This is a genomic window from Streptococcus infantis (assembly GCF_000960085.1).
GTDB classification, from domain to species: domain Bacteria; phylum Bacillota; class Bacilli; order Lactobacillales; family Streptococcaceae; genus Streptococcus; species Streptococcus infantis_C.
Genome location: NZ_JYGT01000005.1, coordinates 1 through 47,209 on the forward strand (window position 1 = coordinate 1; position 47,209 = coordinate 47,209).

General features: G+C 40.7%; 37 protein-coding genes, 9 tRNA genes and 1 pseudogene. 6 read left to right on the forward strand and 41 right to left on the reverse strand.

Features of this window, described 5'->3' with window-relative positions:
- From TZ94_RS01945 to TZ94_RS01955, 3 genes are all read right to left on the reverse strand, one after another.
- On the reverse strand, nucleotides 1-5,854 hold a 5,854-nt coding region (locus tag TZ94_RS01945), incomplete at its 3' end, for a CshA/CshB family fibrillar adhesin-related protein (RefSeq protein WP_045613666.1).
- Nucleotides 5,855-6,117: 263 nt separating this feature from the next.
- On the reverse strand, nucleotides 6,118-9,768 hold the full coding sequence (gene rpoC, locus TZ94_RS01950) for a DNA-directed RNA polymerase subunit beta' (RefSeq protein WP_045613667.1): 3,651 nt from the start codon (nucleotides 9,766-9,768) through the stop codon (nucleotides 6,118-6,120).
- Between the two features lie 32 nt (nucleotides 9,769-9,800).
- The gene (locus TZ94_RS01955; protein WP_045613669.1) at nucleotides 9,801-13,403 is read right to left on the reverse strand and encodes a DNA-directed RNA polymerase subunit beta; all 3,603 of its coding nucleotides are present in this window, start codon (nucleotides 13,401-13,403) and stop codon (nucleotides 9,801-9,803) included.
- Nucleotides 13,404-13,970: 567 nt separating this feature from the next.
- On the opposite strand from TZ94_RS01955, the gene TZ94_RS01960 reads away from it, so the two are divergent.
- From TZ94_RS01960 to TZ94_RS01970, 3 genes and pseudogenes are all read left to right on the forward strand, one after another.
- Complete coding sequence (locus tag TZ94_RS01960; protein ID WP_045613670.1) at nucleotides 13,971-14,276, forward strand: rhodanese-like domain-containing protein; 306 nt, start codon at nucleotides 13,971-13,973, stop codon at nucleotides 14,274-14,276.
- A 92-nt stretch (nucleotides 14,277-14,368) separates the two neighbouring features.
- Nucleotides 14,369-15,153, forward strand: a pseudogene (locus tag TZ94_RS01965) (rhodanese-like domain-containing protein); the annotation flags it as partial.
- Nucleotides 15,143-15,439: a rhodanese-like domain-containing protein gene (locus TZ94_RS01970; RefSeq protein WP_045613671.1), complete on the forward strand. Its 297-nt coding sequence runs from the start codon at nucleotides 15,143-15,145 to the stop codon at nucleotides 15,437-15,439. The pseudogene TZ94_RS01965 and the gene TZ94_RS01970, both read left to right, overlap by 11 nt.
- Nucleotides 15,440-15,533: 94 nt before the next feature.
- Here TZ94_RS01970 and TZ94_RS01975 read toward each other — a convergent pair whose 3' ends face one another.
- From TZ94_RS01975 to dltB (TZ94_RS02035), 13 genes are all read right to left on the reverse strand, one after another.
- Complete coding sequence (locus tag TZ94_RS01975; protein WP_045613673.1) at nucleotides 15,534-15,791, reverse strand: metal-sensitive transcriptional regulator; 258 nt, start codon at nucleotides 15,789-15,791, stop codon at nucleotides 15,534-15,536.
- Between the two features lie 76 nt (nucleotides 15,792-15,867).
- Entirely contained in the window at nucleotides 15,868-16,731 is an 864-nt protein-coding gene (locus TZ94_RS01980; RefSeq protein ID WP_045613674.1) for a VOC family protein, read from the reverse strand.
- Nucleotides 16,732-16,860: 129 nt separating this feature from the next.
- The gene (locus TZ94_RS01985; protein ID WP_045613675.1) at nucleotides 16,861-18,363 is read right to left on the reverse strand and encodes a zinc ABC transporter substrate-binding protein AdcA; all 1,503 of its coding nucleotides are present in this window, start codon (nucleotides 18,361-18,363) and stop codon (nucleotides 16,861-16,863) included.
- A gap of 9 nt (nucleotides 18,364-18,372) precedes the next feature.
- Nucleotides 18,373-19,179, reverse strand: a complete 807-nt coding sequence (locus TZ94_RS01990; protein ID WP_045613677.1) for a metal ABC transporter permease — start codon at nucleotides 19,177-19,179, stop codon at nucleotides 18,373-18,375.
- A complete protein-coding gene (locus TZ94_RS01995; RefSeq protein ID WP_045613679.1) occupies nucleotides 19,172-19,876 on the reverse strand; it encodes a metal ABC transporter ATP-binding protein in 705 nt (234 codons plus the stop codon). The genes TZ94_RS01990 and TZ94_RS01995 overlap by 8 nt, the downstream gene beginning before the upstream one ends.
- Nucleotides 19,876-20,316 (reverse strand): zinc-dependent transcriptional regulator AdcR, encoded by a 441-nt coding sequence (gene adcR, locus TZ94_RS02000; protein ID WP_045613682.1) that lies wholly within the window; start codon nucleotides 20,314-20,316, stop codon nucleotides 19,876-19,878. The genes TZ94_RS01995 and adcR overlap by 1 nt, the downstream gene beginning before the upstream one ends.
- 249 nt (nucleotides 20,317-20,565) lie before the next feature.
- Nucleotides 20,566-21,834 (reverse strand): D-alanyl-lipoteichoic acid biosynthesis protein DltD, encoded by a 1,269-nt coding sequence (gene dltD / locus TZ94_RS02005; RefSeq protein WP_045613684.1) that lies wholly within the window; start codon nucleotides 21,832-21,834, stop codon nucleotides 20,566-20,568.
- Nucleotides 21,827-22,066 carry a D-alanine--poly(phosphoribitol) ligase subunit DltC gene (gene dltC / locus TZ94_RS02010; protein WP_000351968.1) on the reverse strand — a complete coding sequence of 80 codons (240 nt, stop codon included), beginning with the start codon at nucleotides 22,064-22,066 and terminating at the stop codon, nucleotides 21,827-21,829. Before dltC ends, dltD (TZ94_RS02005) begins: the two co-directional genes overlap by 8 nt.
- Nucleotides 22,067-22,079: 13 nt before the next feature.
- Nucleotides 22,080-23,324: a D-alanyl-lipoteichoic acid biosynthesis protein DltB gene (gene dltB / locus TZ94_RS02015; RefSeq protein WP_045613685.1), complete on the reverse strand. Its 1,245-nt coding sequence runs from the start codon at nucleotides 23,322-23,324 to the stop codon at nucleotides 22,080-22,082.
- Nucleotides 23,321-24,871, reverse strand: a complete 1,551-nt coding sequence (gene dltA, locus TZ94_RS02020) for a D-alanine--poly(phosphoribitol) ligase subunit DltA (protein ID WP_045613687.1) — start codon at nucleotides 24,869-24,871, stop codon at nucleotides 23,321-23,323. The genes dltB (TZ94_RS02015) and dltA overlap by 4 nt, the downstream gene beginning before the upstream one ends.
- Before the next feature lie 20 nt (nucleotides 24,872-24,891).
- Complete coding sequence (locus TZ94_RS02025) at nucleotides 24,892-25,023, reverse strand: teichoic acid D-Ala incorporation-associated protein DltX (RefSeq protein WP_045613690.1); 132 nt, start codon at nucleotides 25,021-25,023, stop codon at nucleotides 24,892-24,894.
- Between the two features lie 451 nt (nucleotides 25,024-25,474).
- Nucleotides 25,475-26,647: a D-alanyl-lipoteichoic acid biosynthesis protein DltD gene (dltD, locus tag TZ94_RS02030; protein ID WP_045613692.1), complete on the reverse strand. Its 1,173-nt coding sequence runs from the start codon at nucleotides 26,645-26,647 to the stop codon at nucleotides 25,475-25,477.
- 37 nt (nucleotides 26,648-26,684) lie between these two features.
- On the reverse strand, nucleotides 26,685-27,839 hold the full coding sequence (dltB, locus tag TZ94_RS02035) for a D-alanyl-lipoteichoic acid biosynthesis protein DltB (protein WP_045613694.1): 1,155 nt from the start codon (nucleotides 27,837-27,839) through the stop codon (nucleotides 26,685-26,687).
- Nucleotides 27,840-28,275: 436 nt separating this feature from the next.
- Between dltB (TZ94_RS02035) and hslO the strand changes: the two genes are divergently transcribed.
- Nucleotides 28,276-29,148: an Hsp33 family molecular chaperone HslO gene (gene hslO, locus TZ94_RS02040; protein WP_045613696.1), complete on the forward strand. Its 873-nt coding sequence runs from the start codon at nucleotides 28,276-28,278 to the stop codon at nucleotides 29,146-29,148.
- The gene (gene dusB, locus TZ94_RS02045) at nucleotides 29,135-30,115 is read left to right on the forward strand and encodes a tRNA dihydrouridine synthase DusB (protein WP_045613698.1); all 981 of its coding nucleotides are present in this window, start codon (nucleotides 29,135-29,137) and stop codon (nucleotides 30,113-30,115) included. The genes hslO and dusB overlap by 14 nt, the downstream gene beginning before the upstream one ends.
- 75 nt (nucleotides 30,116-30,190) lie before the next feature.
- On the opposite strand, the gene TZ94_RS02050 is transcribed toward dusB, so the two are convergent.
- Nucleotides 30,191-30,880, reverse strand: a complete 690-nt coding sequence (locus TZ94_RS02050) for a hypothetical protein (protein WP_045613700.1) — start codon at nucleotides 30,878-30,880, stop codon at nucleotides 30,191-30,193.
- A gap of 280 nt (nucleotides 30,881-31,160) precedes the next feature.
- Between TZ94_RS02050 and TZ94_RS02055 the strand changes: the two genes are divergently transcribed.
- A complete protein-coding gene (locus tag TZ94_RS02055; protein WP_045613702.1) occupies nucleotides 31,161-31,391 on the forward strand; it encodes a hypothetical protein in 231 nt (76 codons plus the stop codon).
- Nucleotides 31,392-31,440: 49 nt separating this feature from the next.
- On the opposite strand, the gene TZ94_RS02060 is transcribed toward TZ94_RS02055, so the two are convergent.
- From TZ94_RS02060 to TZ94_RS02175, 24 genes are all read right to left on the reverse strand, one after another.
- Nucleotides 31,441-32,214, reverse strand: a complete 774-nt coding sequence (locus TZ94_RS02060; RefSeq protein ID WP_045613704.1) for an NUDIX domain-containing protein — start codon at nucleotides 32,212-32,214, stop codon at nucleotides 31,441-31,443.
- A gap of 75 nt (nucleotides 32,215-32,289) precedes the next feature.
- On the reverse strand, nucleotides 32,290-34,722 hold the full coding sequence (locus TZ94_RS02065) for an ATP-dependent Clp protease ATP-binding subunit (protein ID WP_045613706.1): 2,433 nt from the start codon (nucleotides 34,720-34,722) through the stop codon (nucleotides 32,290-32,292).
- A 6-nt stretch (nucleotides 34,723-34,728) separates the two neighbouring features.
- Complete coding sequence (locus tag TZ94_RS02070; RefSeq protein WP_006147752.1) at nucleotides 34,729-35,187, reverse strand: CtsR family transcriptional regulator; 459 nt, start codon at nucleotides 35,185-35,187, stop codon at nucleotides 34,729-34,731.
- 340 nt (nucleotides 35,188-35,527) lie between these two features.
- Complete coding sequence (locus TZ94_RS02075) at nucleotides 35,528-35,821, reverse strand: DUF7675 family protein (protein WP_052689729.1); 294 nt, start codon at nucleotides 35,819-35,821, stop codon at nucleotides 35,528-35,530.
- Between the two features lie 49 nt (nucleotides 35,822-35,870).
- Nucleotides 35,871-36,083, reverse strand: coding sequence for a hypothetical protein (locus TZ94_RS02080; protein ID WP_045613710.1), 213 nt, complete (start codon nucleotides 36,081-36,083; stop codon nucleotides 35,871-35,873).
- A 103-nt stretch (nucleotides 36,084-36,186) separates the two neighbouring features.
- Nucleotides 36,187-36,915 carry an ABC transporter ATP-binding protein gene (locus tag TZ94_RS02085; protein ID WP_045613712.1) on the reverse strand — a complete coding sequence of 243 codons (729 nt, stop codon included), beginning with the start codon at nucleotides 36,913-36,915 and terminating at the stop codon, nucleotides 36,187-36,189.
- Nucleotides 36,915-37,922, reverse strand: coding sequence for an ABC transporter substrate-binding protein (locus TZ94_RS02090; protein WP_045613714.1), 1,008 nt, complete (start codon nucleotides 37,920-37,922; stop codon nucleotides 36,915-36,917). Before TZ94_RS02090 ends, TZ94_RS02085 begins: the two co-directional genes overlap by 1 nt.
- 38 nt (nucleotides 37,923-37,960) lie before the next feature.
- Nucleotides 37,961-38,719: an ABC transporter permease gene (locus tag TZ94_RS02095; RefSeq protein WP_045613716.1), complete on the reverse strand. Its 759-nt coding sequence runs from the start codon at nucleotides 38,717-38,719 to the stop codon at nucleotides 37,961-37,963.
- Nucleotides 38,682-38,972, reverse strand: a complete 291-nt coding sequence (locus tag TZ94_RS02100; protein ID WP_045613718.1) for a thiamine-binding protein — start codon at nucleotides 38,970-38,972, stop codon at nucleotides 38,682-38,684. Before TZ94_RS02100 ends, TZ94_RS02095 begins: the two co-directional genes overlap by 38 nt.
- A 255-nt stretch (nucleotides 38,973-39,227) precedes the next feature.
- The gene (gene cls, locus TZ94_RS02105) at nucleotides 39,228-40,760 is read right to left on the reverse strand and encodes a cardiolipin synthase (RefSeq protein WP_045613720.1); all 1,533 of its coding nucleotides are present in this window, start codon (nucleotides 40,758-40,760) and stop codon (nucleotides 39,228-39,230) included.
- Between the two features lie 171 nt (nucleotides 40,761-40,931).
- Nucleotides 40,932-41,876, reverse strand: a complete 945-nt coding sequence (locus TZ94_RS02110) for a 3-oxoacyl-[acyl-carrier-protein] synthase III C-terminal domain-containing protein (RefSeq protein ID WP_045613722.1) — start codon at nucleotides 41,874-41,876, stop codon at nucleotides 40,932-40,934.
- A gap of 14 nt (nucleotides 41,877-41,890) precedes the next feature.
- Nucleotides 41,891-43,153 (reverse strand): F390 synthetase-related protein, encoded by a 1,263-nt coding sequence (locus TZ94_RS02115; RefSeq protein WP_045613724.1) that lies wholly within the window; start codon nucleotides 43,151-43,153, stop codon nucleotides 41,891-41,893.
- On the reverse strand, nucleotides 43,131-43,946 hold the full coding sequence (locus tag TZ94_RS02120) for an MBL fold metallo-hydrolase (RefSeq protein WP_045613726.1): 816 nt from the start codon (nucleotides 43,944-43,946) through the stop codon (nucleotides 43,131-43,133). The genes TZ94_RS02115 and TZ94_RS02120 overlap by 23 nt, the downstream gene beginning before the upstream one ends.
- Complete coding sequence (locus TZ94_RS02125; protein ID WP_045613731.1) at nucleotides 43,921-44,901, reverse strand: NAD-dependent epimerase/dehydratase family protein; 981 nt, start codon at nucleotides 44,899-44,901, stop codon at nucleotides 43,921-43,923. The genes TZ94_RS02120 and TZ94_RS02125 overlap by 26 nt, the downstream gene beginning before the upstream one ends.
- Nucleotides 44,901-46,172 carry a glycosyltransferase gene (locus TZ94_RS02130; RefSeq protein WP_045613728.1) on the reverse strand — a complete coding sequence of 424 codons (1,272 nt, stop codon included), beginning with the start codon at nucleotides 46,170-46,172 and terminating at the stop codon, nucleotides 44,901-44,903. The genes TZ94_RS02125 and TZ94_RS02130 overlap by 1 nt, the downstream gene beginning before the upstream one ends.
- Nucleotides 46,173-46,374: 202 nt before the next feature.
- A tRNA-Pro gene (locus tag TZ94_RS02135) sits at nucleotides 46,375-46,448 on the reverse strand.
- Nucleotides 46,449-46,461: 13 nt separating this feature from the next.
- A tRNA-Arg gene (locus tag TZ94_RS02140) sits at nucleotides 46,462-46,535 on the reverse strand.
- An 11-nt stretch (nucleotides 46,536-46,546) separates the two neighbouring features.
- A tRNA-Leu gene (locus TZ94_RS02145) sits at nucleotides 46,547-46,632 on the reverse strand.
- Between the two features lie 7 nt (nucleotides 46,633-46,639).
- A tRNA-Gly gene (locus TZ94_RS02150) sits at nucleotides 46,640-46,711 on the reverse strand.
- Nucleotides 46,712-46,738: 27 nt separating this feature from the next.
- Nucleotides 46,739-46,811, reverse strand: a tRNA-Thr gene (locus TZ94_RS02155).
- A 12-nt stretch (nucleotides 46,812-46,823) separates the two neighbouring features.
- A tRNA-Leu gene (locus TZ94_RS02160) sits at nucleotides 46,824-46,905 on the reverse strand.
- A gap of 5 nt (nucleotides 46,906-46,910) precedes the next feature.
- A tRNA-Lys gene (locus TZ94_RS02165) sits at nucleotides 46,911-46,983 on the reverse strand.
- Between the two features lie 18 nt (nucleotides 46,984-47,001).
- Nucleotides 47,002-47,074 (reverse strand) — tRNA-Asp (locus tag TZ94_RS02170).
- A 2-nt stretch (nucleotides 47,075-47,076) separates the two neighbouring features.
- Nucleotides 47,077-47,149: transfer RNA gene (locus TZ94_RS02175), tRNA-Val, on the reverse strand.
- Nucleotides 47,150-47,209 lie beyond the last annotated feature (60 nt).

A 47,209-nucleotide genomic window follows, 5' to 3' on the forward strand; every position in this document is an offset into this window, starting at 1 on the left:
AGGTTCCTTCGCCTGGAATTGTCTTAGTCGTTGAACCATCTTCAAAGGTTGCAGGTGTATCATCATCCATTGGAATGTTTGGATTTCCTTCTGTAAACTTAGGCTTACCTGTTTGGGTTTGGCCTTGTTTATCTGTTGAAGTTACATCCTCTGCTGTTGGAACAACTGGAATAATCTTAGGTGTGTAAGTTGTTTCAGCTGGGGTACCGTTGGCATCCTTGGCTTGAACCTTAACGGCAACGACATCACCTGAGTATGTCTTATCAGTTGGTGTGAAGGTTACAACACCTGTTGCCTTATCAACTGTGAAGGTACCAATTTCTTTACCTTCTGGTGATTTGGCAACTACTGAAGCTGCTGGTTGACCATTTTCATCAAGAAGAGTAATGGTATCCTTATCAATTGGTGCAACTGGATCACCTTCTGTGAATGTAACAGTACCAGTTTGAACAACACCTTGAGGAGCTACTGATTCAGCAGGTGTCGCTGTTGGTGTTACAGGAGTTACTGTTGGTGTGTACTTAGCTGTTACTGGTGTACCATTCTTATCTACACGTTTCACAGTTACGCCTGTTCCTGTTCCGGTGAATGATTTTTCTGGTACGAAGGTTACACTTCCATCTGGAGCTACTGTGTAAGTTCCTTCACCTGGAATTGTCTTAGTCGTTGAACCATCTTCAAATGTAGCTGGTGTATCATCATCCATTGGAATGTTTGGATTGCCTTCTGTAAACTTAGGCTTACCTGTTTGAGTTTGACCTTGTTTATCTTTTGAAGTTACATCCTCTGCTGTTGGAACAACTGGAGTAATCTTAGGTGTGTAAGTTGTTTCAGCTGGGGTACCGTTGGCATCCTTCGCTTGAACCTTAACGGCAACTACATCACCTGAGTATGTCTTATCTGTTGGTGTGAAGGTTACAACACCTGTTGCTTTATCAACTGTGAAGGTACCGATTTCTTTACCTTCTGGTGATTTGGCAACTACTGATGCAGCTGGTTGACCATTTTCATCAAGAAGAGTAATGGTATCCTTATCAATTGGTGCAACTGGATCACCTTCTGTGAATGTAACAGTACCAGTTTGAACAACACCTTGAGGAGCTACTGATTCAGCAGGTGTCGCTGTTGGTGTTACAGGAGTTACTGTTGGTGTGTACTTAGCTGTTACTGGTGTACCATTCTTATCTACACGTTTCACAGTTACGCCTGTTCCTGTTCCGGTGAATGATTTTTCTGGTACGAAGGTTACACTTCCATCTGGAGCTACTGTGTAAGTTCCTTCACCTGGAATTGTCTTAGTCGTTGAACCATCTTCAAATGTAGCTGGTGTATCATCATCCATTGGAATGTTTGGATTGCCTTCTGTAAACTTAGGCTTACCTGTTTGAGTTTGACCTTGTTTATCTTTTGAAGTTACATCCTCTGCTGTTGGAACAACTGGAGTAATCTTAGGTGTGTAAGTTGTTTCAGCTGGGGTACCGTTGGCATCCTTCGCTTGAACCTTAACGGCAACGACATCACCTGAGTATGTCTTATCTGTTGGTGTGAAGGTTACAACACCTGTTGCTTTATCAACTGTGAATGTACCGATAACCTTACCGTCTGGTGACTTAGCATCTACTGAAGCTGCTGGTTGACCATTTTCATCAAGAAGGGTAATGGTATCCTTGTCGATTGGAGCAACTGGATCTCCTTCTGTGAATGTAACAGTACCAGTTTGAACTACACCTTGAGGGGCTACTGATTCATCAGGTGTTGCAGTTGGTGTTACTGGAGTTACTGTTGGTGTGTATGTTGCAGAAGCTTTTGTTCCGTTCATGTCTTCACGAACTACTGTTACTGCTGGTGCTTTACCAACAAATGATTTTTCTGGAACAAATGTAACTGTTCCGTCTGGAGCTACTGTGTAAGTACCTACTCCTTCAACCTTCTTACTTGTTGTACCATCATCAAATTTAGCAGGAACAGCTTCGTTAATGGCTACAGCCTTTTCAACACCGTCAACATCAGCAGTACCACCTTTAAATTCTGGTTTTCCTGTTTGAGTAGCACCTTGAACATTTGTTGTTTCAGCCGGTGTCGCCGTTGGTGTTACTGGTACAATCTCTGGAGTGTAAGTAGTATCTACTTTAAGTCCATTTGTACTTTCAGCTTGAACTTTAACTGGAGTAACTCTACCTGTATAAGATTTATCAGTTGGGGTGAAGGTTACAGTTCCAGTTGCTGAGTCGATAGTGAATGTACCAATTGGTGTTGTACCATCTTCAGCGTAAGCTGTTGTGTTTGAGACTTCATTTCCATCATTATCCAAAAGCTTGTAGCTATTTTCTTTCAGAGGAATTTGTTTGTCTTGACCATTTACATTAACTGTAGCACCTGCAAAAGTAGGTGTGCCTGTTTGTACAGCTCCCTGAATATCTTTAGATGTTGCAGGTTGTGCCGTTGGAGCTGCAGAAAGTACAGTCGGTGTGTATGTCGCATCTGATGTAATTGTTGCTGTCTTACCATTAGCATTGGTAATAGTCGCAGTTGCTTGAACTGTTACCCCTTTAGCAGTTCCAACAAAATCTTTTTCAGGAGTAAATGTCACAGCACCAGTAGTAGGATCGATTGTGTATGTTCCTTCCCCTGCTACTGTCACAGTTGTTTCATCAGTAGGTTGTCCAGTTGCTGGATCTACCAATTTCTTGCTTGTGATTTTTGCAGTCTTATCACTACTCAAATCAAATGTTGGAGTTTGAGTTTGAGGAACATTTTGAATGTCCACTGACTCCTTGTTAGTAGGAGTAATTGTTACAGGTGTTACAGTCGGGATGTATTTAGCTGTCGCAGTCTTAATAGCTTCTGCTGGAGCATCCCCGTTCTTATCGCGACCAACTGGAGCAGTTAGAGACAAGGTTACACCCTTAGCAGTTCCAGTAAACCCTGGTTCCGGCACAAATGTAACTTTTCCAGTTAACTCATCTAGGTAGTAAATACCTTCTCCTTCTACAGTTAGAACAGGATCATTGATTACCATGCCAGTTGTAGGACTGACAAACTTAGCTGGATAATCAAATTCTGGTGTTACTTTAACTTTTTCACCATTACTGTTAGTGCCCTCTAATTCAAATTCAGGAGTACCTGTCTGCGTAGCACCTTGAACATCAGAAGATGTTTTATTAATACCCTCAAGATCTTTTGGAGTTACAGTAGGGATGTAAAGACCATCCATGTTATCCAAGACTTCATTGATTGAAGGAAGAGCTGTTTTGTCTTTAGAGTTCCAATCAGTATCGTTACCATTGCTGTCTGTACGACGGATTGAGATACCATCTGCAGTTCCGACAAAGTTGTCTTCTGGGATGAATTCTACATCAACGTCCTTACCATTAGCAGTGATCTTGTATTTACCTTGACCAGCTACTGCGTAATAACCATCTGCTCCAGGAGTCACGACTTGTTTCGTCTTGTTGTCGACCATGACTGGTGCAACTTTTTCGTCGATGACTGCTTTTTGAGTACGGCTATATTTAGCTAATCCTTGTGGAGTAAAGGCAATAGTTGAGCTTTGTTTAGCTCCTTGAACATCACTTGTTTCCTTGCGCTCACCTTTTGGTGGGAAGGTTACTTGAGTCTTGAAGTCTTCTACCTCACCAGATAGAGCCAAGCCTGTTGGACTTTCAATCTCTTTTGCATCTTTGGCAATACGGACACGAACACCAAGCTCAGTAACACTTGGATCTGTAATCGCCTTACCGTTGTTGAATTTCAACTCAACAGTACCATCTTGTGTGATTGTCGCAAGATCAGAGCGTTCGTTATCGTCGAACTTACCGTTTTGGTTAAAGTCAATCCAACCATATAGATAAGCTTTATCTGCTCCATCTGTATGGGCTTCAACCTTCAAAGTATAGTTTCCTGGACGAGTACGATCTAGCTTGATCATCTCATTAGTCGCGCCCTTCAAGTCATCTGGTAAGAGTTGGTCGATTCCTTCGTCAGCAGTAACCGATTTGTCGTCACCTTCCCAATCGCCCTTGTTGTTTTCATCCATATCTGGGCTAACATCTCCCAAGTATGGTTGACTTACCTTCCCACCAGTAACTCCGTCTACTGTTCCAATCGCATGAGAAGCTTTGCCATAACTTTCCGGTGCATCTCCCTCATCAAGCGGGAAGAAACCAAGCATAGCTGCTTGTTTACCAGACGAAGCAATATACAAGCCAATCTCAGATGCCCCGCGCGTCATAACCAAAGGTACTGAAACGTTACCGGATGAATAATTTGGTCCAAACACGCCAGTTCCAAGACCACCTGTTGTCAAATCAGCACTACCAAAGTACTTCCATGCGACTGGTTTCTTATCTGGACCAACTTGATCCGATTTAATCAGAAGTTGCAAATTTAGTCCATTAAGCTTAGCTCCATTAACTTTAACCGGTTTGTTATTAATGAATCCATTCGCAGGATCAAAAAGGTAATTTGTGTCTTGAACTACATAAGGTTGACCGTTTGGACCTTTTTTCCATTCTCCGACATGTTGCCAACCCGTACCATTTGTTGTGAATAGAACCAATTCACCAGGATTGGCTGATTCTCCATCTGCCATAACTACTGCTGGCTTAACAGATTTGCCTCTAAATGTAGCAGAAATTTCAAATTGTACACCGATATTGGAACCATTGAGTTCAGAACCAATTGTGGTTTGCTTTGTACCAGTATTAATACCTTCCTGTCGAATCTCTGTCCAACGATTCTGAGGATCGGCGATAATTTTTGCTTCTTCACCATTTTTAAACGCTTCTTTAGTAGCTGGTGTCATAACTCCACTTACAACACCATTTTTTGCATTTGGATCATAGGTAGCTTTTTCTTCAGCAGTTGCGCCTCGCTCCTCCATACGCTTCTTATAAATTTCAGTTGCTTGGAAGGGTTTCAAAGACTTCACTTTTACAGTAACTACATATCCAGGCATAATTTCTTTTGTATAGGTTGAACCAACTTGGAGAGCTGTTTGACCATTGTCTCCTGTAGTTGTGTTGGTCCAATTTGCAGTATCGCCAAAATCAAGCCAGTTGATCTGTTTCGTGAACTCTTTAGCTGATAGTGTTGAATATCCTGGTTTTTCAGCCTTAGGAGTTGATGTTGCGTCTTCAACGTCTGCACCTATTCCAGTAGCTGTCGCTGTATCAGCACGGAAGGCTGTGTTTTTGTCAATCTCTTTGCCATTACGAGGGTCATTTTTACCAGTATTCGCAATTGAGTTTGTACCTTCAGCTGGTGTTGTGTTTTCTGCAGTTTTTCCCGTAGTTGCTTGTGACTTTTCTACGGTCTCTATTTTTTCTTCGACTACAACTTTCTCTTCAACTGCAGTTTTTTCTTTATTTTTAAGTTTAGTATTAACAGTTGTTACAAGTGATTGATATGCTACATCTAGTTCAGCTTGACTTGTAGCAGTCTCAAGAATATTTTTAGCATTCTCAAGATTTAGCTTCAATACTTCAATACTTTCATTTGTCTTATTGCTGTATTTACCATTTGCCACGTTTGCTTCAATTTCAGCAACGTAAGCTGCCAATTTTTCGCGATTTAGCTCAGGTTTTACTTCAGTAGAAACTGCAGGTGCTGCTTCTGCTTTATAAGTTACTTCTTTAGCAGGTGCTGCTTCTGTAGTTACAGGAGCTTCAGCTTTGTCTACTTCTGTTGTAGCTGCAACTCCGTCAACTTTTTTGTCCTCTACAGCTTCATCCGCACTAACGTTTGCAGCTGTTCCGAGCATAACTAATGTTCCAAGTAAGACTGAGCAAACTCCTACATGTAACTTACGAATCGAAAATCGACTGATACGATCATTAAACAAATCATTTTTCACGATTTTTCCTCCATTCCCCTTTCGGGAGTGTATATATTGTTATATTTTTATGCATTGTTTTTAACAATTCACTAAACAAGCAACGTCTTATTTTAGCACTATTATACTTATTTTTAAAGCGTTTTGCTCACTATTTTGAAAATTAAAAGTAATGTTTTTTTTATTTCAATTTACTATCATTTTTCTAGAAAATATACATAGAATTTTCAGTATTTATACGTGCAAAAAGAGGGATGACCCTCTTTTTGTGCAGACTTATATACTTATTCTCCAACTTCAACCGTTTCCGTAGAAGTATCTACTGGAGCTTCTTCTTGTGAATCTGCTAGGAGTGACTCTTCGTTGACTGCTTGTGGTTCAAGGTTACGGTAGCGAGCCATACCAGTACCAGCTGGGATGATCTTACCGATGATAACATTTTCCTTGAGACCAAGGAGATGGTCTTTCTTACCACGGATAGCCGCATCTGTAAGGACACGCGTTGTTTCCTGGAAGGAAGCAGCTGACAAGAAACTATTTGTTTCAAGTGAGGCTTTGGTAATTCCCATAAGAACTGGACGACCAGTCGCTGGAACACCGCCTGCAATAAGAACATCTTTGTTGGCATCTGTAAAGTCGTTGATATCCATGAGAGTACCCATGAGAAGGTCTGTATCTCCTGGATCCATGACGCGGACTTTACGGATCATTTGACGAACCATTACCTCGATGTGTTTGTCACCGATTTCCACCCCTTGGCTACGGTAAACTTTTTGTACTTCACCAAGTAGGTAGGTTTCAACTGACAAGACATCACGTACAGCAAGGAGACGTTTTGGTTGGATAGAACCTTCTGTCAATGCTGCACCACGAGAGACTTGGTCCCCAACTTCAACACGCATACGGGCTGTGAATGGTACCACGTATTCGCCTTCGCCAGTTTCACCTTTAACGAAGACTTTCTTAGTACGAGTTGAAGCATCTTCTTCGATTGCTGTAACTTCCCCTTTGACTTCTGTGATGACCGCTTCCCCTTTAGGATTGCGGGCTTCAAAGATTTCTTGGACACGAGGAAGACCCTGAGTGATATCGGTATTTGAGGCAACCCCACCCGTGTGGAAGGTACGCATTGTAAGCTGTGTACCAGGTTCCCCGATAGATTGGGCAGCGATTGTACCAACTGCTTCACCAACTTCAACCGCATCACCAGTTGCCAAGTTAATACCGTAACAGTGACGGCAGACACCATGACGAGTGTTACATGTAAATACTGAGCGGATGGTTACTTCTTCGACACCGGCATTGACGATTTCACGAGCCTTGTCTTCTGTAATCAATTCATTTGGACCAATGATAACCGCACCAGTTTCTGGGTGTTTAACAGTTTTCTTAGTGTAACGACCATTGAGACGCTCTTCGAGAGACTCAATCATCTCTTTACCTTCTGTAATAGAACGAATCAAGAGACCACGATCTGTTCCACAGTCATCCTCACGGATGATAACATCTTGGGCAACGTCAACCAAACGACGAGTCAAGTAACCTGAGTCGGCTGTCTTAAGGGCCGTATCGGTCATACCTTTACGAGCACCGTGAGTTGAGAAGAACATTTCAAGTACTGACAAACCTTCGCGGAAGTTTGAAAGGATTGGCAATTCCATGATACGTCCGTTCGGAGCAGCCATCAGACCACGCATACCGGCAAGCTGTGAGAAGTTTGAGATGTTACCACGGGCTCCAGAGTCCATCATCATAACGATTGGGTTCTTAGGATCTTGGTTAGCAACCAAACGTTTCTCCAATTTTTCACGGGCAGCACGCCATTCAGCTGTAACAGCGTTATAGCGCTCGTCATCTGTGATCATACCACGACGGAATTGTTTCGTGATTTGTTCTACACGTTTATGTGATTCTTCGATGATTTCAGCCTTGTCTTCAACGACTGGGATATCGGCAATACCCACTGTCAAACCAGCAAGAGTTGAGTGGTGGTAACCGAGGTTCTTCATACGGTCAAGTAGGGCAGAAGTCTCAGTCGTACGGAAACGTTTGAAGATTTCAGCGATGATATTTCCAAGGTTTTTCTTCTTGAATGGGGCGTTAATTTCAAGTTGGCTAATAGCTTCCTTGATATTCCCACCTAATGGCAAGAAGTACTTAGCAGGAACACCTTCTGTCAAGTTCGCATTTGTTGGCTCTTGCAAGTAAGGTAGACCTTCTGGCATGATATCGTTGAAGAGGATTTTACCAACAGTTGTAAGCAAGATTTTGTGTTTTTGCTCTTCTGTCCATGGTTTATTCAAGCTATCAGTTGCGATACCTACACGTGAATGAAGGTGAACATAACCATTGCGGTAAGCCATGACAGCTTCGTCACGGTCTTTGAAGACCATTCCTTCACCTTCACGACCTGCTTCTTCCATAGTCAAGTAGTAGTTACCCAAAACCATGTCCTGAGATGGTGTAACAACTGGTTTACCATCTTTCGGATTCAAGATGTGCTCAGCCGCAAGCATCAAGATACGTGCTTCTGCTTGGGCTTCTTCTGAAAGCGGTACGTGGATGGCCATTTGGTCACCGTCAAAGTCGGCATTGTAGGCTTCACAGACAAGTGGGTGCAAGCGAAGGGCTTTACCGTCAATCAAGACAGGCTCAAAGGCTTGGATACCCAAACGGTGAAGGGTAGGTGCGCGGTTCAAAAGCACTGGGTGTTCTTTGATCACTTCTTCGAGGATATCCCAGATACGTTCATCTCCACGTTCTACCAAACGTTTCGCAGCTTTCACGTTTTGCACGATATCACGAGCTACGATTTCACGCATCACGAATGGCTTAAAGAGCTCGATTGCCATTTCACGTGGCACACCACATTGGTACATCTTAAGTGTTGGACCAACGGCGATAACGGAACGTCCTGAGAAGTCAACACGTTTACCGAGCAAGTTTTGACGGAAACGTCCTTGTTTACCTTTGAGCATGTGGCTCAATGACTTAAGCGGACGACTACCTGGTCCTGTGATTGGACGACCACGACGACCATTGTCAATCAAAGCATCAACTGCTTCTTGCAACATACGTTTTTCGTTTTGAACGATAATACCTGGTGCATTCAACTCAAGCAAACGAGCCAAACGGTTGTTACGGTTGATAACACGGCGGTAAAGGTCATTCAAGTCAGATGAGGCAAAACGGCCACCATCCAACTGCAACATTGGACGAAGATCTGGTGGAATAACTGGAAGGATATTGAGAATCATCCATTCAGGTTTATTTCCAGACTTGTAAAAAGCATCTAAAACATCCAAACGGCGGATTGCTTTGACACGTTTTTGTCCAGTAGCTGTTTTCAACTCTTCTTTGAGTTCAGCAATTTCTTTTTCAAGATCAACTTGTTTCAAAAGGTCTTGGATCGCTTCTGCACCCATTTTGGCAACGAATGATCCTTGACCATATTCACGCAAGCGTTCACGGTATTCACGCTCTGTCATGATAGATTTGTGCTCAAGTGGTGTATCTTTTGGATCGATCACCACGTAAGCAGCAAAGTAGATAACTTCCTCGAGGGCACGAGGGCTCATATCAAGGGTCAAGCCCATACGGCTTGGAATCCCCTTGAAATACCAGATATGAGATACAGGAGCTTTCAACTCGATGTGTCCCATACGTTCACGACGAACTTTTGTACGCGTTACTTCAACACCACAACGGTCACAAACAATCCCTCTGTAGCGAATGCGTTTGTATTTACCACAAGCACATTCCCAGTCTTTTGTAGGACCAAAGATCACTTCGTCAAAGAGCCCTTCACGTTCTGGTTTCAACGTACGGTAATTGATTGTTTCAGGTTTTTTGACTTCTCCATAAGACCATGAACGGACTTTGCTTGGAGAAGCTAGTGTGATTTGCATACTTTTAAAACGATTTACATCAACCACTATTTCTTCCCTTTCTATTTTAAGTGAACTGCTTATTCTTGTTCAGCAGCTTCTTCTGTTGCTTCCGCTTTTGCATTTTCTTCAGCTTCAAAGGCTGCTTTTGCCTCTTGAGCTGCTCTTTCGCGGGCTTTTTCAAGGTCATCTACGTGGATGACATCTTCGTCCATTCCTTCATCAAGGTCACGAAGTTCCACTTCTTGATCATCTTCGTCAAGGACACGCATGTCAAGACCAAGAGATTGCAATTCTTTTACAAGAACTCGGAATGATTCTGGAACACCTGGTTTTGGAATTGGTTTTCCTTTAGTAATAGCTTCATAAGCTTTCAAACGTCCGTTGATATCGTCAGATTTGTAAGTCAAGATTTCTTGAAGGACATTTGACGCACCATAGGCTTCAAGCGCCCAAACCTCCATCTCACCGAAACGTTGTCCACCAAACTGAGCTTTACCTCCGAGTGGTTGTTGGGTGACGGTTGAGTATGGTCCGACTGAACGAGCGTGCAATTTATCATCAACCATGTGGTGAAGTTTGATCATATACATGACACCAACTGACACACGGTTATCAAATGGTTCTCCAGTACGTCCATCGTAAAGGATTGTCTTGGCATCACTATCCATACCTGCTTCTTTAACAGTGTCCCAGAGGTCTTCTGAACTTGCTCCGTCAAAGACTGGTGTTGCGATGTGAATACCAAGTGTACGAGCTGCCATACCAAGGTGAAGTTCCATAACCTGACCGATATTCATACGTGATGGTACCCCAAGAGGGTTCAACATGATATCGACTGGAGTTCCATCTGGAAGATAAGGCATGTCTTCTACAGGAACGATACGAGAGACAACCCCTTTGTTTCCGTGACGTCCGGCCATCTTATCTCCGACCTTGATCTTACGTTTTTGAGCGATGTAGACGCGAACCAGCATGTTAACACCTGATTGCAACTCATCTCCATTTGCACGTGTAAAGATCTTAACATCACGAACTACACCATCGGCACCGTGAGGTACACGAAGAGAAGTGTCACGAACTTCACGAGACTTATCTCCGAAGATAGCGTGCAAGAGACGTTCTTCAGCAGAAAGGTCTTTTTCACCTTTAGGTGTTACTTTACCTACAAGGATATCCCCTTCTTTAACCTCAGCACCGATACGGATGATACCCATTTCGTCAAGGTCCTTAAGGGCATCTTCACCAACGTTTGGAATTTCACGAGTGATTTCTTCAGGCCCAAGCTTTGTATCACGTGTTTCTGATTCGTATTCTTCGAGGTGGACAGATGTATAGACATCATCTTTCACCAAGCGTTCGCTCATGATAACGGCATCCTCAAAGTTGTAACCTTCCCATGTCATGTAGGCAACGATTGGGTTTTGTCCAAGCGCCATTTCACCTTTTTCCATAGAAGGTCCATCAGCGATAAAGTCACCTTTTTCGATGACGTCACCAACTCGAACGAGGGTACGTTGGTTATAAGCAGTACCTGAGTTTGAACGACGGAATTTTTGGATATGGTAAACATCAAGAGACCCATCTTCACGACGAACTTCTACCTTGTCCGCATCCGCATAGGTAACCTTACCACCATGTTGCGCAATAACTGCAGCTCCTGAGTCATGGGCTGCTTGGTATTCCATACCAGTACCAACGAAAGGCGCTTTAGGATCAATCAAAGGCACAGCCTGACGTTGCATGTTGGCACCCATGAGGGCACGGTTGGAGTCATCGTTTTCCAAGAAAGGAATACATGCTGTCGCAACGGCAACTACCTGTTTCGGAGAAACGTCCATGTAGTCAACACTTGATGCTGGATATTCTTGGTTAACCCCTTGGTGACGTCCCATGACAACTTTTTCAGCAAAAGTGCCGTCTGCGTTCAATTTAGAATTAGCCTGTGCTACTGTGTATTCATCTTCTTCATCGGCAGTCAACCAAACGATTTCGTTGGTAACTTTACCAGTTGCACGGTCAACTTTACGGTATGGTGTTTGAATGAAACCATACTTGTTGAGATGTCCGTATGAAGACAAGTTGTTGATCAAACCGATGTTTGGTCCTTCAGGTGTTTCGATTGGACACATACGTCCATAGTGAGTATAGTGCACGTCACGCACTTCATATCCAGCGCGGTCACGTGTCAAACCACCAGGTCCTAAGGCAGACAAACGACGTTTGTGTGACAACTCAGAAAGTGGGTTGTGTTGGTCCATGAACTGTGACAATTGTGACGAACCAAAGAATTCTTTGATCGCCGCAGTCACTGGACGGATGTTAATGATTTGTTGAGGTGTTAACACTTCGTTATCTTGAACAGACATACGTTCACGAACGTTACGTTCCATACGTGAAAGTCCAAGACGTACTTGGTTGGCAAGCAATTCACCAACAGCACGGATACGACGGTTTCCAAGGTGGTCAATATCATCAACACGACCGATACCTTCAGCCAAGTTGAGGAAGTAGCTCATCTCAGCGAGGATATCTGCAGGAGTGATTGTGCGAACTTTATCGTCTGGATTTGCATTACCGATGATTGTTACAACACGATCTGGATCAGTTGGTGCTACAACCTTGAATTTTTGGAGTACGACTGGTTCTGTCAAAACAGCTGAGTCATTTGGAGTGTAGACAATCTTGTTCAAATCACCATCCAAGTGACTTTCGATGCTTTCGATGACATCGCGAGTCATGACAGTACCTTTTTCAACCAAAATTTCACCAGTTTCAGGGTCCACCAATGGTTCAGCGATTGTTTGGTTGAGCAAACGAGTTTTAATATTTAATTTCTTGTTAATCTTGTAACGTCCAACGGCTGCCAAGTCATAACGACGTGGGTCGAAGAAACGAGCCACAAGTAAGGTACGTGAACTCTCAGCAGTTTTTGGTTCACCTGGACGAAGACGCTCATAAATTTCTTTCAAAGCTTCGTCTGTACGAGAGTCCATTGGGTTTTTATGGATATCTTTTTCAACAGTGTTGCGAACCAACTCGCTGTCACCAAAGATATCAAAGATTTCGTCATCACCTGAGAAACCAAGTGCACGAACCAAGGTCGTAAATGGAATTTTACGAGTACGGTCGATACGAGTGTAGGCGATGTCTTTTGAGTCGCTTTCAAGTTCCAACCAAGCTCCACGGTTAGGGATAACAGTTGAACCGTAGCCCACTTTACCGTTTTTGTCTACCTTATCATTAAAGTAAACACCTGGAGAACGCACCAACTGTGATACGATAATACGTTCACCACCGTTGATGATGAAAGTACCCATCTCAGTCATGATTGGGAAATCACCAAAGAAGACTTCTTGAGTTTTGATTTCGCCAGTTTCTTTGTTAATCAAGCGGAAAGTTACAAAGATTGGTGCTGAATAACTAGCATCATGGATGCGAGCTTCTTCAAGCGTATATTTAGGTTCTTTGATTTCGTAGCCAACAAATTCCAACTCCATTGTTTCTGTGAAGTTTGAAATTGGCAATACATCTTCAAACACTTCCTTTAGACCATGGTCTAGGAAATCTTTAAATGAATCAGTTTGAATTTCAATCAAATTTGGTAAGTCAAGAACTTCTTTGATTCTTGAAAAACTACGACGGGTACGATGTTTCCCGTATTGAACGTCATGTCCTGCCAAGATGATTCTCCTTTGTAAATAAAGTTCCAAGCTTAGTCGCCTAAGCTAATAATTATCGTTTAATGGTTCTAAAACCCCTATCAACTTATCCCCCTTGACTAATTTTTCAGAATCTTTAAATCTCTGTTACAGATGCAAAAAATACCGAAAAAAAGCACAAAAAGAGCAGTTAAATCCGACTTTTTTCAGGAGATTTAACTGCTGTGAGCCTTGTCCGGACAATATTTCAGACAAAACCTACGACAAATGATTACTTATATTATACCCGATTTTCTCTAATTTTTCAAGTCCTTTGACGGTTTTTTCTTGCTTTGGTATAGTTGTAAGTTGTTTCTGAAAAGATTGTTTTCAGAGGTTCGTTCTTGAATAATTAGAATCACTTGTATGATATATCCTGCCAACCAACTGAAAAAACGATTCTCCCTTGTTTGTAGGGGATCATCTAACATACTGGAAAAGCACAAAAATTTTTCTAAATAAGAAAGAATGCTGATCAATTCAACTTGCTTGACAAAAGCACTTCTTAGTGGTTTAATATACCCTGTGCGGGTATATTTGGAGGTGCCTATGTTTTACTTATTTACAAAAATTGATAGTATTTCTACCAGCGAATTAGAAGCTAAACTCAAGGAACCGATTCAGCTATTGGACGTTCGGACGCCTACGGAATTCCGTAAAGGTCATATCAAAAATGCAAAGAATATTCCTCTAACCGAAATCGGATCTTACACACCTGCGACAAAAGAAACTCTCTATGTCATCTGTCATTCTGGTATCCGAAGTAAGATGGCTGCTAAAAAGCTCAAGAAAAAAGGCTATCATGTTATCAACGTCCGAGGCGGTATGATCGCTTGGACAGGCGAAACTATATAGAACTAAAAGGAAGAAACTCAATGAAGATTATCATTGTTGGATGAGTTGCAGGTGGTATGTCAGTGGCGACTCGTCTCAGACGCCTCATGGAAGATACTATCATCTCACTAGCTTCTCCTGTAAACCGTCAAGGACGTCAAGTGGCAGACATAATTGCTGGAATGGAGCGCAAAAACAAGGGTAGTATCGGTACTGCTATCGTTCGTGCTTTTGGTATTCCGCTGCTTCGACAGGTCTTAGCGAGCGCACTCTTAGTGACAATCAACTCCCATACAAGGCAATTCATGTCAGCGGGAAAGACCACGCTGGTTATTATCCAGGTGCTACTGATATGACCTTAAAGCTCCTCTTTGACCCAACCAGTGGCAAAATCTATGGCGCCCAAGGAGTTGGGAAGAAAGGTGTTGACAAGAGAATCGATATCCTAGCAACTGCTATCAAGGCAAATCTCACCGTCTTTGACTTGCCAGAGTTAGAGTTCACCTATGCACCACCATTTGGTTCTGCCAAAGATCCAGTAAATATGCTGGGATACGCAGCCTTAAACCTTATCGAAGGTCTGAGCGACAATATACAGTGGTACCAGCTAGAAGATGAAATAGCTACTGGCAAGAAATTCCTGGATGTACGGACCAGTAGCGAATACCAAAGTGGTCGACTTAAGGTTGACACCATCCACATCCCCCTAAACGAACTACGGGAACGCTTGGATGAACTAGACAAGAACCAAGCCTACATCGTTAGCTGTCACAGTGGTTTGCGCAGCTATATCGCAGAGCGTATCCTCAAGCAAGCAGGATTTACCGTCCAAAACCTTGACGGCGCTTATTCACTATACAAAATGGCTAACCCAGAAGGAGTAGAATATGGTAACTAATATCAGCATGGCTGACTTTTATGAAAAATATCAAAATGAAAATCTAGATCTTATCGATGTCCGTGAAGTACATGAATTCCAAGCAGGACATGCACCAGCTGCCAAAAATCTTCCGTTAAGTACCTTGGAGCAAGGCTACAAAGAACTCAAACCTGACCATGAATACCATGTCATCTGTCAAGGTGGAGTACGTTCTGCCTCTGCCTGTCAATTTCTCAGCGCCCAAGGCCTCACCGTTACCAATGTAGAAGGCGGCATGAACCAATGGCCTGGTGATGTAGAATAAATAAAATTCAAAAAGAGCAATTGGTCTAATTCCAAGAAAACCAACTGCTCTTTTAATCATTTAATCACTATTTAGAAGAAACGTCTATTTTTAATTACTTGCGTTTAATCAAGTATTTAACTGCCTTTTCCAATCTTTCCTTCTGTGCTTGAGGATCCTCTAGAGGGTCGTTAATGCAAGCTGTTAAATTCTCCGTTATCATCAGTTCAATAATACGATCAACACTGGATCGAACTGCTGTTAATTGAGTAATGATATCGACACAATCACGCTCTTCCTCCATCATCTTTTGGATGCCACGCAATTGACCTTCTGAGCGTTTGAGGCGTGTAATGTACTTTGATTTTGTCATCTCTTTATCCTTAAACGATTTTTCTACATTATATCTCTAATAAAGGGCTTTGTCAAAAGTATCACTTTTTTAGTAGTCAAAGTCTTCTAGCCCCCACTCTCACATGAGTAACAAGCCCATCTTTATCTGTAATAGAGAACTCTGAAGAGGAAATCCACTGAAGCTGCCCGTGCCGATCCTGTGCTTGCGCAAACAAATTGACCAAATACTCTTTATTCTCAACTTCAACTACATAGTAGGCTAGGCCTGCCATTCCTTGCTCACGAGGAGCTAAGTTTTTACCTCCCCATTCATTAACTGCTAGATGATGATGGTAATCTCCCGATGCAATCCAACTGGCATGTGGAATCGTGAATTTATCTTCAAGACCAAGAGACTCTTGGTAGAATGCACTCGCTTCTCGGCTATTCTTAACGGATAGGTGAACATGACCCATGCGAGTGCCTCCTGCGATTGCAAAAGGCTCTATTTCTTTTCCTAGTTGGTAGATATCTTGAGCAGAGAGTTCTTCTGTCACACCGATAATACGGCCATCCTCACGAATATCCCAGTCTGTCATCGGTTTATCTCTGTAGAGTTCAATCCCATTACCCTCTAAGTTCTCTAAATAGATTGCCTCACTATAACCATGATCAGCTCCACCAACTAATGGGATCTTTAAGTCTAACAAGTGTTTAAAAACATTAGCCAAATCTTCACGAGTCGGCAAAAGCAAGGCCATATGGTAAAGACCGTAGCTCTGCTTAGGATTGCCTGTATTTTCTGTTTGAATAAGCTTCACAAGCGGTTTTTCTCCCGCACCTAAGAGAACCTCCTCTTCCGATTGATGTACTATTTCCAAACCTAGCAATTGATGATAAAATGCTGTCTGACTTTCTAAGTCCTTGACATTTAAAGCTACTTCAGCCAAATGAATGCGACTATTATATTCGTAAACCATAGAAAAGTTCCTTTGTTGTAACTTTTATTGTTACATCTGTTATACTCCCCTCTCAGCTAATGTCAATCCAAAAGCTCAACGCTGATAAAACAAGAACAATCCTCCCCATGTAGGAAGGATTGTTTGGATTTAATGAGCCAACATTTCTTGGGCAATCTCTTGACCTGATAAGCCATCTGGATAGTAAGTTGGCCAGTTGTCCATCTCTTCAAAGAGGGCTTCTTGGCTAGTGCCTCCAAAGAAGATATGGAAATGCTCTGCCTTGACTGGAGCAATATTGTGGTCGCTGAATTGAACATACTTGAATTGTCCGGCGTCTGCATCAGTCGCTTCAAAGAGGAAGCGTACTCCATGATTCCCTTTCTTATAAGTCAAGATTTTCTTGCCGACATACTTGTAAGTATATTTCTTACTTTGGCCACCTTGGATGAATTCCATAGTGTTATCCGTGATGTTAATCTTGGTCACGTCTGTTTGGTAACCCTTTTGATAGTAGGCCTTATACTCATCCTTGGTCATCTTACCAGTCAATTTAGCCTTGTAGTCAAATACTTGGTCAAGAGTCCCATTTTCAAGGAAAGGATAGACTGACTGCCAGTTGCCAGCATAATCACTCAAAGTACGATCCTTAACATCTGCATCCTCAAAGTAGCCATTTTGAACGGTTTTAGTTTCCTCTGCCTTTTCTGGTTCAATCTCTGCTCCTGCCTGATCAGTTGTCTGCTTGAGAGACTTGAGGTTTTTCTCCATGACAGAGATATAGTTTTCTCCAGCCTTCATGTCCTCTTCGGTCAAGCTTTCAAGAGGATTCAGAACATCTAACTTCACTCCTGTTTCTTTTGAGAGGGTATTGGCTAGGGCTTGAGAAGCATTTTCTTCAAAGTATATATAAGAGATTTTGTTTTTCTTGATGTACTCGGTCAATTCTGCCAAACGGCTTGCTGAAGGCTCCGCATCTGGTGAAAGACCTGAGATAGAGACTTGATTGAGTCCGTAATCTAAGGCTAGGTAACGAAAGGCAGCGTGTTGAGTCACAAAACTCTTTTGCTTAGCATTAGAAAGTCCTTCAGCATAAGCCTTATCTAAGGCTTGTAGTTTTTCGATATAGGCTGCTGCATTTTGCTCAAAAGTCGCCCTCTTATCTGGATAGTCAGCTGAAAGACTATCACGGATGTGCTCTACAAGTTTGATTGCACGCGCAGGAGACAACCATACATGAGGGTCATACTCGTGATGATGGCCTTCTTCACCATGATCATGGTCTTCCTCTTCTTCACTACCTGGAAGAAGCAACATATCTCTAGTAGCCTTGATTGTTTTTACTTTTTTCTCATCTAGTGAATCTAAAAGTTTTGGAACCCATGTTTCCATGTTCTCATTTTCATAAACAAAGGCATCGGCGTCTTGGATTTTAGCGACTGCCTTAGGCGATGGTTCATAGTCATGTGGTTCTGTCCCAGCCCCAATCAAGAGCTCGACATTGGCTGTATCTCCTGCTACTTGCTTGGTAAATTCGTAGACAGGATAGAAAGTTGTGACGATGTGTAATTTCCCATCTGCCTGTTTTTGATTGGAACAGGCGACTAAGAAAACTGTCACAAGACTTGCCAAAAGTAGGCCTAGTTTTTTCATTTACTTCTCCTATTTGATAAAACGTTTGAGTAAGCTGACTAACAAGAAGACAACTACAAAGATAAGGGTGATACTTGCACTAGGAGGTGTCTCTGCATAATAGGAGATATAAAGTCCCGCAACCATGCCTAGAAAACCAATGGCACTCGCAAGAATCATCACTGAACTAAAGTTCTTCCCTAAACGCAACGCGATACTAGCTGGTAGGACCATGATGGTCGATACCAAGAGTGCTCCTGCGGCTGGAATCATGAGCGCAATGGCCACACCCGTTACCATGTTAAAGAGGATAGACATGGTACGCACTGGAAGACCATCGACAAAAGCTGTATCCTCGTCAAAGGTTAGGATATACATGGGTCTCAAAAAGAGGAAGGTTAAGACCAATACAACTGCTGCAATGATAAAGAGACCTATTACCTGCTCTTGACTAATAGTCACGATAGAACCAAAGAGGTATTGGTCCAAACTCATAGAGCTAGAACTCTTACCCTTGCTCATCACAATAAGTGAAACTGCAAGTCCTGTAGACATGAGAATGGCTGTCCCAATCTCCATAAAGCTTTTATAAACCGTGCGGAGATACTCAAGGAAGACCGCTGCAATCAAGACAATGGCAATGGTTGAGATGGTCGGAGAAATCCCTAAAACCAAACCAAAGGCAACACCCGAAAGCGAGACGTGACTCAGTGTATCACTCATGAGACTTTGTCGACGCAAGATGAGGAAGGTTCCAAGTACTGGTGAAAAGAGACTCATGGCAATAACAGCCAAAAATGCTCGCTGCATAAAATCATAAGACAAGAGATTAAGCATGCTCCACCTCCTGGTCACTTTCATGGACATTGAAACAACGCCATGGCGAATCTTGGTCTCGGACCAGGTGGATATTGCGATCTGCGTAATCCTTAACTTCTTCCGGATCGTGAGTAATCATCAAAACAGCCTTGCCATGATGGTGGGCACTATGGTGCATGAGCTCATAAAATTCATTCTTGGTTCCCGCATCCATCCCTGTCGTTGGCTCATCCAAGATAAAGATATCTGGATCCGAAGCAAACATACGTGCGATAACAGCCCTTTGCTTTTGCCCACCAGAGAGGGAACCAATGCGTTTGTCCCGATGTTCCCACATACCAACTGAGTTTAAACTAGCCTTGATGTGTTCTTCATCATGGGCATTCAAACGACGGAACCAGCCCTTTCTTGGGTAGCGACCTGATTTGACAAACTCATAAACAGTACTTGGAAAGCCCGCATTAAAACTTGCAATCTGCTGAGGAAGATAGGCAATTCTTAGCTTTTTCCCATGAATATTTGTCTTTGAGATGGTTACTTTCCCAATTCTCGGTTGTAAAATACCTAGACTAGCTTTGATAAGAGTAGTCTTTGCCGCTCCATTTTCTCCTGTCAGTGTGACAAATTCTCCACTATCAACACTGTAATTGATATGCTCAAGCACAGGTTCCTTGTCATAATAGAAGGACAAATCCTCTACTGTGATGTATCTCATTACTTGATTTCTCCTACTAAAGCAGTTAAAAACCGCTGGATAATTTTTTGTTCGTTTGGTGTGAACTGAGTGGCAACCTGCTCATAAGCCGAGAGGGTATGTTCATGATGATGGTGGTGTTCCTCAGCAATAGGTCGAGCCAAGTCTGTCAATTGATAGAAGACAACACGAGCATCCTTGGGATCCTTAGATGTCTCCAACATCCCCTCCTTAACCAGGGATTTGATAGCCTTTGTAACGGCAGCTTGACTAACATTGAGACGACGCGCCAACTCAGAGTTGGTGAGCGACTCCTCTGATAAAAGCATGAGAATATGCTCCTGGGTATTGGTCAAGGCTACATCACTGGTACAATGACCAATGAGAATTTCATGCTGATTTTCCGCCTTGAGAATAATCTCATTTAAAAAATGATCGATATCTTTTGCCAACTGTCTCATAATTTGCTCCTTTCTCAGAACAGAATTACTTTAAAATACAAGATTTTTACTTCATTTCTTTACCAGTTAAGTATATCACATCCCAGTTAAAAGTCAAGAAAAAAAGATGAAAACATCTGATATGTTTTCATTTCCTCTACAGACTTTTTACTTCCTTCATTCAAATAGAAACTTCACTACTATACTGACCTTTACCCAAAATTCATTGATTACAAAAAGCCCAAACCAAGGTTCAGGCTCTGTTGCTATTTATTGAAAATCTTTAATATTCCCATCGTAATTTGCCCAATCCTGACTGAAAAATCGATCATTCATTTGGTAATTAGGAGCTGTTGTTGGATTACTCAAAAAAGGATTTACAACCTTGTCAAACGCCAACCAGCCTAACCAACCAATATGAATCGTATCCTTAACAAAGTAGGGATCTCCACCGTTTTTTGAAAAATCAGCAATATTGGTGAAACCTTGACTCTCCAACTGGTAACGAATTTTTTCGACAGAGTGTTGATACATCTCCTCACTCAAACCTGTATAATCCATCCATTTTTTATTGACAGGTTGAAAGACAAAGAGCACATTGACCTTAGATTTTGCAAATTGATCGAGCACTAACTGTAAATCATTGTATTCCCTTGACTGAAGGAAGTTGTAATTTTTTTGATACCCTTCCCACTTTTTCAAATCCTTCTTTAGTTGAGTATTGTAGAAGTGATTCTCCATTCCCAAATCATTATTGGTCGTATTTGCTTCTGCGTCCTTACGTGCAATATTTTCCAATTCTTCATACGAAAATTGATCCGGGAGGCTATTCAAATATTTTTCAATATGATCTTTAAACTTTAATTGGCCTCGAATAGAGAATTGACCAAAAAGGGCAGCTTGTCTTTCATTGAATTCGGCAGAGAGATTTACCATCGTTTGATCAAAGTCTGACAACTGTTCATTATTAGCCAGTTTCTCAACAATTCCTTTCATCGGAACTCTTGGATTTAGCTTTAAGATTCTACTAGCCGCATATTGAGAGGCAACATCCCCAGATTGATTCTCCAAAAAGGCAGTCAACTGATCATTATTAAAATATGTTTGAAAAATAGTCGGATCATGATCCTCTTTTGTAAACCACTGTGGAGAGATTACAAATACAGCTTGTTTATTTTTAAGCTCAGGTGTGATTTGTTGCAGCCCAAAGTATTGACTAAGAGAAGCTGCTCCTGCCTGTCCCATAAAATAAGGACGATAGGGGCGATTATACTTTTCAGCTAATACTCCTGGATGCATGCTATCAAAACGAATCCATTCACTCGAACCCAAAAAGGGTATAAAACGTATATTAGGATCCGTGAGAGCTCTCACTTTTTGGCTTCTTTCCTTAAAGCTTTCTGCACTTATCGAAGCGGCAGAGTATTTTTCCTCCATGAGATTATGACTCTTACTACTAGGATAGAAAAAAATGAGTAGAAGAACCAATAAACCTGCAATAAGAATGGGCCCGAAGATTAACCACAGGCGTTTAAGCATTCTTTAACTCCGTAATCCCTGCTACGATTTTATTAGCTGTATTCCAGTCGTCACGACCAAATTCTGTAACTGGGACACGAATATCAAAGCGATTTTCGATTTCCACGATCAATTCAACTGTTCCCATACTATCCAAGACACCTGCGTCAAAAAGATCCTCATCCATCATGTCAGATACATCTTCCATAAATAATTCATCAATAATTTCAATAACTTCTGATTTGATATCCATTTTTTAATTCCTTTTATTTTTTAAACCATAAATCATTCAAAAATCCAGAAAAGATTAAGAATGAAACCATCACGACATGGAAGGTTATCACCATGCCAAGTAACTGAACCCAACGATTTTCAGGCAAGGGAGCTCGCCCTGCTTTCTTACGTTCTTTATTGAGCGTTTTTTTCTTCCTAACCCAGGCATCATTCATCACTAAGCCTATCCCATGAAAGAATCCGTAAGCGATATAAAACCATGTTATCCCATGCCAGAAGCCCATAAGGAGCATGTTCAGGATATAGGCAATACTTGAAGTCACATTTCGATTCTTAAACAATTTCTTTCTGGTCATCAACATAACCATACGCATGAAGACAAAGTCACGGAACCAGAAAGATAAACTCATGTGCCAACGATTCCAAAACTCTTTCAAATCTCTCGACAAGAAAGGTTTGTTGAAGTTGATTGGACTACGAATTCCCATCAGATTTGAAATCGCCAAAGCAAACATAGAATAACCCGCAAAATCAAAGAAGAGCTCCAAACCAAATGTATACATAACTGCCACCACATAATAGTTAAAGAAACCACCTGTCTGCAAAGCTAGATTTTTTAGCGGTGGCAATAAAATCTCGCCTAAAATATGAGCTAGAATAAATTTATACAGAAATCCCCACATGATATACCGAACGGACTCGGCTAGCATATCCATCAACTCATCGCGCTCTGGAATCGTCTGATAATTTTCATTAAAACGTTTGAAACGATCAATGGGACCACTTGAAAATGTCGGCATAAAGAGGAGAAAACGTAAATACTCCCACAACTTTAATTCCTTAATGACTCCATCTCTGAGTTCAATAATAATTCCCACCGAACGAAAAGTCAAATAGGAAATTCCAATAAATCCTAATAAAGACTGTGTGCCGTTAATAGCCGGTTGCACTTTCACAAAAATGATGGGAAGTAACGATAATAGACTCACCAAGTAGAAAATCCATTTGCCATCTTGGACTTTTCGATACTGCTTGTAAAAAAGTACCAGTAATATTTGCCATATCAGATAAATTCCTAAGGCAGCTATTTGATTAGTCTTGCCCCCCGTCAACATAGTAACGATAAAGAAGAGACTAACCAATATTTCATACCAGGCAAAACGTTTTTTGAAAAAAAGTCCGATAAAGATTGGCAAGGTAGCCGTAATTACGTACAAAAAGTACTGTGGATTCCCATATGGCTCAATATGAGGAAGCTGTTTAAGAAGCTCCATCATCTATTGTTTACCTCGCTAATCAACCCTTTAATATCAATTTTGCCATTTGGAGTGAGCGGTAAACTGTCACGATAGAGGAACTTAGATGGCATCATGTAAGACATCATAATATCTTCCAAGTCTTCCTTGATCGCTTTAGTAATATCAATCTCGCGCTCAAATTGTTCTTTGACACCATCTTTTAAGATGACATAGGCCAAGAGATTTTGAACCTTGTGATCTTTATTATAACGTGGAACTGCAACAGCCGAGTCGATGTACTGAGATTTGTTTAAGTTTTGAGAAACATCCTCAAGTTCGATACGGTAACCATTAAACTTGATCTGGAAGTCCATCCGTCCACCATAGAGAAGGAGGCCTTCATCTGTCATGGTTCCGACATCTCCCGTATGATAGGCTGGAAGTCCCTCAAATTCGAAGAAGGCTTCTGCTGTTTTCTCTGGATTATTCATATAACCTTTTGAAACAGCTGGTCCAGACACGATAATTTCCCCTTGCTCTCCATTTGGCAATTTGTTCCCTTCCTCATCAATGATGAAGGTCGGAGAATCTTCTTTGGTATAACCGATTGGCAGACGTTTCAAGGTAGCTAACATCTCATCTGTTACGGCTACAGCCGAAAGAGCTACAGTTGCTTCCGTTGGGCCGTAGGCATTGATGATGCGTGCATTTGGGAAACGCTCGCGCAATTTCTGAGCGGTTTTAACGGTCAACTCTTCCCCATCAAAGTAGAAATGGGTGATGCCTGGCATCTTTTCAGCATTGAAATCCTCAGACAACATGGCCATATCTGCAAAAGATGGTGTTGAAGTCCAGATAGCAATCGGAAGAGAAAAGATCGTCGCAAAGAGTTGTTTGAAGTCTTGAGTAATGGCTGATGGGAGGGCAAAAAGGGTTCCTCCAAGAGCCAAGGTCGGTGCCCAGTACATGACAGACAAGTCAAAGGAATAGGGCGGTTGCGCCAACATTTGCGGACGTTCTGGCGTTGCAAACTCCTTATCTGTGATCATCCAGTTGGTGAAGCTGAGCAAGTTATCATGCGAAATCTGCACTCCTTTTGGCTTTCCGGTTGTCCCCGAAGTAAAGATGATGTAGTAGTTATCATTCCCTTTGACCGGATGTTGCAAATCGTAGGCATACTGAGCCGCATAAGCTTCACGCACTTGCTCCAAGGACATGATTGGAGCAACTGGGTTTTCGATTGGAAACTCATTGATGGCAATAATCAGGCTTGGCTCAGCCACTTCAAGAATGGCAGACACGCGCTCCAAAGCAGAATGGCTATCAATTGGGATATAAGCATGGCCAGATTTGGTCAAGGCCACAAAGGTTGCTAACATTTCATATTCTTGTCCACCAAAGACCACAACAGGAGACTTTTCAGGAAGTCCCATTTGGTCGATGTGGGCAGCCAAGCTATCTGAATCAGTCTTCAATTGGCCATAGGTATGTTCCTCACCAAGGACATTGTAAACCGGATAGTCTGGTTGTAGTTGCGCATAACATTCAATTGTCTCGATCATATCAGTAATTGGTTGGTTTGACACGGATAGGAGTCTCCTTTAAGTTAAAATTCATTGTAGATAAAGCCACCCTGACCTTGACCAAGATAACTAAAGAAATAAAGCAAACCCAGTAAAACAATAAAATACAAGGCTGTCCGACCAAGAAAGAGGTAGAGTTTTTTTCTCTGTTTCATCAAGAAAAACCTTTCATTCCTGTAATTTTCAACTAAAATAAAATCAATTTCTTGCTAACTTATTTTTCTGCTATTATACCACTTTATATACTATTTTTTCAATTGTTTGCCGTCCATTTTCACTACATTTCACCAACATTAAATTGTTCCGTATGATGCCTTCTAATGATAGCTTAAATGCTTTTCAGTATAGATTATATTGGGAGCTATAACAAAGTAGGCTCTATACTACCTATAGAGGATTTTCCCACTATAAATATTATAGAGCCTTATCTTATGTCTCACTTTATCGGTGGAATTTCCTTTACCTAGAGATTTTTATAATATGTAATCTTAAAATTCACTATAGATGAAATCTTGAATATTCGAAAAATCGGTCACAAAACAGTAGATTACGATGCTTAAAATAACCGTGTAGAAAAACAAGGTCCACAATAGTAAACGATGTGTGTCAGTTAGTTTCATTTGCAAATTTGTAAAGTTCTTTTTCAACTTCCATCCATCCTTTCACCCCAACATGCATCACGTCAAATAAAAAGTAATCTTCATACTCTTTATTTCCATAGTTTAACACAGTAGCACCGTGGTTTTTGGCAATATTTCCTATTTTTTTGTAAGTTTCTTCACGCATTTCTCGTGAAACACCTGTGTAATCATTCCATTTACCATTTACAGGAAAGATAATGACTTCAACTTCAATTCCCAATTCCTTTGCAACTGTCAAGAAGAGTTCCATATCTGAATACTCTGGTGACTCTATGTAGCTCAAGTCTTTGTTAGAATCTTTCAACGAAGCATAGCGGTCTCTCAAGTAGGTATTGTAGTAGTTATTATCCACAGCATAATCATTGTTATCTGTTTTCTTTTTAACTTCTTCTACAAACTGATCTGTCATCTGCTCCCAATTATAATCCGGAGTTTCATCCCCTAATGCAGGATAGTCTGATTTGGCATGATTCTCATAGAATTTTCGCTTAAGCTTAAAAGAGTAAACTGCATTGTCTAATTCCAACAGTTTTTTATCAATGATTGTTCCTTTTCCTTCTATAAAATAGCTTTTATACTTTTTATAGATATCATTTTGTTGTTTGTTTCCTTTGGTAATCTCAATAATGCGATTAATCAGTTTTTCTTTGGTTTCCTTACTGATTTTCTCGTTATCTAGCATGTGAAAAATATGTTCCTGAGAGGCCTTGTTTAAGAAGGCGTCTTGATGAGTCCCATCCTTTTCGAACCATTGAACAGACTCTACAATGGCTACTTTTCGCTTACTCATAGCCCCCTCAATCGAGCTCAAGGTCGTAGCTTGAATGATATTTTGAGAGTAACTGGTTCCTATCTGCATGATATTAAAATCATTGTAGTTAAAAATTTTATTGGGGTGGTAATCTTCATTTATCGTCGCAACTAACTCTGAGGAACCCATTAGAACTAGTGTATTGGGAGTGATATTATTTGTTAGAATATCTCTACTTTTATACTTTTCATAAGAAGTGCTGTAGCGAATACTATTGTCCTTGACTTTATAATAGTCGTCAATCTTCTTGACATATGTCACATTTAAAAGAGCAAGGGTCGCAATTACGAGCACAAGCGAAAGTAAAAATGCTTTTAACTTAATCATCTTGTTTTGTCCAATCTCCTTGTTTTAGCAGATCTCTTTATCTACTTAGAATTGCCATAATTATCTTATAAGGTTCACCTGAAAAGATAAAGAAGCCAACCATAACTAAATTCATGGTCACAAACCAACTTATTAGCTTGTACCAAGTTTTATTTTTATGTTTCTTATAAAAAGTGCTTTTCTTTTGATAAATTTCAAATCCAGACATCAAGATTCCATGGTAAAAACCATAAGCGATGTAGCTGACACTAATTCCATGCCAAAATCCCATAACCAACATGTTGACCATATAGGCATAGGCTGCATTGTGTAATCTATTCTTAAACCATTTTTTTCTGATAACCTGCATCAAAACTCTTGAAAATACGAAATCTCTCAACCATGTTGACAAGGTGATGTGCCATCTAGTCCAAAAATCCTTGATATCAATACTCAAGAAAGGTTTATTGAAATTCATCGGTGTCTGAATACCTAGAATGTTGCTACTTCCAACGGCCATCAAACTATATCCCGCAAAGTCAAAGAACAGATAAAGAGTATACAGGTACATATATTTGATTGAGTAGACAACTGTACCAGTATTACTTAGAGCAAGTAGCATCTGGTATACATAGGTTGATAAAACAACCTTGTAGAGAAGGCCTAAAACGATGCGATAAATACCATCCCCTGCTAACTCTAGGTAGTCCTTTCTAGGCATGACTTCGTTGATCTCTTTTAGAAATCTTCTGCTACGATCGATTGGTCCAGAACTAACTGTAGGGAAAAAGAGTAGAAACTGCAGATAATCTTTTACACTGATTCTTTCTTTGATTAAACCATCCGATATTTCTAGCATGATCTGAATGGTCTTAAAGGACATGTAGGAAATCCCAATAAAAGCCAACAAATGTAGCTGGGTTATAGCAAAGACTTTATTGACCACTAAAGGTAAAATGGATAATATAACTAGAGGTTTCAACCGTTTTGAGTCCATTCTTTGTGCTATGAAAACTAGGACATATTGGTAGATAATGAAAGCCAATAGATAAACAACCATGGCTTTACTCTTACCATAGATGGCTCCTGCAAATAGAATTGACAGACTTAAAATATAATAATCCTTACGCTTGCCAAAGCAATTTAAAACAAAGCCAATCAGTAAAACCACAAACAATAGAAGGAAAAACTCATTCCCCTCAAAATAATTCATACCAGATGGACTCCTTTTCTCTTTTTCTCATCTCCTGATTTGTCATTTTTAGGATTAGTCCCTATCATATTATCAAGGATAATTAACTTTATTCATTATATCATAATTAAAAAACTATATACTTCCAATATCCAATTTCCTAAAATAAAAAAATAAATGACTCTTACAACTAAATCCCAATAACGAGACAACATTATTTACAAAATATATAAAATTCAAGAGTAAAAAATTAACTTGACTCAGCTGTTCCCATCAAGTCTCCTAAATATATTCGTTACCCCTTTCCTTTTCTTCTTCAAACATAGTATAAAATACAAAAATGCTAAAATAATCTGTTTGTCTTTTCAGTTTTGCTCCAATTTCCAACCCAAATAATCCTCAGAATCAGCAAACACAGCACTCCCCCTTTGGGCATTTTTATGCTAAAATAGTAGCTATGGATAAAATTATTAAAACTATATCAGAAAGCGGAGCCTTTCGTGCTTATGTACTAGACAGCACTGAAACTGTCCGCACTTCTCAAGAAAAACATCAAACCCAAGCTAGCTCAACTGTAGCACTTGGTCGGACCCTCATTGCCAGCCAGATTCTCGCAGCCAATGAAAAAGGAAATACCAAGTTGACTGTCAAGGTTCTTGGAACGAGCTCCCTCGGTGCCATTATCACAGTTGCAGATACCAAGGGTAACGTCAAAGGCTACGTTCAAAACCCTGGAGTTGACATAAAAAAGACTGCAACAGGAGAAGTCCTCGTTGGACCTTTTGTCGGCAATGGTCAATTTCTTGTGATTACAGACTACGGTACTGGAAATCCATATCATTCCATGACACCTCTCATCTCTGGAGAAATTGGCGAAGATCTAGCTTTCTACTTAACAGAAAGTCAACAAACCCCGTCAGCTGTAGGGCTTAATGTCCTTTTAGATGGAGACGACAAGGTCGAAGTTGCTGGTGGCTTTTTGCTCCAAGTATTGCCAAATGCCAAGGAAGAAGAAATCGCCCGTTTTGAAAAACGTATCCAAGAAATGCCAGCCATTTCAACACTGCTAGAGAGTGACGACCATATCGAAGCCCTTCTCAAAGCTATCTACGGCGACGAACCATACAAACGTCTGTCTGAAGAAGAAATTCGTTTCCAATGCGACTGTAGCAAAGAACGCTTTATGGATGCTCTTGCGAGCCTTCCGAGCTCAGATTTACAAGAAATGAAGGATGAAGACCACGGGGCAGAAATTACTTGTCAGTTCTGTCAAACTACTTACAACTTTGATGAAAACGACCTGGAGGAACTCATTCGTGACAAATCTTAATACACCTTTTATGATTGGTAATGTTGAGATTCCCAATCGTACCGTTTTAGCACCTATGGCGGGAGTAACCAACTCTGCCTTCCGCACTATTGCAAAAGAGCTCGGAGCTGGACTCGTTGTTATGGAAATGGTCTCTGACAAAGGAATCCAATACAACAATGAAAAGACTCTTCACATGCTTCATATCGATGAAGGAGAAAACCCAGTTTCGATCCAGCTTTTCGGAAGCGACGAAGATAGTCTTGCACGCGCAGCAGAATTCATCCAAGAAAACACCAAGACCGATATCGTCGATATCAACATGGGCTGCCCAGTTAATAAAATCGTAAAAAACGAGGCTGGTGCTATGTGGCTCAAGGATCCAGACAAGATCTATTCTATCATTAACAAGGTTCAATCAGTCCTTGATATCCCTCTCACTGTCAAAATGCGTACTGGCTGGTCTGACCCATCCCTAGCAGTAGAAAATGCTCTTGCAGCTGAAGCTGCAGGTGTTTCTGCCCTTGCTATGCACGGTCGTACCCGTGAGCAAATGTATACTGGTCACGCTGACCTCGAGACTCTTCACAAGGTTGCTCAAGCTCTGACTAAGATTCCATTTATCGCTAATGGTGACATCCGCACTGTCCAAGATGCAAAACAACGTATTGAAGAAGTCGGTGCTGATGCCGTTATGATTGGACGCGCAGCTATGGGAAATCCTTACCTCTTCAATCAAATCAATCACTACTTTGAAACAGGGGAAATTCTTCCCGATTTGACCTTCGAAGACAAGATGAAAATCGCCTACGAGCACTTGAAACGCTTGATTGATCTCAAGGGAGAAAAGGTTGCTGTCCGTGAATTCCGTGGACTAGCTCCTCACTATCTCCGTGGAACATCTGGAGCCGCTAAACTTCGTGGCGCTATTTCACAAGCAAGTACTCTAGCAGAGATTGAAGCACTATTGCAGTTAGAAAAAGCATAAAATGCAACAAAAACCCGTAAATTCGATTGAATTACGGGTTTTCATTTGTTTTGAGAAAAATTTTAACACTAGATTCTATGGTTGAAGCAGAACAACACTAGATACCGCACCATCTGCACCTGTTGTAATTTGGATGACTTTTCCACCACCTACTTCAGCATTGTATTTCCCATCATCAAGGGTATAAGAATAGCTTTGGATAGAGTAGTTTTCTTTCTTACCATCAGCAGATTCTACTGTAAATTGGCCACTTGGTGAAACTGTAATTGTTTCGCCATTAGTACCCTTCCAATTTCCAGTCGCAGCCGAAAAATCTTTGTCCACCATAGTCAAGACACCTTTATAACGTTTGTTATGTTCTGCCTGCTTGTCTTGAAGTTTACGATCAGTTGCTGGATCATAAGCTGACTGATTCGGTTTTGCTTGTGTTTCTTGATGATTGGATGGGGCTTGAGAAGGGGTTTGCTTAGCAGAAGGTTCTTGATTTTGTTTTGTTTCTGGTGCTGGTGTTGCTTGCGTTTGGTTAGCGGTAGACGTTGACTGATCAGAAGAGGACTTAGCTTTTTCTGATGAAGCTGAACTTGAGGACTTCTGAGTTTTGTTATCTTTACTTGAAGAACTGGCCTTAGAACTAGAAGATGCTTGTGTTGTCTTGCTAGAACTATCACTTGTGGTATTTTCTTTCTTATTACCACAAGCCCCTAATAGCAATGTTGAAGCGAGTACAGTTGCGGCCATTAATTTGATAGAAGTTTTATTTTTCATTTTATGCTCCTTTGTAACATTTTTGAAACGTTAAGAAATATATTTGTAACATTATTGTAATATTTGTTTTTGAATCTGTCAACTATTTATCTAAAATTTTTTAGAATTATTTTTTAGTACATTTATCTTCTTACTCCTCCTATATCTTTTATTCGTAAAGAATTAAAAAAACATAAAAGTTCTTCCTGATAAAGTGCTATATTTTAAAAGTGTAATCGCTTGCATTTTTTTCTTGAAGTGCTATAATAAAATTGAAATAGGATATCGGAGGTGTAGGTTTATGTCAAAGAAATATTACACATATCTTCCTTGGTTGATCATTGGTGCATTCTCTTCTTATGGAGTTGCTACTCATTACGCTCAAACAACATTTGATTTGTTCTATTTAACTGCCATTTTCATGATTGTCTATGTGTCTCTAATGTACTTACACGAACATTATTTGAAATACAAATACAAAGATTTATTCATTCGTTTTATGAGTAATCCTAAAAAAGATAAACATCCTTAAACAAAAAATAACAACAAAAAGAGGCCGGAAATTTTTCCGACCTCACTTTTTATTTTAATCGATAAATAGTGATAACTTCCTTCTGAGGAATCCGTTTAAAGCCAACTTCCTCTAAGCTATGACCATATTTCTCTAAGAAACTATCACTTGTACAGGATTTCTCTGGGCATAGAGTCTCAATGAGAGCTAGGCCGTCATCCACTGTGAACTCATCATCTAGTAGATAAAGGAAACAAGGGTCATAGTCGATAGCTTTTTTAATTTTCTTGATGGATGTTTGAATAATGGATAAGTGGTCAAATGCAAAGTCCTTCTCTTCCAGTTCTTTTCCATCCAAATAACACTTACCTGTGTGAAAATCAACATCTACAAGAACGACTTCTTTTGCATCGTCTCCAGCCTTAGCTAGATCAATTGCTTGTCTCGGTAGGTAAACCAAGTGGGCAATGGTAACCGTCCAACCTCTAGGATCACGGCCAGGAGTCAATACTGTCACTAGCTGTTCAATCTTTTCTAGTGGAAGTTCAAGATTGATTTCTTCTTTTACCTCACGTTGACAAGCATGGGCAGCATCTTCCCCTTTATCCATAAATCCGCCAACTAGCGCTAAACAATTTTGGAAAGGATGTGCCTTCCGACGAATCAGAAAGAGCTTCATTTCCCCTTCTACAAAGCAGTAGGCTACCATATCCACAGTCACGCTTGGTTTTTCGTACTGAGGGAGTGCTTGCTTGTGGTACCAGTCTAAGAATTCAGCTTGACTAGCATGAACTTCAAAATACTCTTTTTCTGTCATCCCGGTTGGAATAGTTTGATTCATCATCTTCTACTTCCTTTCTGCATTGATGGCAATGAAGGGTTTCTCTCTACTGTAACTGTAGTATCCTAGTTCTTGTTTTTATACAATGTCAAATTTCAATTGACCAGCTTTGACGCCAATCTTAAGTGTCTTACCTTCTTTCAGTTCACCTGTAAGAAGGAGTTCTGCTAGTTTGTCCTCTACTTCTGTTTGCAGAGTTCTGCGCAGTGGGCGAGCTCCCATCTCTGGATCATATCCCTTCTGAGCTAGAAGTTTAAGGGCAGATGCTTGGAGTTTCAAGTCAATTCCTTTTTCAGCAAGACTAGCAATCAATGGTTTGACCATAATCTTAACCACTTCCTGCATATCTTGACTTGACAAGCTATGGAAGACTACTTTTTCATCAATACGGTTGATGAACTCTGGACGATAAGCCTTTTTCAATTCTTCGAACATCCGTTTTTCCATATTTTCCTGATCAAAACGAATATCTTTAGCTCCAAAACCGACTGTCTTATCATCACGAAGAGCTGTCGCACCAAGGTTTGATGTCATGATGATGATGGTATTGGAGAAGTCAACCTTGCGACCCTTACTGTCTGTCAAGACACCATCATCCAAGACTTGCAAGAGCACATTAAAGATATCTGGATGTGCCTTTTCTACCTCATCAAAAAGCAAGACTGAGTATGGTTTGTTACGAACCTTCTCGGTCAACTCTCCACCTTCTTCGTAGCCTACATAACCTGGAGGTGCGCCATTGAGACGACTGGCTGCAAATTTCTCCATGTATTCACTCATGTCAAAACGAATGAGGGCTGACTCATCATCAAAGAGAACTTCTGCCAAGGCTTTGGCTAATTCAGTTTTACCAACACCTGTTGGTCCAAGGAACATAAAGGATCCAATTGGACGTTTGTTATTGCGAATACCCGATTGATTTCGGCGAATGGCACGACTGATACTTGATACCGCTTGTTCCTGCCCGATAACACGTTTATGAAGTTCAGTTTCGAGATTGAGATACTTCTTGGCATCCGTTTGTGTCAATTTTTGAACTGGAATACCTGACAAGCGACTGAGTGTTGTCAAAATATCAGACTCTTTTACTAGATCTTTATAGACCGGAACTTCCTGTTCTTTTGAAATGAGCTGAGCTGCTTGCTTCCATTTGCCATCCATCAAGGCCTTATCTGCAGGTGTTAAACCTGACTCATCTTTTTTAGCGTGTTTCGATTTATTTTGGACAGTTGCTGCTGCTTCATCCAAAAGATCAATCGCTGAGTCTGGCAAGTGACGACTAGTCAAATAGCGATGTGCCATTTTGACAGCTGTTTCGACTGCATCATCTGTAATTTGAACATGGTGGTGTTTCTCATAAGTTGCTTTCAAGCCCTGTAAGATAGCCATACTATCAGCCACACTTGGTTCCTCAATCATCACTTTTGCAAAGCGGCGAGAAAGGGCTGCGTCTTTTTCGATGTGTTTTTGGTATTCTTCCTGAGTGGTTGCCCCAACAGTTCTCAGAGTTCCACGCGCTAGGGCAGGTTTCAGGATATTAGCCGCATCCAAGGTCGAATCAATACCACTTCCTGATCCCATAATGGTATGAAGCTCATCGATAAAGAGGATAACCTTACCGTCTTCCTCGATATCTTTGATGATATTGTTCATACGTTCTTCAAAGTCTCCACGGAAACGGGTTCCCGCAACCACATTCATCAAATCAAGTTCTAGGACTCGCATCTTAGCCATCTCATCAGGTACATTTCCGTTGGCAATTCGCTGTGCAAGGCCAAGTGCCAGAGCTGTTTTACCAACACCTGCATCTCCAACTAGAACTGGATTATTTTTTGTTTTTCGACTCAAGATTTGGATCATACGAGAGATTTCTTGGTCACGTCCGATGACTGGTTCCAACTTGCCAGAACGAGCTTGCTCTGTGAGGTCATGAGTGTAATCTTCCAAACCACCACTTGGGGTTTGAGGCATACCCATCATATTTGCCATAGAATTTTGCTTATCTGCTACTGATCTGTGGCGCTGACGCAGAGCCTTCAAATCTTCCTTTGTCCAACCAGCACGCGCTTCAAGACTACGACGAAGCCCAGCAATCTTGACTTGATCTTTCTGGTCTTCATAAGAAAATCCTGCTTTTTCCAAAATGCGAGTAGCTAGGGCATTGCCATCATGCAAGATAGCGTAGAGAAGATGCTCTGTTCCCAATGCTTTGGCATGTACCACCGAAGCAACATGTTCCGCCTCCAACATCAAGACGTTCAAACGATAGGAAAATGGGAGTTCCTTATAATCTTCCTTGTGGTTATAGTTGGCTTCTGTCAACTCTACAGCCACTTCCTCTAAACGATCAATCTCATACGGAAATTCATTTAAAGTTGCTCCAGCAACACTGTAGCTATGATTGGCCATGGCAATCAGCAAATGCCAAGACTCTAGGTAATCTGCATCAAAGCGACTCGCTACCAGAAAGGCGCTATCGATGCATTCTCTCAATGCTTTTGAATATTTCATGTCGTTTTATTTTCCTTTTCTATCTACTTCATGCAACAACTGACGAAGCATATTGGCACGAATATAATTAGCTTCCTCACCTAGAATTCGGTCTGTCCCCATAGCTAACAATAGATTCATCTCTTGGCGGGTCATGAGTTCTTGTTCGACTAAGAGTCTTAAGACATCTTCAAAGATGACTTGGTTAACCTCATCACCCACTGAATACAACAAATCGCGGAGCATATCATGATGGTTAGAGAATTCAATACGACCAATGCGAATATAACCTCCACCACCACGTTTACTCTCAACTAGATATCCTCTACTCTCTGTAAAACGAGTCTTAATCACATAGTTGATCTGGCTAGGTACGACTTGAAAGGTATCCGCTAGCTGACTTCGTTGCAATTCGACGATACCAGATTGTTCTAAAATCGCCTTGATATAGGCTTCGATATGGTCTGACGTATTTTTAAATTTCATAGCTTGCTACCTCCTTCTTAAACTTTGACTATCTTTGACTATACTATCATTTACAGCTCTATAAGTCAAACTTTTAGGGCTTAATCCTTGAAAATACTGAGTTTTAAAAATCGCTACCGATAGCAAACTATGCCTTATTCCGTTTTCTATTCTACATTTATGTTATAATAACAAAGTTACACCTAGCTTTCAAATCCTTTGAAAGTATGTTATTTATGATCAAATCTAAGAAATATTTCGTAAAGTCTAGAAAAATAAAACTTCGGTATTATTAATGGTATACCGAAGTTTTTTGTAGCGTGAATTTTTCACAGTTTTTTCTACTATAGTCCATATTCTATCATCGAGAGAAAAAATCTCTCCAGAAAGGATTCTCGCTATCAAAAATTTTAACCTCTTCTTCAGTCATGTTGTGAGGATAGTCGAGAAAAATGTTATAAATTTTTTTCTTATCAAAGCTGAACAGAATCTCTCCTATAACATCTATTTTATCAATCCACCAAACTTTTGAATCTTCACTATCTTTGTAAAAATCACTGTACCCTTCAAGATTAGACTCCGAAGTAATGAGTTCATCTATTTCATCGGATGAGTCTTGTTTGTTGTAGTCATGTAGTTCATTATTTAACATCATTCATGCTCTTTCTATCATCTATTGCAATAATGTGTCCATATTTTTTATTTTAAGATATTTGTAGAAAAACTTCATCCCATATATCCACTAAACTTTTTCCATCAAAAACTTTAGCTTCCATAGCTTCATCAATTGTATCAAACTGCCGACCTTCATAATCATAACCAACGACACATATGCTCGATAAGAAACAAGCACCTCGGCCATTAACATTAAATTTAAGATCTGTATCTAAATACTTTTTAATTTCATCTTTTTTCATCACAACACCATACCTCAATTATATCACTTTTTATCTATCAGAATTTCCATTTATAGACAAAAGAGAGCAAGTAAAAAATAAACTTCACCCACTCTCTATGTTTCTAATTATTTAAGCCTAATTCTGCTAATATCTGGCGTTTATAGGCAATTTTTTGAACTTCCTTATCTTCAGCTTCAGACCAATCAAGTTTGATTTCAGATACAATCTGCCCAGGGCGATTTTTCAAGATATAGACACGGTCACTAAGGTTAAGGGCCTCCTCGATACTATGCGTGATGATGAGCGTCGTCAACCCTAGCTGTTTGTGAATTTCCAGATACCAGGCATGAAGTTCCATCTTAGTCATCTCATCCAAAGCGCTAAAGGCCTCGTCTAGAAGAAAGAGCTTGTGCCCAAAAAGGTAGGTACGGAGTAAAGCAACACGCTGGCGCATCCCACCGCTGAGTTCATGAGGATACTTATCCCTTACAGCCGTCAACTGAAAGGTCCCAAGAATTTCATCTGCTTTGGCAATAGCTTCTGCCTTATCTACCTTTTGAATTAAGAGGGGCAAGATGATATTTCCTAGCACCGTCTTATGTTCCAAAAGCAGATCCTTTTGTAACATATAGCTCACGCGCCCCTTAGGATTTTCCTCTCCGTCAAGAATGATTCGTCCTGACTGGACTTCTAAAATGCCTGCAATCAGGTTAAAGAGGGTTGTCTTTCCTACACCACTGGGGCCTAGGATAGAGACAACTTCACCTGAAGTCACTTGCAGGTTAATATCCTCTAAAATCTTTTCATCATCGTAGGCATAGCTTACGTGTTCTAGTCTAATTTCTGTCATTATTTTACAAATTCGTTGGTAAATCCTTTATCAGTCAAGTCTTCCTTGAGGATTCCATTTTCCTTATCCCATTTGTAGAAGGCATTCCAGCGATCGGCATCAAATTGTCCCCATTTTTCCTTGTCACTTGCATATTCTTTTGACAAGTATTTCTGAGATTCGATGACAAAGTCACGTTTATCTTTGAGTTCAGGTGCATTTTTGATGAGGATATCTGCAGCTTCTTCTGGGTGCTCCATGGCATATTGGTAGCCTTTTTTGATGGCTTGGATAACTTTACGAGCTTCTTCTTTATTGTCTTTCAGATAATCGTTGTTAGCGATGATAACTGGTGAGTAGTAGTCAAACTCTTTTACATAGTCTTTCAAATACATAAAGTTTGCATCCACACCTTGAGATTTGGCAAGGATTCCATCCCAACCATAATAAATCCAAGCAGAGTCAAATACGCCGTTGGCAATCGGTGTGATAGAGTTTGAGTCGTTATTTGGTACTTTTTCAACCTTCTCAAAGTCTCCACCTTGAGATTCTACCAAGGTTTTCAACATAGCAAGCTCAGTCGGGTCATTCCAGGTTCCGTATTTCTTACCAACCAAATCTTTTGGACTATTGATATTGTCAGACTTACGAGAGATAATTCCTGATGTATTATGCTCAACGATTGCTGCAACGGCGGTAATGCCTGCCCCTTTTTCCAATTTCTTAGCCATGTAATCTTGGAAGTAGATAGCAAACGGTGCCTTACCGTTAATAACTAAATCAGATGAACTCTCTTCTGGTGGTAATTTCAAATCAACGTCCACTCCAGCTTCTTTGAAATAACCTTTTTCTTTGGCTACATAAAGCCCTGTATGGTTGGTATTGGGTGTCCAGTCTAGGATAAAGTCAATTTTTTTGAGTTCTGCTTCTTTGTTATCCTTAGAAGCAGTTCCTTGGCCACAAGCCACAAGCACGACAGCTACAAGAGCTGTCACAAGCGTTAAAAACACTTTCCATGTTTTCTTCATTTTCATTTCCTCTTTTCTTTTTCTCAAACGTTATTGTTCTATGAACGTTTCCATTTAATCACATATTTTTCACTGATATCGACCAGCTTCATACCCAGAAGGCTGATAAGCGATACCAGAATAATAATGGCAAACATAGTATCATACTGAAACAGTTTTTTGGACTGAATCATGTAGACACCAAGTCCTTCAAAGCCTCCCAACCACTCAGATACCACTGTTGTGATAAAGGCGTAGGAGACACTGACCCTCAATCCTGCATAAAAGTAGGGCAGGCTGACAGGGATTTTAAAATGCCACAGGATTTGCCAGGGATTTGCACGCATCAGACTAAATAAGGTTAGCATGTCCTTGTCACAATGCCTAAATCCATCTAAAATACTGACAATAATCGGAAAGGTTGTCGTCAAGATAATCAAGACAATCTTGGGCAAGATTCCATAACCTAACCATAAAACCAGGATAGGAGCTATGGCAATGGTCGGTATGGTCTGGACAACCACCATCATTGGGTAAATCAGGTCATTTAACCAGCCCAGACTATCCATAAGGACGGCCATGATACAGGCTATCAAGACACCCAATACCAGACCTAACAAGGCAACCTTTAACGTTGCCCAACTATGGTACCAGAGAAATTCTCTGTCACGAACAAAAGACTGAAGGATTTCAAGTGGTGTCGGCAAGATAAACTTTGGTAAGAGTTTTAACAAACCCGCTACCTGCCAAAGAGATAAGACACCCAAAAATCCTAGCAGACTAATATGTCGTCTCATTATATTTTTCAAGTTTCTCATCGATGCTTAAAATCTCTCCTACATTTATTTTCACATTGGCAAAAACATTGTCTGCCCCTTGACCTGCCACTTCTAACGCTTCTTTGAGAATGCGCATGAGTTGATCAAAGTCTCCCTCTAAGACCGTTTCAAAGGGTGTCACTACCATAGTCACTCCTTGAGCTTGCAGATAAGCAATGACTTGATCAATAACAGCTATGCGGTCAATCCCTTGTGATAAGGGCAGGACTTGTAAAGCAATGCTTGCTTTCATTAAAACCTCCTTCTAAGTTACAGTTTTTCTTTGAAAAAAAGAAAAACCTCTTTCATATATGAAAAAGGTGCAAAATTAGGCCAAGTATCGTTCCCTACGCTGGCATTACCCAGATCAGGTGCGGTCGAAGTTTAACACTTCCTCTCAGACTGTACACAGACTCCCATATATTATATGGACATATGATAACGAAAAATAAATAAGATGTCAAGGAAACTGCTTACAGAAAAAGAGACGGTAAACCGTCTCTTTCAATTAAAGCATAGGTGCAAATAACTGTGTTACTTCTTTAATCATCATTTGATACCATGTAGGATTTATGGTATCCGAAAAGATTTCTTGAGATTGTTCAAAAATTTCTTCAAAATCTTTGCGAATATCCGCGATTGACTCTGTTTTGTAGAGTAGTACTGCATTTTCATAGTGATGAACCAAGCTACGATAATCCAAGTTAATCGTACCTACAGCCGCGAATCGATCATCAACAATCATTTGCTTACTATGGATAAAACCAGGTGTGTATTCAAAAATACGAACACCCGCAGATAAAAGATCTGGATAAGCTCCCCGTGTTACAAGTTGAATGAGCTTCTTATCTGGTATGTGGGGTGTGACTATTCTCACATCTACACCTCGCATCGCCGCATTCTTTATATCCTCTGTTAAATCATAATCGATAATGAGATAAGGCGTTGTGATATAAACAAAATCCTCTGCTTGATTAATCAGATTTTGATAGACAATTTTACCCACCTTCATCTGGTAGATTGGTTTCGGTCCACTACCGTATGGGATACAAAGACCACTACCAGACCGTGTCTGATTTTCCAAATGATACTGATCAAAGTCACTGATTTCCCCACGGTTGATGTACCAGTTCATGAGAAATAGTCTGGTAAAGGCTTGAGTCGCCGGACCATCTATCCGAATTCCACTATCTTTCCAGTGTCCAAAACGTTCAATATGATTGATATATTCGTCTGCGAGGTTGATCCCACCAGTGTAGGAAATCTGCCCATCAATGACCAAGATTTTACGATGGTCACGGTTGTTATAGGCCACTGTCATACGAGGAATCACCTTATTAAACTTATGAGCATCAATTCCTTTAGACCGCAAATAAACAGTATAATCCCCAGGCAAAGTCACCATACAACCAATATCGTCATAGAGCATCTTGACTTCAACACCCTGAGCAGCTTTTTCTTCGAGAATTTCGAGCATGCTATCCCACATCAAGCCCTCTTCGACAATATAGTATTCAAGAAAAATAAACTTTTCAGCTCTTTTAAGATCCTTCAGCATCTGTTGCCACATTTCCTCGCCACTTGCGAAAAATTGTGAATCTGTCTGGTCATAGACTTCTGCATTACTATCCATATGTAGCAAGGCATTGATAATTCCGTAAGCTGATTTATCTGTCTCCTGTAGTTGCAAATGGAGTTGGCGCCCATTATTCTCATGAAATGCAATAGAATTCAATTCCTGTAGTTGTTTCAGTTCTTTTTTTGATAGTCTTCTCTCACCGAACATGAGATAAAGCAGTGGACCAAACACCGGCACAAAGGTCACAATCAACCAAGTCACCTTGCTCTCTGGCGACATAGAACGATTGACAATCGCTATAACAGTTGCTACGCTAACCAGAAATACAAGGGAAACCCAAACAAGCGGAGCAATCTGACTCATGTAAAGAATAATGCCAAAAATAACAAATAATTCTATCAGAATTATCGCAATACTAAAGCCATACTTGGACATCAATAATCGAAATTTTCTTGTCCCCATATCTCCCTCTCAATTTCTAAGTCTACTCCCTAATTCAACGTCTGAAAACGCTTGTTACCTTCTAGTATACTTAGTTTCATAAAACTTATCAAGCTTTTTCTGTATAGGCCGATAGTTCTACGTTTAAAATTAATTTAAAAAGCAGGCCACTTATAGGTGCCTGCTCTTATTTTACAATTTCAAAGCCAACATATTGACCGTCATACCAGCTGCAGTTCCCATCAAGAAGATGGTATCTCCTTCCTTCACATAGCCATGATCTAGTGCATAGGCCAATCCAAAAGGTACCGCAACGGAAACCATATTCCCATACTCACTGACAATATTGAGATACTTGTCTTTGCTAACTCCTAATTTATCCATGACAAGTGGTAATGCTCGACTAGCTTGGTGTGGAATAATATAGTCTACAGCATCTTTAGAAATACCAGATTTCTCTTGGAATTCTTGGAACATTTCTGGAATGACACGAGCAGAAAGTAAGAGAATTTTCTTCCCTTTCATATCAAACATGAAATTGGTCTTCGTTTCTTCAGAGTACTCTTTTGGTTGATAAGAAGTCAGACCTCCACGGATTTCAGTATCGTGAGCTCCCTCTGACCAAGTACGTTGAAGGCTTGCTATCACTCCCTTATCCTTGTCACTTGCTTGGAAAATAAAGGCTGCCGCCCCATCACCAAAGAGTTCATAACTTTCTTTTTGCTTTGGATTGAGCCCCAAGCTACCGACTTCACTGGAAACAATCAAAACACGACGGTATTCTCCAGCTTCAATCAAATATGACATCGTCGATAGAGCTGAAATAAAACTTGTACAAGTCGTATTGATATCCATAGCTGGGATAGAAAATCCTTTTGCCACGCGCTCATGAATCAAAGCAGCTGTACACGGAATAGGTTGAACACCAACCGCACTAGCTGATACAAGGCAATCAATGTCTTTAATACTTAAGTTTGCATTTTCAAGCGCAGCTTGGATAGCTGCTTCTGCCAAATCTAGCTGTGTTTCTTCATTTTCTAGGACACGATAACGCGTTTGGTCTTTAAATTGCACTGTGTTTTTTGGGAGGCAAACTCCATAGCCTGTAATTTCTACATGTCTTTTTGCTTCTGTCATAATCTTTTGTCCTTTCATAAACGTTGGATACGCTTGAGTTTACGACTTGTATCCCAATGATAATCTGAAAATCGAATTTCAGGTGCTTTAAACTCTTTTTGTTGAGCCAGGAGTTGGAACTGCTCTGTAATTGCTGTTTCCAATTGCTCATCCCTTCGACTCAAACAAACCTCCACTAACTCCTCAGAATGTTGTTTGACTTGGTAATCTCCGACATTCTTCACAAAGAGAATGCAACGCCTGATAAAGTCAGGATAAATCGTTACCTGCCCTCCATCTTTCCCATCAAAAAAGAAGATGTCGTCAGAACGCCCTTCAACCTTGTCAATCCTTGTATAATGAGATCCACATGGACAAGGTTCAGGATTTTCAACTAAGATATCGTTGAGCTGATAGCGATAAACAGGCTGACTGCTCCGCTTAAAATCAGTAATAACTGGATAAAAACGTCGGTCGTCCAAGTAGTGCTTTTCCACAAAGATAATGTCTTCATTGAGATGCAGATTCCCAGCTGAGCACGTACAAGCTAGAAAACCTTCTGTTGCTTGATAGACCTGGTCAATAACTGGTAGTGCAAAAGCCACAGAAATCCGTTCTCTATCACTATCTTCCAAGATTTCAGCCACCGAAACGATTTTTTGTGGCTGAATCTTTAGCCCTCCCGCTTTTAGACGCTTACTCAATTCAATCAACATCGAAGCAGGCGCCACCACGATGGTCGGTTGATAATTGTTGAGGCGCTCGATATGCTCATCTGTATTCTTGAAAATATCAAAGTATTCTAAACGAATGAGCGCCGTATTGATGGTCTGATACAGCTCATTATCTGCTCTCAGGAAAAAAGCTATACGATGTCCAAAAAGGTGACCTTTGGGCAACATCTTGGCTAGAATTGCCGACGCCCACATACTGCGCTCTTTTTCAGTTGTGATAAAGAGTCCCCGGTGTCCAGATGTTCCAGAAGACAACCCAACTGCTATTTCACCTTTGAGTTCTGTAAAATTACGGGTCTTCTCACTTTCGATAGCCAAAGCCAAGGCCTCATCTCGATCCACTCCTTGAGTATTAAGTTCGTTGAAATGCGTCATCATAAAAGCTTTATCCATATGGTCAAAGTCGTGAGGCACACCATTTTTGAAATAAGGTGACTCACGTTTGAGAAAGTCCATATAGGCAGCCAACTGCTTTTTCTGATAGTTTTCTAAGGCTTCTCGAGACTTAAAATTATGTAGCCAACGAGTTTGGATAAAAGTTTTAAGAAAGGTTATTTTTTTCATACAAAATCCGCTCAATCCTTTCTACAGGGTCATGGCTAACGAGCACTTCTATTCCATCCTTTAAAACCTCTTCCAAGAGCTCTGTTCCTTTGATATATTCAGCCTTACTATCTTGCACCAAAGAAGGAATCAGATGCATCTGTTTCGTATAGGGTAAAAGGTCAATTCCCCAGCAAAGGTCTGCTGCAATAAAGAGATGATAATCTGGAATAAAGAGACAGGCTTGACCCTTAGCATGCCCATCAATAGAAGCTACCAGGATACTTCCGTCTCCAAAAAGATCATTGGTGGAACGATAATTAAAGTTGGAGTTTTGCTGATTTGCCTTGATGACTGTCAATCTTTCCTCGAAGTCACTCGGCAAAAATTCTTTAAAAATTAAATCTTTTAGTTTGGGTTTCTTGTAAACATCATACACTTCCTGGGTTAGGATAAAGTTTGCATTCGGAAAGAAGCTAGCCCCTCCCAAATGATCTGGATGTAGATGAGACAACAAGACATAGTTGATTTCTTCTGGTTTGATTCCTTTAGCTTTCAGCAAGTGCGGAATCTGATCCTGTTCTGTCATTTGAACGGGCGTCCCCAAACGGTAAAAAGCATAACGAAGTTTTGTCTTAATATCGTAGTGATAGCCAGTATCATAGAGCAAATATCCTTTATCCCTATGTTTGATCAAAAAGACGCCTGCTGGGAAAGTCATCTTTCTATTCTTGACACCTTTAAAGAGCAAACCGGCATAACTCGTACAATATCCCGCTGGGAAATACTCAATGCTTTCGATAATCTTGGACATATTGTTCAATCCCTTCTGAAATACTAATTTTCGGACGATACCCCAATTCCCTCTCAGCCTTGCTAATATCCAGCGTTTGACTATAGCGAAGTAAGTAATAGGTATATCGAGTTAGAGGTGGCTCCCCTTTAAGGTTCAAGGTCTTGTATATAAATTCTAAACTACTTGCAATTCCTGATATGAGAGATGCTGGAATTTTTCTATATTTGATTGGATAACCCAGACCTGTTAAACTTTCCTCTAGCAAATCTCTAAAAGCCCTCGGTTCACCATTAGTAATATTATAAACCTCACCTTTGGCTTCTGGAGCTTCTAAGGCTAACCGTATTGCCAGAGCAACATTTTCCACACAAGTCATATCCATGAGCTGACGCCCATCCCCAATCAAAGGAATGCCAATTTTTTGACTCAGATTAATCACTCGTGGCAAAATGCTGGTATCTCCAATTCCAAACAGCCCCCGAGGCCTCAAGATAATACTAGGAACATCTGGATAATCCTTAAAGAGTCTCTCCGAAGCCAATTTGCTACGGATATAATTATTGAGATTATTTTCCTCCGGAGCATCACTTTCTTTGATAGCCAACTGATCCTTAGGAGCAGCATAGACGCTTGGTGAGGATACATAGACTAAACGTTGAATATCTGTTTGACGACATGCCTCGAGAACATATTTGGTTCCTAAAACATTAGCCTGATAAAAATCTTCCCAAGGCCCCCAAACTGTTGACAGAGCTCCCGCATGAACAACCAGATCCATCCCCTTGCAAGCCTCTAGCACATCATCAGCTTTGGTCAAATCACCCTGAAAAAAACTAATCGAAGAATTCTCTAAAGAGCGACCAACCTTACTGTTTCTACCAAAAGCTCGAACCTGATAACCATGTTCAACTAATTCTTCTACTACATATTTACCCAAGAAACCAGTGGCTCCTGTAACTAATACTTTTTTCATCATTCTTTCTCCTTATCTGCTAACAGACGATGGATTTCGCTTTCCAAAATTTCTGTTGGATGATAGGATTGTGCAGCCTGGCGTAAAATTTCTAATTCTGACCAATCTTCTTTAGCAATTAATTTCTCAAAGGCTAAGCCAATCGCTCTCGTATCCTCTTTATTAGCAGTCAGTGCAACACCCGCTTCCACACCACGAACGGCATAATCAAATTGGTCATAATCATGAGGCAAGATCAAAGCTGGTTTACCATAAATGATACATTGATAAAAAATCCCAGCCCCACCATGATGAATCACATAATCCATCTGAGGAATGTATTCTTTGTAAGGAAGATAAGAAACAACGGACAGATTCTCCATGAGATTTTCACATTGGAAGGGCTCTCCACCTACACCACGAGTTACAAAAAAGTGACAATCAGGATGAGATTTTGCAAGTTGCGTAGCTTGATAAATAAGATTTTCTTTGGCCCAAGCTAGTTGTGTCCCACAAGTCACCAAAACTTTCTTTCGATCCATAAAAGGAGACAAATCTAAAGGATAATCCTCTCCTACCTCAACCGAAGCTCCAGAGGGTCCTACCCACTTGTAGTGTTCTGGGAATCCCTTTTTTAACTCTACTTCTTTCATCCCTATACCAAGGATTGAATATGGAGAATAAATAGTCTCTTGGTCCAGCTGATTATAGAGTCTAAAATTATATCTCTTTAAACGATCACGAAACGAAAAAGATACAATCCGTTTTACTAACCGAGTTCCCTTTCTACCTAAAAATTGTACTGCAGAATCCCAGGCATTCTTGGGACTCCCCATCCCACCAATTAGACAGGGCGGGCCGTCAGTCGTTTCTAAAACAAATTGTGTAGCCATGGTAGTAATCCAAGGAATACCAAGCTGATTTGCCACGAGCCCACCTGACAAAGTTATAAAATCAGCAATAACAATATCTGGACGATTCTTTTGCCACTCATCCAATAATTGATCTGAAACTACGTTAATTAAATCAATACTAGCAGAAAGTTGATGATAGGCCGATAAAATTCCTAATTGCTCAGAGTTATTTGCTGCACTTTCAAACTCCTCAATGTGATCTTCAAGTATGGGAACTACTTGAAAACCAGATGCTTCGCAAACAGCTTTCTTTTGAGGACCTGTAAACAAACGTATCTCATATTGAGGATTGTCTAAAAGAGGGAGCAATAAATTCATAGTTGGATACAAATGTCCGCTTAAAGGAACAATCACAACATCAATTTTGATTCTTTTCATATGACTAGGATACCAAAAATAAAAAAAAAGAACTATCAATTAGATAATCCTTTGAACAATTATAAGTATTTGAAAAGAAAACAACACAAAACCTTTAAGAAAATGTAATGAAATTTACAGGTAAATAATAAATTTGAAATTGTTACATTTAAATTCAACAAATAAAAAAAAAGGCAATCGCCTCAAATCAAGTATTGACCAATCGGGAAGACAGGATTCGAACCTGCGACACCTTGGTCCCAAACCAAGTACTCTACCAAGCTGAGCTACTTCCCGAATTAAATTGTAATGCACCCTAGAGGAGTCGAACCTCTAACCGCCTGATTCGTAGTCAGGTACTCTATCCAGTTGAGCTAAGGGTGCTCATTTTTATATGCCGAGGACCGGAATCGAACCGGTACGATCGTTACCAATCGCAGGATTTTAAGTCCTGTGCGTCTGCCAGTTCCGCCACCCCGGCCTCTCTAAGCGAACGACGGGATTCGAACCCGCGACCCCCACCTTGGCAAGGTGGTGTTCTACCACTGAACTACGTTCGCATCGACTCTGGTTTATATTAAAAAAAATGCCGGCTACATGACTTGAACACGCGACCCTCTGATTACAAATCAGATGCTCTACCAACTGAGCTAAGCCGGCTAATTTCTATTATGCGGGTTAAGGGACTTGAACCCCCACGCCGTTAAGCGCCAGATCCTAAATCTGGTGCGTCTGCCAATTCCGCCAAACCCGCAAATATGACCCGTACTGGGCTCGAACCAGTGACCCATTGATTAAAAGTCAATTGCTCTACCAACTGAGCTAACGAGTCAAATAACTTTCGTTATTACGGTCCCGACGGGAATCGAACCCGCGATCTTCGCCGTGACAGGGCGACGTGATAACCGCTACACTACGGGACCTATGGGAGTTAACGGGATCGAACCGCTGACCCTCTGCTTGTAAGGCAGATGCTCTCCCAGCTGAGCTAAACTCCCTAGAGCTAAGCGACTTCCATATCTCACAGGGGGCAACCCCCAACTACTTCCGGCGTTCTA

Bases quoted from the DNA above. Each gene is read 5' to 3' on its own strand.
- TZ94_RS01960 (WP_045613670.1), top strand. From the start codon at position 13,971: ATGTTTTACTTATTTACAAAAATTGATAGTATTTCTACCAGCGAATTA.
- TZ94_RS01970 (WP_045613671.1), top strand. From the start codon at position 15,143: ATGGTAACTAATATCAGCATGGCTGACTTTTATGAAAAATATCAAAAT.
- TZ94_RS01975 (WP_045613673.1), bottom strand. From the start codon at position 15,791: ATGACAAAATCAAAGTACATTACACGCCTCAAACGCTCAGAAGGTCAA.
- TZ94_RS01980 (WP_045613674.1), bottom strand. From the start codon at position 16,731: ATGGTTTACGAATATAATAGTCGCATTCATTTGGCTGAAGTAGCTTTA.
- TZ94_RS01985 (WP_045613675.1), bottom strand. From the start codon at position 18,363: ATGAAAAAACTAGGCCTACTTTTGGCAAGTCTTGTGACAGTTTTCTTA.
- TZ94_RS01990 (WP_045613677.1), bottom strand. From the start codon at position 19,179: ATGCTTAATCTCTTGTCTTATGATTTTATGCAGCGAGCATTTTTGGCT.
- TZ94_RS01995 (WP_045613679.1), bottom strand. From the start codon at position 19,876: ATGAGATACATCACAGTAGAGGATTTGTCCTTCTATTATGACAAGGAA.
- adcR (WP_045613682.1), bottom strand. From the start codon at position 20,316: ATGAGACAGTTGGCAAAAGATATCGATCATTTTTTAAATGAGATTATT.
- dltD (WP_045613684.1), bottom strand. From the start codon at position 21,834: ATGCTTAAACGCCTGTGGTTAATCTTCGGGCCCATTCTTATTGCAGGT.
- dltC (WP_000351968.1), bottom strand. From the start codon at position 22,066: ATGGATATCAAATCAGAAGTTATTGAAATTATTGATGAATTATTTATG.
- dltB (WP_045613685.1), bottom strand. From the start codon at position 23,324: ATGATGGAGCTTCTTAAACAGCTTCCTCATATTGAGCCATATGGGAAT.
- TZ94_RS02025 (WP_045613690.1), bottom strand. From the start codon at position 25,023: ATGAAACAGAGAAAAAAACTCTACCTCTTTCTTGGTCGGACAGCCTTG.
- dltD (WP_045613692.1), bottom strand. From the start codon at position 26,647: ATGATTAAGTTAAAAGCATTTTTACTTTCGCTTGTGCTCGTAATTGCG.
- dltB (WP_045613694.1), bottom strand. From the start codon at position 27,839: ATGAATTATTTTGAGGGGAATGAGTTTTTCCTTCTATTGTTTGTGGTT.
- hslO (WP_045613696.1), top strand. From the start codon at position 28,276: ATGGATAAAATTATTAAAACTATATCAGAAAGCGGAGCCTTTCGTGCT.
- TZ94_RS02050 (WP_045613700.1), bottom strand. From the start codon at position 30,880: ATGAAAAATAAAACTTCTATCAAATTAATGGCCGCAACTGTACTCGCT.
- TZ94_RS02055 (WP_045613702.1), top strand. From the start codon at position 31,161: ATGTCAAAGAAATATTACACATATCTTCCTTGGTTGATCATTGGTGCA.
- TZ94_RS02060 (WP_045613704.1), bottom strand. From the start codon at position 32,214: ATGATGAATCAAACTATTCCAACCGGGATGACAGAAAAAGAGTATTTT.
- TZ94_RS02065 (WP_045613706.1), bottom strand. From the start codon at position 34,722: ATGAAATATTCAAAAGCATTGAGAGAATGCATCGATAGCGCCTTTCTG.
- TZ94_RS02070 (WP_006147752.1), bottom strand. From the start codon at position 35,187: ATGAAATTTAAAAATACGTCAGACCATATCGAAGCCTATATCAAGGCG.
- TZ94_RS02075 (WP_052689729.1), bottom strand. From the start codon at position 35,821: ATGATGTTAAATAATGAACTACATGACTACAACAAACAAGACTCATCC.
- TZ94_RS02080 (WP_045613710.1), bottom strand. From the start codon at position 36,083: ATGAAAAAAGATGAAATTAAAAAGTATTTAGATACAGATCTTAAATTT.
- TZ94_RS02085 (WP_045613712.1), bottom strand. From the start codon at position 36,915: ATGACAGAAATTAGACTAGAACACGTAAGCTATGCCTACGATGATGAA.
- TZ94_RS02090 (WP_045613714.1), bottom strand. From the start codon at position 37,922: ATGAAGAAAACATGGAAAGTGTTTTTAACGCTTGTGACAGCTCTTGTA.
- TZ94_RS02095 (WP_045613716.1), bottom strand. From the start codon at position 38,719: ATGAGAAACTTGAAAAATATAATGAGACGACATATTAGTCTGCTAGGA.
- TZ94_RS02100 (WP_045613718.1), bottom strand. From the start codon at position 38,972: ATGAAAGCAAGCATTGCTTTACAAGTCCTGCCCTTATCACAAGGGATT.
- cls (WP_045613720.1), bottom strand. From the start codon at position 40,760: ATGGGGACAAGAAAATTTCGATTATTGATGTCCAAGTATGGCTTTAGT.
- TZ94_RS02110 (WP_045613722.1), bottom strand. From the start codon at position 41,876: ATGACAGAAGCAAAAAGACATGTAGAAATTACAGGCTATGGAGTTTGC.
- TZ94_RS02115 (WP_045613724.1), bottom strand. From the start codon at position 43,153: ATGAAAAAAATAACCTTTCTTAAAACTTTTATCCAAACTCGTTGGCTA.
- TZ94_RS02120 (WP_045613726.1), bottom strand. From the start codon at position 43,946: ATGTCCAAGATTATCGAAAGCATTGAGTATTTCCCAGCGGGATATTGT.
- TZ94_RS02125 (WP_045613731.1), bottom strand. From the start codon at position 44,901: ATGAAAAAAGTATTAGTTACAGGAGCCACTGGTTTCTTGGGTAAATAT.
- TZ94_RS02130 (WP_045613728.1), bottom strand. From the start codon at position 46,172: ATGAAAAGAATCAAAATTGATGTTGTGATTGTTCCTTTAAGCGGACAT.